The sequence below is a fragment of the Allobosea sp. OK403 genome, from assembly GCF_900113835.1.
Classification (GTDB): domain Bacteria; phylum Pseudomonadota; class Alphaproteobacteria; order Rhizobiales; family Beijerinckiaceae; genus Allobosea.
The window spans coordinates 57,288-114,158 of record NZ_FOQV01000012.1 but is presented as its reverse complement, the minus strand read 5'-3'; the positions used below and the strand labels follow the sequence as shown (position 1 = coordinate 114,158).

The 56,871-nt window shown below is 65.0% G+C and carries 53 protein-coding genes (2 of these 53 running past the window's edge); 38 read left to right on the top strand and 15 right to left on the bottom strand.

Features of this window, described 5'->3' with window-relative positions:
• Positions 1 to 767, bottom strand: partial view of an efflux RND transporter periplasmic adaptor subunit gene (locus BMZ97_RS26635; RefSeq protein ID WP_092177098.1) — the 5' portion only. It extends 355 nt beyond the left edge of the window; 767 of the gene's 1,122 nt are visible here — the first part of the coding sequence; its start codon is at positions 765 to 767; its stop codon lies beyond the left edge, outside the window.
• A 79-nt stretch (positions 768 to 846) separates the two neighbouring features.
• Here BMZ97_RS26635 and BMZ97_RS26630 point away from each other — a divergent pair, with 79 nt between their 5' ends.
• From BMZ97_RS26630 to BMZ97_RS26620, 3 genes are all read left to right on the top strand, one after another.
• Positions 847 to 1,452, top strand: coding sequence for a TetR/AcrR family transcriptional regulator (locus BMZ97_RS26630; RefSeq protein ID WP_092177095.1), 606 nt, complete (start codon positions 847 to 849; stop codon positions 1,450 to 1,452).
• Between the two features lie 281 nt (positions 1,453 to 1,733).
• On the top strand, positions 1,734 to 2,624 hold the full coding sequence (locus tag BMZ97_RS26625) for an oxidoreductase (protein WP_092177201.1): 891 nt from the start codon (positions 1,734 to 1,736) through the stop codon (positions 2,622 to 2,624).
• A 9-nt stretch (positions 2,625 to 2,633) separates the two neighbouring features.
• Entirely contained in the window at positions 2,634 to 2,975 is a 342-nt protein-coding gene (locus tag BMZ97_RS26620; RefSeq protein WP_092177093.1) for a hypothetical protein, read from the top strand.
• Between the two features lie 212 nt (positions 2,976 to 3,187).
• On the opposite strand, the gene BMZ97_RS26615 is transcribed toward BMZ97_RS26620, so the two are convergent.
• Complete coding sequence (locus BMZ97_RS26615) at positions 3,188 to 4,192, bottom strand: alpha/beta hydrolase (RefSeq protein WP_244546609.1); 1,005 nt, start codon at positions 4,190 to 4,192, stop codon at positions 3,188 to 3,190.
• A gap of 381 nt (positions 4,193 to 4,573) precedes the next feature.
• Complete coding sequence (locus BMZ97_RS26610) at positions 4,574 to 6,382, bottom strand: adenylate cyclase (protein ID WP_092177088.1); 1,809 nt, start codon at positions 6,380 to 6,382, stop codon at positions 4,574 to 4,576.
• Positions 6,383 to 6,696: 314 nt separating this feature from the next.
• Between BMZ97_RS26610 and BMZ97_RS31785 the strand changes: the two genes are divergently transcribed.
• From BMZ97_RS31785 to BMZ97_RS26585, 5 genes are all read left to right on the top strand, one after another.
• Positions 6,697 to 6,831 carry a hypothetical protein gene (locus BMZ97_RS31785; RefSeq protein ID WP_280141790.1) on the top strand — a complete coding sequence of 45 codons (135 nt, stop codon included), beginning with the start codon at positions 6,697 to 6,699 and terminating at the stop codon, positions 6,829 to 6,831.
• Positions 6,832 to 6,961: 130 nt separating this feature from the next.
• Positions 6,962 to 7,405, top strand: a complete 444-nt coding sequence (locus tag BMZ97_RS26600; protein ID WP_092177084.1) for a hypothetical protein — start codon at positions 6,962 to 6,964, stop codon at positions 7,403 to 7,405.
• Between the two features lie 37 nt (positions 7,406 to 7,442).
• Positions 7,443 to 7,895 carry a hypothetical protein gene (locus BMZ97_RS26595; protein WP_244546608.1) on the top strand — a complete coding sequence of 151 codons (453 nt, stop codon included), beginning with the start codon at positions 7,443 to 7,445 and terminating at the stop codon, positions 7,893 to 7,895.
• Positions 7,888 to 9,120, top strand: a complete 1,233-nt coding sequence (locus BMZ97_RS26590; RefSeq protein WP_092177082.1) for an HlyD family secretion protein — start codon at positions 7,888 to 7,890, stop codon at positions 9,118 to 9,120. The genes BMZ97_RS26595 and BMZ97_RS26590 overlap by 8 nt, the downstream gene beginning before the upstream one ends.
• Positions 9,121 to 9,236: 116 nt before the next feature.
• A complete protein-coding gene (locus BMZ97_RS26585) occupies positions 9,237 to 9,620 on the top strand; it encodes a hypothetical protein (RefSeq protein ID WP_092177080.1) in 384 nt (127 codons plus the stop codon).
• A gap of 96 nt (positions 9,621 to 9,716) precedes the next feature.
• On the opposite strand, the gene BMZ97_RS26580 is transcribed toward BMZ97_RS26585, so the two are convergent.
• Positions 9,717 to 11,918, bottom strand: a complete 2,202-nt coding sequence (locus BMZ97_RS26580) for a mechanosensitive ion channel domain-containing protein (protein ID WP_175525756.1) — start codon at positions 11,916 to 11,918, stop codon at positions 9,717 to 9,719.
• Between the two features lie 452 nt (positions 11,919 to 12,370).
• Here BMZ97_RS26580 and BMZ97_RS26575 point away from each other — a divergent pair, with 452 nt between their 5' ends.
• Positions 12,371 to 13,327: a TonB-dependent receptor gene (locus BMZ97_RS26575; protein WP_092177076.1), complete on the top strand. Its 957-nt coding sequence runs from the start codon at positions 12,371 to 12,373 to the stop codon at positions 13,325 to 13,327.
• A gap of 103 nt (positions 13,328 to 13,430) precedes the next feature.
• Here the strand turns inward: BMZ97_RS26575 and BMZ97_RS26570 are convergent, their stop codons facing one another.
• A complete protein-coding gene (locus BMZ97_RS26570) occupies positions 13,431 to 14,114 on the bottom strand; it encodes a hypothetical protein (protein WP_244546607.1) in 684 nt (227 codons plus the stop codon).
• Between the two features lie 273 nt (positions 14,115 to 14,387).
• On the opposite strand from BMZ97_RS26570, the gene BMZ97_RS26565 reads away from it, so the two are divergent.
• The 6 genes from BMZ97_RS26565 to BMZ97_RS26540 all read left to right on the top strand — a co-directional run bounded on the left by BMZ97_RS26565 (position 14,388) and on the right by BMZ97_RS26540 (position 18,860).
• Complete coding sequence (locus BMZ97_RS26565; RefSeq protein WP_092177198.1) at positions 14,388 to 15,386, top strand: LysR family transcriptional regulator; 999 nt, start codon at positions 14,388 to 14,390, stop codon at positions 15,384 to 15,386.
• Entirely contained in the window at positions 15,383 to 15,571 is a 189-nt protein-coding gene (locus tag BMZ97_RS26560) for a hypothetical protein (RefSeq protein ID WP_092177072.1), read from the top strand. The genes BMZ97_RS26565 and BMZ97_RS26560 overlap by 4 nt, the downstream gene beginning before the upstream one ends.
• The gene (locus tag BMZ97_RS26555) at positions 15,564 to 16,304 is read left to right on the top strand and encodes an amino acid ABC transporter ATP-binding protein (RefSeq protein ID WP_092177070.1); all 741 of its coding nucleotides are present in this window, start codon (positions 15,564 to 15,566) and stop codon (positions 16,302 to 16,304) included. The genes BMZ97_RS26560 and BMZ97_RS26555 overlap by 8 nt, the downstream gene beginning before the upstream one ends.
• Before the next feature lie 17 nt (positions 16,305 to 16,321).
• A complete protein-coding gene (locus tag BMZ97_RS26550; RefSeq protein WP_092177068.1) occupies positions 16,322 to 17,161 on the top strand; it encodes a transporter substrate-binding domain-containing protein in 840 nt (279 codons plus the stop codon).
• A gap of 282 nt (positions 17,162 to 17,443) precedes the next feature.
• On the top strand, positions 17,444 to 18,151 hold the full coding sequence (locus BMZ97_RS26545; protein ID WP_092177066.1) for an amino acid ABC transporter permease: 708 nt from the start codon (positions 17,444 to 17,446) through the stop codon (positions 18,149 to 18,151).
• Positions 18,152 to 18,170: 19 nt separating this feature from the next.
• The gene (locus tag BMZ97_RS26540) at positions 18,171 to 18,860 is read left to right on the top strand and encodes an amino acid ABC transporter permease (protein WP_092177064.1); all 690 of its coding nucleotides are present in this window, start codon (positions 18,171 to 18,173) and stop codon (positions 18,858 to 18,860) included.
• A 56-nt stretch (positions 18,861 to 18,916) separates the two neighbouring features.
• Here the strand turns inward: BMZ97_RS26540 and BMZ97_RS26535 are convergent, their stop codons facing one another.
• The 3 genes from BMZ97_RS26535 to BMZ97_RS26520 all read right to left on the bottom strand — a co-directional run bounded on the left by BMZ97_RS26535 (position 18,917) and on the right by BMZ97_RS26520 (position 21,594).
• Positions 18,917 to 20,287, bottom strand: a complete 1,371-nt coding sequence (locus tag BMZ97_RS26535; protein ID WP_092177062.1) for an MFS transporter — start codon at positions 20,285 to 20,287, stop codon at positions 18,917 to 18,919.
• Between the two features lie 42 nt (positions 20,288 to 20,329).
• Entirely contained in the window at positions 20,330 to 20,608 is a 279-nt protein-coding gene (locus tag BMZ97_RS26530; protein WP_092177060.1) for a metal-sensing transcriptional repressor, read from the bottom strand.
• 557 nt (positions 20,609 to 21,165) lie between these two features.
• Entirely contained in the window at positions 21,166 to 21,594 is a 429-nt protein-coding gene (locus BMZ97_RS26520) for a DoxX family protein (protein WP_092177056.1), read from the bottom strand.
• Between the two features lie 143 nt (positions 21,595 to 21,737).
• On the opposite strand from BMZ97_RS26520, the gene BMZ97_RS26515 reads away from it, so the two are divergent.
• Positions 21,738 to 22,112: a winged helix-turn-helix transcriptional regulator gene (locus BMZ97_RS26515; protein WP_092177054.1), complete on the top strand. Its 375-nt coding sequence runs from the start codon at positions 21,738 to 21,740 to the stop codon at positions 22,110 to 22,112.
• Between the two features lie 300 nt (positions 22,113 to 22,412).
• On the opposite strand, the gene BMZ97_RS26510 is transcribed toward BMZ97_RS26515, so the two are convergent.
• Entirely contained in the window at positions 22,413 to 23,744 is a 1,332-nt protein-coding gene (locus BMZ97_RS26510; RefSeq protein ID WP_092177195.1) for an NAD(P)/FAD-dependent oxidoreductase, read from the bottom strand.
• 187 nt (positions 23,745 to 23,931) lie between these two features.
• Here BMZ97_RS26510 and BMZ97_RS26505 point away from each other — a divergent pair, with 187 nt between their 5' ends.
• From BMZ97_RS26505 to BMZ97_RS26455, 11 genes are all read left to right on the top strand, one after another.
• Positions 23,932 to 24,810: a MurR/RpiR family transcriptional regulator gene (locus BMZ97_RS26505; RefSeq protein ID WP_092177052.1), complete on the top strand. Its 879-nt coding sequence runs from the start codon at positions 23,932 to 23,934 to the stop codon at positions 24,808 to 24,810.
• Positions 24,811 to 24,909: 99 nt separating this feature from the next.
• Positions 24,910 to 26,493, top strand: coding sequence for an ABC transporter substrate-binding protein (locus tag BMZ97_RS26500; protein WP_092177050.1), 1,584 nt, complete (start codon positions 24,910 to 24,912; stop codon positions 26,491 to 26,493).
• Between the two features lie 31 nt (positions 26,494 to 26,524).
• Positions 26,525 to 27,457 (top strand): ABC transporter permease, encoded by a 933-nt coding sequence (locus tag BMZ97_RS26495; protein WP_092177048.1) that lies wholly within the window; start codon positions 26,525 to 26,527, stop codon positions 27,455 to 27,457.
• A gap of 10 nt (positions 27,458 to 27,467) precedes the next feature.
• Positions 27,468 to 28,313, top strand: a complete 846-nt coding sequence (locus tag BMZ97_RS26490; protein WP_092177046.1) for an ABC transporter permease — start codon at positions 27,468 to 27,470, stop codon at positions 28,311 to 28,313.
• Between the two features lie 62 nt (positions 28,314 to 28,375).
• The gene (locus BMZ97_RS26485; RefSeq protein WP_092177044.1) at positions 28,376 to 29,872 is read left to right on the top strand and encodes a M81 family metallopeptidase; all 1,497 of its coding nucleotides are present in this window, start codon (positions 28,376 to 28,378) and stop codon (positions 29,870 to 29,872) included.
• Between the two features lie 364 nt (positions 29,873 to 30,236).
• Positions 30,237 to 31,319 (top strand): alpha/beta hydrolase, encoded by a 1,083-nt coding sequence (locus BMZ97_RS26480; RefSeq protein ID WP_092177042.1) that lies wholly within the window; start codon positions 30,237 to 30,239, stop codon positions 31,317 to 31,319.
• 88 nt (positions 31,320 to 31,407) lie between these two features.
• Entirely contained in the window at positions 31,408 to 31,824 is a 417-nt protein-coding gene (locus BMZ97_RS26475; RefSeq protein WP_092177040.1) for a carboxymuconolactone decarboxylase family protein, read from the top strand.
• An 8-nt stretch (positions 31,825 to 31,832) separates the two neighbouring features.
• A complete protein-coding gene (locus BMZ97_RS26470) occupies positions 31,833 to 32,303 on the top strand; it encodes a (R)-mandelonitrile lyase (RefSeq protein ID WP_092177192.1) in 471 nt (156 codons plus the stop codon).
• 13 nt (positions 32,304 to 32,316) lie between these two features.
• Entirely contained in the window at positions 32,317 to 32,799 is a 483-nt protein-coding gene (locus BMZ97_RS26465; RefSeq protein ID WP_092177038.1) for a cytochrome P460 family protein, read from the top strand.
• Positions 32,800 to 32,816: 17 nt separating this feature from the next.
• Positions 32,817 to 33,542, top strand: coding sequence for a DUF4405 domain-containing protein (locus BMZ97_RS26460; RefSeq protein ID WP_092177035.1), 726 nt, complete (start codon positions 32,817 to 32,819; stop codon positions 33,540 to 33,542).
• 367 nt (positions 33,543 to 33,909) lie between these two features.
• Positions 33,910 to 34,548: an alpha/beta hydrolase gene (locus tag BMZ97_RS26455; RefSeq protein ID WP_244546606.1), complete on the top strand. Its 639-nt coding sequence runs from the start codon at positions 33,910 to 33,912 to the stop codon at positions 34,546 to 34,548.
• On the opposite strand, the gene BMZ97_RS26450 is transcribed toward BMZ97_RS26455, so the two are convergent.
• Complete coding sequence (locus BMZ97_RS26450; protein WP_092177032.1) at positions 34,536 to 35,429, bottom strand: LysR family transcriptional regulator; 894 nt, start codon at positions 35,427 to 35,429, stop codon at positions 34,536 to 34,538. The genes BMZ97_RS26455 and BMZ97_RS26450 overlap by 13 nt on opposite strands.
• Before the next feature lie 107 nt (positions 35,430 to 35,536).
• On the opposite strand from BMZ97_RS26450, the gene BMZ97_RS26445 reads away from it, so the two are divergent.
• Together BMZ97_RS26445 and BMZ97_RS26440 are read left to right on the top strand one after the other, a co-directional pair.
• Positions 35,537 to 36,127 (top strand): flavodoxin, encoded by a 591-nt coding sequence (locus tag BMZ97_RS26445; RefSeq protein WP_244546605.1) that lies wholly within the window; start codon positions 35,537 to 35,539, stop codon positions 36,125 to 36,127.
• 61 nt (positions 36,128 to 36,188) lie between these two features.
• Entirely contained in the window at positions 36,189 to 37,184 is a 996-nt protein-coding gene (locus BMZ97_RS26440) for an aldo/keto reductase (RefSeq protein WP_092177027.1), read from the top strand.
• Positions 37,185 to 37,636: 452 nt separating this feature from the next.
• Here the strand turns inward: BMZ97_RS26440 and BMZ97_RS26435 are convergent, their stop codons facing one another.
• On the bottom strand, positions 37,637 to 38,281 hold the full coding sequence (locus BMZ97_RS26435) for a TetR/AcrR family transcriptional regulator (RefSeq protein WP_092177024.1): 645 nt from the start codon (positions 38,279 to 38,281) through the stop codon (positions 37,637 to 37,639).
• Positions 38,282 to 38,382: 101 nt separating this feature from the next.
• Between BMZ97_RS26435 and BMZ97_RS26430 the strand changes: the two genes are divergently transcribed.
• From BMZ97_RS26430 to BMZ97_RS26405, 6 genes are all read left to right on the top strand, one after another.
• A complete protein-coding gene (locus tag BMZ97_RS26430; RefSeq protein ID WP_092177021.1) occupies positions 38,383 to 38,787 on the top strand; it encodes a VOC family protein in 405 nt (134 codons plus the stop codon).
• A 142-nt stretch (positions 38,788 to 38,929) separates the two neighbouring features.
• Positions 38,930 to 39,574, top strand: coding sequence for a YdeI/OmpD-associated family protein (locus BMZ97_RS26425; protein ID WP_244546604.1), 645 nt, complete (start codon positions 38,930 to 38,932; stop codon positions 39,572 to 39,574).
• A gap of 405 nt (positions 39,575 to 39,979) precedes the next feature.
• On the top strand, positions 39,980 to 41,197 hold the full coding sequence (locus tag BMZ97_RS26420; protein WP_348272133.1) for a metallophosphoesterase family protein: 1,218 nt from the start codon (positions 39,980 to 39,982) through the stop codon (positions 41,195 to 41,197).
• Positions 41,197 to 44,655, top strand: a complete 3,459-nt coding sequence (locus tag BMZ97_RS26415; RefSeq protein WP_092177012.1) for an AAA family ATPase — start codon at positions 41,197 to 41,199, stop codon at positions 44,653 to 44,655. The genes BMZ97_RS26420 and BMZ97_RS26415 overlap by 1 nt, the downstream gene beginning before the upstream one ends.
• A gap of 376 nt (positions 44,656 to 45,031) precedes the next feature.
• Positions 45,032 to 45,394: a response regulator gene (locus BMZ97_RS26410; RefSeq protein WP_092177188.1), complete on the top strand. Its 363-nt coding sequence runs from the start codon at positions 45,032 to 45,034 to the stop codon at positions 45,392 to 45,394.
• Between the two features lie 107 nt (positions 45,395 to 45,501).
• Positions 45,502 to 48,294, top strand: a complete 2,793-nt coding sequence (locus BMZ97_RS26405) for a PAS domain S-box protein (RefSeq protein ID WP_210188342.1) — start codon at positions 45,502 to 45,504, stop codon at positions 48,292 to 48,294.
• Between the two features lie 177 nt (positions 48,295 to 48,471).
• Here the strand turns inward: BMZ97_RS26405 and BMZ97_RS26400 are convergent, their stop codons facing one another.
• From BMZ97_RS26400 to BMZ97_RS26385, 4 genes are read right to left on the bottom strand one after another with little or no spacing between them, the layout of a single operon-like run.
• A complete protein-coding gene (locus tag BMZ97_RS26400; RefSeq protein ID WP_175525755.1) occupies positions 48,472 to 49,416 on the bottom strand; it encodes a serine hydrolase in 945 nt (314 codons plus the stop codon).
• 36 nt (positions 49,417 to 49,452) lie between these two features.
• On the bottom strand, positions 49,453 to 50,265 hold the full coding sequence (locus BMZ97_RS26395) for an ABC transporter permease (protein WP_210188341.1): 813 nt from the start codon (positions 50,263 to 50,265) through the stop codon (positions 49,453 to 49,455).
• 4 nt (positions 50,266 to 50,269) lie between these two features.
• Positions 50,270 to 51,205, bottom strand: coding sequence for an ABC transporter permease (locus tag BMZ97_RS26390; protein ID WP_092176999.1), 936 nt, complete (start codon positions 51,203 to 51,205; stop codon positions 50,270 to 50,272).
• 56 nt (positions 51,206 to 51,261) lie between these two features.
• Positions 51,262 to 52,788, bottom strand: a complete 1,527-nt coding sequence (locus BMZ97_RS26385; protein ID WP_092177184.1) for an ABC transporter substrate-binding protein — start codon at positions 52,786 to 52,788, stop codon at positions 51,262 to 51,264.
• Positions 52,789 to 52,902: 114 nt separating this feature from the next.
• Between BMZ97_RS26385 and BMZ97_RS26380 the strand changes: the two genes are divergently transcribed.
• The 3 genes from BMZ97_RS26380 to BMZ97_RS26370 all read left to right on the top strand — a co-directional run.
• Positions 52,903 to 53,781: a LysR family transcriptional regulator gene (locus BMZ97_RS26380; RefSeq protein ID WP_092176996.1), complete on the top strand. Its 879-nt coding sequence runs from the start codon at positions 52,903 to 52,905 to the stop codon at positions 53,779 to 53,781.
• A gap of 173 nt (positions 53,782 to 53,954) precedes the next feature.
• Positions 53,955 to 54,674: a LysR substrate-binding domain-containing protein gene (locus BMZ97_RS26375; protein ID WP_244546603.1), complete on the top strand. Its 720-nt coding sequence runs from the start codon at positions 53,955 to 53,957 to the stop codon at positions 54,672 to 54,674.
• A gap of 230 nt (positions 54,675 to 54,904) precedes the next feature.
• Positions 54,905 to 56,871: the 5' portion of a methyl-accepting chemotaxis protein gene (locus BMZ97_RS26370; protein WP_092176990.1), read on the top strand. The gene runs 535 nt beyond the window's last position; the window shows 1,967 of its 2,502 coding nt (coding positions 1-1,967); its start codon is at positions 54,905 to 54,907; its stop codon lies beyond the right edge, outside the window.

The following is a 56,871-nucleotide window of genomic DNA, read 5'->3' as shown; positions in this document are numbered from 1 at the left end:
TCCGAGAGCTGCCGGAGGGTCGCCGAGTAGCGGCGGGCCTCCGCGCCATAGAGATTGGCCACGGCCGAAGAACCGATGGCCGGCCTGATCGTCTCGGGAAGCGCGACGACCGCCTCGCGCGGGCCGGCCTGGGCAAGCCGGATGACGGTCTGCCCGGCGGTTACGACCTGGCCCGGCTCGCCAAGGGTCTCGACGACGATTCCATCGGCGTCGGCAACGAGGACCGAATAGCTCGATCCGTTCTCAGCCACTTTCTCGTCGGCCTCGGCCGCTGCAAGCTGGGCGGCGGCGGTGTCGAGGGCAGCCTTTGCCTGTTCATAGCGCTGTGGGCTGGCCGCGAAACCGTCCTTGACCAGAACGGCATAACGCTTCTCGTCGGCACGGGCCTGAACCAGGACAGCGCGAGCCGCAGCGACGGCGTTGCGTTTGGCTGCGAGGGCGAGCTGCAGGTCAGTCTCGTCGATCCGCATCAACGGCTGGCCGGCCGCCACGGCATGGCCGACATTGACCAGGCGTTCGACGATCTTGCCCGGAACGCGGAAGCCCAGATTGCTCTGCACCCGGGCCGCGACAGCCCCCGTGAAACGCCGTTCGGCGTCCACGACCGGCGTTGGCGTCACCAGCCTGACGATCGGAGCATTCTGCCTGGGATCGCCGACCGCAGACGCGCTCTGGGGGCGCGCCGACAAGGTGACGAATCCCGCCACTGCCGCCACGGCGAGCACGACGCCCCCAGCGGCGATCACTGACTTCTTTTTCTTGCTCATCGTCCCGAACCAATTAGATTGCATTCGACCGCTATACCGAATATAGATGTCGAACGCAATCTAATTATGGAGGGTCCCGATGCGTGTCACGCGCCAGCAGGCCGAGGAAAACCGGGAAACGGTCATCGACGTGGCCAGCCGTCTCTTCCGGGAGCATGGGTTCGACGGCATTGGGCTGAAGGATCTGATGGCCGGCGCCGGGCTGACGCAGGGCGCCTTCTACAAACAGTTCGAATCCAAGGACGATCTGGCGGCGCAAGCGTCCAAGCGCGCGCTGGAGAGCGCCACGGGCCGGTGGTCGGCTGCCGCCCGGTCCAATCCTGAGGCCCCGCTGGCGGCGGTGGTCGATTTCTATCTCAGCATGGGTCACTGCGCCGAGAAAACGGATGGTTGTCCCATCGTCGCGCTGGGCTCGGATGCCGCCAGGCAAGGTCCGAACGTGAAGGCGGCGTTCGAAGCCGGGATCGCAGACCATCTTGAGATGCTGAGCGGCTGGGTCGGCAAGGCCGATGGTGATGTGCCCGATGGCAAGGCCATGGCCATTCTCTCGACGATGGTCGGCGCAGTTCTGCTCGCGCGCTCTGTCAACGACGAGCGTCTGTCGAAACGGTTCCTGCAGGCGGCGGCCGCTAGCGTCGCGGCGCAGTCGTCTGCGCACGATGTGCAGCCGAGCCGGCGCCAATGACGATTGTCCGCCGAGGCCCCATCGCAAGTGCAGCGGGCACCGAGCCCGTACGGGATGCTCCTACGAGCGCGCTCTGCGGCCAACGGCCGTGAAGAAAACGCGTTAAACCAAAGAGCTAGAGCTGTTGAACGATCCAACTGGATCGGAAACCGCTCTCGACGCGCTGACCGCCCGGCGCGCCAAAGGCGCTCATGATTGAGGCCTCTCGCGCCGATCTTGCGCCCCGGCCTTTCGGGTCTCCGCCTCACCAATCCAACACACATAGAAAAGAGATGATCTCCATGAACATGATCAGTCCTGGCGTCGCCGTCGTGACAGGCGCATCCTCCGGTATCGGGCGCGCGACGGCCAAAGCCTTGCGGGGTGCGGGTTATCGCGTGTTCGGAACCAGCCGTCGCACGGCCGCCGAAAGCATCGACGGCGTGACCATGCTGGCCTGTGACGTGACCGATGATGAGTCCGTGGCGAAGCTGGTCAACGAGGTGATGGCCAAGGCCGGCCGCATCGACCTGCTCGTCAACAATGCCGGCATCGGGCTGCTCGGCGGCGCGGAGGAATCCTCGACCGCGCAGGCCCAGGCGCTATTCGATGTAAACGTCTTCGGCGTTTTGCGCGTGACCAACGCGGTGCTGCCAGTGATGCGCCGTCAGAAGCAAGGCAGGATCGTCAATCTGAGCTCGCTGCTCGGACTGATCCCGGCGCCTTACTCCGCGCTCTACGCGGCGACCAAGCACGCCGTGGAAGGCTATTCGGAGTCGCTCGATCATGAACTACGCACGTTGGGGATCCGAGTTGTGCTGGTCGAGCCGGCCTATACCCGCACGTCATTTGAAGAGAACCTCGTAAGGCCGGACCGGTTGCTGGACATCTATGACGCCGCGCGGGACGGCATGAACACGATCATGCGGACAGCGATCGACGCAGGTGATGCGCCGGAAATCGTAGCAAAGACGATTCTCGAAGCTGCGACCGCCACCGCTCCGAAGCGGCGCTACGCGGCAGGGAAAATGGCGCGCCAGGTCAGTTTTCTGCGCCGTTTCGTCCCCGAATTCGCGTTCGACAAGAGCCTGCGAAAGCAGAACGGGTTGCCGGGTCTGATGTCGGCATCAACGACATCGGAGGCGGGCCTTGCAATCATGGCAATTTCAATCACCTTCAGCTCACGGTTATAGGAGGCGTCGTTGCAAGGACAATTCGCGGCGGCGCTGCTGATGCTGGCTTTGGTCGCCGCCTTGCCGGTGTCCGCCCAGGCGCCGCCGGAGGCGGGCTCGCCCCGGGCTCTCTACCAGATCGGCGCGGCCCGCGAGGCGGCGGCGCGCTGCCGTGGCCTCGCGCTCGTCGAGACGGGGTCGCAGACGCAAGCCCCTCCCGACAGCAAGGGCGGGGATATCTCGTCACGGGCGATAGTGATGGGCGGCGCGGACTTCGCCAAGGAGTTCTCCGCGGCTTACGCCAAGGGCCTGGAACAACAGGTCTGCGACAGATATCTGCGCCGCTATCCCTGGCTGCTGACGCGCCGCTGAACCGGCTCGCGCGACCCAGCGTTTCGGGATGCCGACCGTCTTGCAGTAGACGAAGCTTCCGCGGGTTGGATTTGCACCATCGCCATGAAACCGCCCAGTATGGGTGAGGCTGTAAAGATCGCGCACTTCGTCGCCGTGATTGTCTCCTCCACTGGTTTGAGTGGTGTCTCGAACAGGCACCGGCTGCTCTGGTTCGGCTTCGGCTCGCGCGACTATTGCGCGATGATCTTCAGTGGCAGGCCGAGGATCTTGATCGGTAGCGAAACGATCGTGCTCAGGGACTCTCCCGCCGCCTCTGCGGCGGCGCCCGGCTTCTGGTCGACGCCCTGGGCCAAGGCATGCTCCAGCTGCGGCGCGATGGCCGCAAGCTGGGCGAACTTGCCGTGATTGCTCGAGTCCGTCGCCTTGACGTCAGAGAGATCGATGACGACGGCGCCGAGCTCGGCGAGCTCCGCCGTGTTGCTCCCGGCGCCGAGACGCTCCTGGCCGCCGGCGATGAAGCGCGAGGCGCCGAGCGCCTTGTCGTCCTTAGACAGAACAATAAAGAACGGCTTTTTGGGCTTGCCGAAGCGCCGCATCTGCGACTTGAACACATCGACGTCGATATCGGGCGCCGCCAGCACGAGGTTGCCGAGCTTGCCGATCTGCGCAAGCCCGCCGGAGATCTTGATCTGCCGCAGCGCCTCGACCGTAACCCAGTTGCCCATCGAATGGGCCAGGATATTCACCTGCTCGGCATCGCTCGCGAAGATCAGGCGGATGGTCCGTTCGAGATCGTCGCGCGCCGTCGTGGCGCTGTTGTTGTCGTAGACGTACTGCGTCAGCTCACCGCGCGACGCCCAGGTGAACAGCACCGGCACGGCGGACGATTTGGCGTCGTGAACGAGCTGGGCGAAGCGATAGAGCCCCTCGGCGAACATCGTGTTGTAGCCGTGGATGAATAGCAGCACCTTGCGGCTGCCGCGCGGACGCGCCGCGAGCTGGGCGTTGAGCGACCGGACGAAAGCCTTCTCCCCGTCGAGAAAGCCGGCCCGGCGGACGACGAAATTGCTCTGGGCATTGCCCGGCGCCGCGGAGGCCCATTCGATTTCGCTCGGCTTGTGTCCGGGGGGCACCGAGACCTCGATCCCCGCGAAATCGAGTGGCGTTGCGCGCTCGCCGCCGAAGAAGGTGCCCGGTCGTTCGTCCCGTTTGCGGGTCGTCGCGACCAGGATCATGTGAGGCGTTCCCTCTGCGTCGGTCGCGGCTACCGGGGCGAGAAAACCGGTCTCTGGCCGGGTGCCACAACCTGCACCGAATGCCGCCACGGCAAGCGCTGCGATGAGCCAGGTTCGAATTCTGATGTGAGCCGCTGCGGCCATGAGCACAGTCGTCGCCTTCGCTTTGCCGGAAGAGGCCTCGATGACCCAACGTAACACCGACAGCGAGTGGTGACACGCCCATCGGCGTCTGCAAAGGGGGGCTGTGCCGGTAGGAGCACGGCCCGTCAGAGAACTGCTCGGTTAGCTTCGAAGCGCAGGATCACCTTGCCTCTGCGTTTAGCAGAGGCGCGGCGGCGGGGCCTGTAGCATCCTGTATGCTCGGGGTGGCCGCGGCGCTCAGTGCTGCGGGAACTCCGCCGCGGAAGCAGCCTCTGCCACTGTCCTGGCCGGCAATGGAAAGCCGGCCTTCCGGGCACCCTCGGCCAGGTGGATGGCATCCTCCGGCCGGTAGTTGCGCTTGGCCACCTCGTGCTCCCAGTTCTCGAAGAACGTCGGGATCAGGCGGAGGAACTCGCCCTTCGCCGCCGCCGCCTGCGGCTTCATCTCGAGCTGGGCGTAGATGATGGCGGCAACGAAATGGTAGAGTGGGAACCTGTTCAGGCTGACCTGCCGGATCAGCGCTTCGGCCCGCCGATAGTCGCGCTGCATATAGGCGTGATGAGCCAGGATCCCGTTATAATAGTCGGACTGCGCGGGATTGCGGGCCAGTGCCTGCTCCAGCAGCGCAGTGCCGCGGGCCCAGGCCCCGACTTGCCCCACGCGCGTGCCGAGCTCGGCGAGCAACTCGGTATCGTTCGGATTCAAGGCCACGGCCCGCTCGCCGATTTCGAGCGCCTCCGCCGGTTGCTGGGTGAAAAACAGCGCCATCATGAGAGCCTGAAGCGCCCGGATGTTCGCCGGATCGAGCCGGATGGCACGGCGAGCCGCGTCTGTCGAACGCTGAATGGCTGTTGACGAGCCCGGCCTCGGGTTGAAGCCGAAGCGATCCTCGTCGAGATACAGGATCGACAGCATCGCCCAGGCGGTCGCATAGCCAGGATTGGCGGCGGTGGCCTGTTCGAGGCAACCGCGAACCGCGCTGTGGCTCTCGGCGGAGAGTGCGGTTCGGTAGCCATAGAACTTGAGGGAGCAGGCATAGGCTTCGAGATTGTCCGACGAATTTGCGCCGGTCCGTAGTCCGTCGGCCTGGAAGATGATGCCATAGGGTTGCGCGATGGCCGTGGCGACCTTCTGCGCCACATCGTTCTGAATCGTGAAGAGATCGTGCACGCGCAGGTCGCCGTCATAGCTCTGCGACCACAGCACCGCCCCTGTCCCGGCATCGAGCAACCGGCCCGTGACGCGCAGCTGATAGGTCGCGGCGCGAACGCTTCCCTCCAGCACATATCTGGCACCAAGCGCGCGATGGATCTGCGTGATATCGGCGCCGGGCAGGATGTTCCGGGAGGTTTCGCGGCCGAGGACCGACAGTTCCTTGAAGCGCGCGACCTGGCTCATCATCTCCTCGGTCAACCCTTCCGCATAGATCTTCGCCTCCGGGATGTCGCCGAGATTGACGAACGGCATGACGGCAAGGGTCGGCCCCGCCGGGGCTTCTATCGTCAGCCTTGGAACATTGCGTGAGCCGCTCGGCAGGGCGATGCCGATGAACAGAGCGGCGGAGATGGCCACGCCGGCTCCGAGCCAAGCCATGCGCCGTGGCAGAGGCTGAGGACCGACCTTGTCGGGGGGCGGCAAGCTTGGCACGAGGGGCAGGATCTGTTGCGCTGCCCGAACCTCAAAGAATGGCACATAGCCGCCCTTCGGGATCGAAATCACGATGGAATCGGTCAAGCCGGCGATCAGATAGTAGCGTTCCAGCGCGCGGCGCAACCGTCCGGCCTCGATGCGAACGACCGGGTCGTTCTGAGCATCGAAGCCGGGATCACGCTCGAAGACTTTGGTTCCCACCGTATAGGCTTTGATGCGGGCCGCGCGTCCCGCCAGCGATTCTTCGACGATATAGCGCAGGAACTTCTTGGCTCGGCTCGGAACGTTGAATTCGGGACTTGCGAAGAGACGATCAAGCTCAGCGCGCACATCGTCCGCTGAATGCTGCGGTCGCACCTGGGGCACTTCATCGGCAATGCTGCGGCCGTCGAGCATAGGATCGCCTCTCCTGATCCGTCGCGACATTGCTCCGATGTAACCTACCGTAAACTACTCCCGAGTTGCCGGCTACAGGGCAATGCTGACGGATCAAGAGACGGCGCAACCGCCTCACCTTGAGAAGGTGTCTGGTTTTCATCATCGATCCAAAGCTGCTGGTCGCCGTCGCCCATTTTCCGGATCGGGAACACGCCATTGAGGAACTTGCCAGGACGAACGAGGAATTCTGTTCGCTTTGCTCCGGTCTCGCCGAGGCCAAGGCAGCCCTTCTGCGCCAGGAGCAATCGTCCTCCCTGTGAGACTTCGCGTCGGTGAGCTATCGCTGGGCCGAGTCGATCTCGACCGCGCTCGGCTATCGGGCGAGCTACACCGACTACCGCAACGACGGGTTCACATACCGCGCCACCCAGCACGGCGCGTTCTCCAGCATCGCCTGTCACTTTTGAGCGCATCGGATGCCCATCGCAGCGCTCAAATGCGCCATCCCGCCCGGCCCTCGGAACCGACCGGCGATTCTCCGCGCAAATCCGACGCCCGCAAGTCCGACGCCCGCGAGACAACCATCCGGAGAGCATCATGATTGTAAGGATCGCCGCCCTCGTTCTGGGCTTCCTGCTGGCCAGCGGGAGTGCCTACGCACAAACCCGTCCCAGCGGGCCGCCCAGCGCCACCGTTCGCATCAAGCAGCTCCAGGTCGCCTTCATCGGCTCCGGGGCGATCGGCGGTGGCACGCTCCGCTTCCACAACCGCAGCTACGACATCACCGTCGGCGGGCTCGGCATCGGCGGCATCGGCGCGTCGCGCCTCACGGCGACCGGCTCCGTCTATGGCCTGAACCAGGTCGAGGACATCGCCGGCGCCTATGTCCAGATCCGCGAGGGCTGGGCGATCGGCGGCCAGGGCCGCGGCACGCTCTGGCTGCGCAACGCCAAGGGCGTGCTGATGCGTCTCGCGACGCAAAGGAAGGGCCTCCAGCTCTCATTGGGAGCCGACGGGGTCCTGATCGGATTCAAGCAGTAGACCTGCCCGTCAGCCTCCTGAAGCCAGGGAAGTCGCCATGAACCCCGCCATGAACCCCGCCGCCCCTCACCACCTGCCGAGCTTCATTACCGAGCCGGGGGGGACGGACCACCTGATGGTGGTCGCGGCGATCACCCTCGTCGGAGCGGTGCTGGGCATCGGCCTGCTCTTCCTGCGCCTGCATACCCTGCCGGAGCGGATGGCGCACAAGACGCACAAGATCCAGTTCGAGATCGTCGCCGTTCTCGGGCTGCTCGCGCTCTTCACGCATGTCCATGCCTTCTGGGTCGCCGGGCTACTGCTCGCGCTGATCGACCTGCCTGACATCCCAGGGATGTTCGGCCGGATGGCCGGCTCCCTCGAGAAAATGGCCAATATCGCGCCGGGCCGGGGCGGCGACGCAGCATCGGACGCGGAGACCGCCGTGCCAGGACCGGACGGGACCATGCCGGTCGCGGGCGCCGGCATCGAGGAGAAGAACCATGCTTGAGCTTCTGGTCTGCGCGTTCTTCACCCTCCTTCCCGACTATCTCTATCGTCGCTACCGCCAGGGCAAACGGTTCGGCCGCGAGCTCACGCTCTATTCGGTTTGGTTCGAGTTGCGCTGGGGTCTCGTCACCTGCGTGATGCTGACGGTCGGCCTGATCACCGTGATCTTCTACAACCACCCCTCCACGACCAGCGCCACGGTCTTCTTCCGGACGGTCCCGATCGTGCCGGAGGTCAATGGCCGCGTCGCGCAGATCCATGTCGGCTTCAGCCAGGCGGTCGCCAAGGGCGCACCGATCTTCACGCTCGACAGCAGCACGCAGGAGGCGGCCGTTGAGGCAGCGCGCCGCAAGATCGCCGAGGCCGATGCCGCGCTCGTCGTCGCGAAGGCGGATATCCTGGCCGATGAAGGCAAGATCCTGGAGGCGAAGAGCGCCCTGCAGCAGGCCATGGACGAGTTGCAAACCAAGAACGAGCTGAAGCGTCGCAACGATGCCATCGTCGCGACGCGCGAGATCGAACGGCTCGAGAACATCGTGGCGGGCCGCGAGGCTGCCGTCCTTTCGGCGACGGCCGCCAAGGACGCCGCCCAGGCGAAGATCGTCTCGCTCCTTCCCGCCGAACGCGCCAGCGCCGCGGCCGCGCTCGCCCAGGCCGAGGTCGAGCTGCAGAAAACGGTCGTGCGCGCCGGCTTCGCCGGGCGCGTCGAACAGTTCACGCTGCGGATCGGCGACATCGTCAACCCCTTCATGCGCCCGGCCGGGATCATCATCCCGGAAGAGGCCGGGCGGGGCAGGTTGCAGGCCGGCTTCAGCCAGATCGAGGCGCAGGTGATCAAGGTCGGCATGGCTGCCGAGGTCACCTGCATCTCGAAGCCGTGGGAGGTCATTCCGATGGTGGTGACGGGCGTGCAAGATTTCATCGCCGCAGGCCAGCTCAGAAGCGGCGAACAGCTGATCGATGCGCAGCAGGTGGTCCGGCCGGGAACGATCCTCACCTTCCTCGAGCCGCTCTACCAGGGCGGGCTCGACGGCGTGACGCCCGGCAGCAGCTGCATCGCCAATGCCTATAGCAGCAATCACGACGTGATCGTGGCGAAGGACACCGGCACGCTGCGCCGCATCGCCTTGCACGCGGTCGATGCGGTCGGGCTGGTGCACGCCCTGCTGCTGCGCATCCAGGCGCTGGTGCTGCCGATCCAGACCCTCGTCTTCAGCGGCCACTGACAGCGAGCAGCAGAAACCGCCCGTGACGAAAGAGCCGCAGCTAGGGGCGGAGTCAGACGGGCAGCGATTGCCTCGCGTCACCTGAACACCCCTGTCGCCACTCGGCGAGAGGGGGCATGGCGAACCTGGCTGCGTGGCTCTACGGCTGCTTCCTGCTGTGCGCGGTCGCGCGGGCTTCGCATACCCCGCTTTCGCCCAGCCCACCTCAACCTCCGGCCGGTATCGGCAAGGAGCAGTTCGAGGCGCTGGTCGAGGCGATCGGCGCGGCCGTCGTTCGGAAGCTGGACGCCCGCCAGGCCGAGAAGGGCACCACAGCTCCGCCCGCCGCTCCGGCCGGAGCTCGGGAAGACGAACTCGAAGGGCGCGTCAGCGAATCCGTCGCGCGCAGCCGGGAGGCGCTCGCCGCCTTTCCCGAACTCGCGCGGCGCCTGATCGCGCTCCCCTCCCTGGTCAGGGAGGCGGGCGCCGGACGCAGCCTCTCCGCCTTCCTGGCGGTGTGATGAGTGTGATCAAAAAGGCGGAGCAAAGCGTTGCGCGGCACCCTGCCATTGCTCTGGCGAGGACTGCGTCGGCCCAGGACTGCGCCATATGCATCGTCACTGTCCCGCCTCCGTGGACAGGGCCAGTTCGGCCCGCGATCGGTTCTGGGCCGAGCTCGCGGCCGCAGCAGTGGCCTGATCGCCGCCTGCGCCCATTGTCTGGACCGCGACCATCGAGTCCGCGAACTCGATCCCGATAGCCGGGAAGGTCATGACCATGGTCTTCACCGCAACCCGCTGGACATAGCTCGGCTGGATCGGTTTGACGGTGAATTTGAAGCGAACCAGGATCGCATTGTCCAGGATGTCGGCAACGCCCTGCATGCGCAGCGGAGCGATGAAATCATTGGCGAATTCGGGATCCGCCTGCATCTGGTCGCCGATCTTCTTGACCGTCTTGCGCAGTTTCTCGAGATCGGTGTCGCGCTTGAAGCGGAGGTTGAATTTGACGGTCGCCCAGTCCCGGCTGAAATTGGTGATCTGGCCGAGCTGGCCGAACGGGATGGTGTGGACCTGGCCGTTCTGATGGCGCAGCCGGATCGAGCGCAGCGTAAAACCCTCGACGGATCCCTTCGCCTTGCCGCAATCGATGTACTCGCCGATGCGGAAGGCATCGTCGCTCAGGTAGAATATCCCCGAGACGATGTCGCGCACGAGCGCCTGGCTGCCGAAGGACAAGGCCAGCCCGAACACCGATGCCCCGGCCAGCAGCGGCGCGATGTTGACCCCCATCTCCGAGAGCACGATGAGCAGGGCCAGCACGCCGATCGTGATCGCAAGCACGACCCGCAGCAGCGGCAGCATGGTCGCAAGGCGGGAGCCGGAACCGCCGCCGCCCTCTCCTGCCGCCGCGACGTCGCTGGCCGTCGCCGGTGGCGCGCGGGTGAAGAAATCGACCAGCTCCCAGGCCACGAAGGCGAGGAACAGCGTCACGGCTGTCGCGAGAGACGAACGGGCGAGCATCCGCCAGCCCTGCTCGTCGACGAGCGCGAAGACATCCACGATCCAGCTTTGCGCGACGAAGACCATGATCGCGAGCAGGACGGCCGTCCTGATGCAGCGAATGACGACATCGGTGAAACGGCGTGGAACCGGCATGGCCACCGCATCGGCGGTGGGCTCGGCGGCCGGCTCGCCGTCCGCGAGTGCGGGCGCAGCCGCCGGGCGTAGCCGCGTCAGGTAGCGCGCCAGCGTTTGAAACAGGATCAATGCGATCAGCGCATTGAGCGTCAGGAGCACGGCGTTGGGCACGGTGTAGCGCGCGACCACGGCGCCGTAGATCTGGGTGAGCCCGAGCGCCAGGAAAAGCGGCGCCGCGACGGTGAGCCAGTGAGCGCCCAGCCGGCCGGCCAGGCTGTCTTGGGTCGAGGCCAGCCCGGCCAGCCAGCGACCGACGGCGATGCGCGAGCGCGCGGCCATCCAGAAGACGAAGCTCAGCACGAGGCTCGTCACCAGGATCTGGCCGGCGGCGATCGCCTCCGCCGGGGTCGCGGTCGCGATCAGCAGGCGGATCACGATCCGCAAGGTCGTGATCAGGAGGACGATCAGCGTGACGCGGCGATACAGGGCGGCGGCTTCGCCATCATCCATTGCCGCGAGGCGGGCGCCGGCGAGGGCCGGCCGCAGCACGAACCGGAAAGCCAGCATGTAAAGCCGCCAGGCGAAGATCCCCGCCAGGACTGCTGCCGCCAGCTTGTCCTGGCCGACGCCGCGGGAAAACCAGATGCCGATCGCGCCATAGCTGACGAGCCAGACGGCGGCGACGCCGACAAGATCGAGCGCCAGGATCGCGCCGATCGGCAGCAATGCGGAAGGGCCGGATGTCGCGGCCACTCTCGCACCCAGGCGCGTTCGCAAACCACCGAACAGCGCCGCCACGAGCCGTTCGACGGCGAGCGCCATCGCCGCGGAGATGAACAACAGCAGGAGAAACGCAGACAATCCGCGGCCATCGCCGGCCTGGACGATCAGCTTGGGAAACTCCGCCAGCCGGCGGCCGAGTTCAGGGAAAGCCGCCAAAGCGGCAGCGCCTCTGTCGACGAATTGCGCCACCCGGTCTTCGAGCGGGTCCGGCGTCGCGACCCCGACGGGGTCCGAGGCCCCTCCTCTCGCCGCCGGCGCAGACGCGGGCGCGGGAGCCTTCAGCTTCTCGACGACCGATCGGCCGATAGCTTCGACAAGTGCGTCGAACTGCTCCTGGCTGATCCCGGCGGGCGGAGCCGGGGTTTGGGCGAGCGCCGGAAGCGAGAGGGCGTGCAAACATAAAAACAGACAGAATAAAGGCAAGATCGCCAGAAATCCCAAATCTGACGTAAATGGTCGCCCGGCTAATTGTTTCCGACTAGACATTGATGCACGACCACTTGCCATCGGATCAAAAAATCAGCTGAAGTCTGTTTTGGCAAACAAGCTCATATCATCGACATCGCCAGCAAATTTATCGACTGAAATTCAATAACACACGGACGTATATTCTTGTACAGACTAATTTCACCCTCGAAAAATTATCACCGTCCCATTTTACATATGAAAATTATAAACCATCGGCCTGAATTGACCGAAGTCCCCTATAGGATCAAGGTTAGTCGATGCGAACCACGCCGACAAGCTTCACGACGTCTGCAAGTCCAAGTTTATGCGCAGGCGCTCCATCGCATGCCCCGCTGGGGAGTTGCGGCAGGGCTGAGCCATCACTAGGGAATGCGGAGCTGATGTCCCAGGAACTCGTGCCCCAGGAACTCACGCCCCGCGAGCGCATCTCCCCTGGCGGCGCGCGGCGGTCGGCGCCGTTCAGCCGGGCTCTCCACCGGGTCCTGATGGCGCTCGCATGCGCCCTTCCCGCCCCGGCCAGCCTTGCCGAAGAGCGGCCTGGCACGGAGGCGCCCGCCGAGGAGGCCGAGCCGTCAGCGACGGGACCGGTGATCTATATCGACGCCTCCGCGACGATGGCCAGATCGCCGGGAAACAGTTTCGTCATCGGCCGTCGCGGGTTTTTCTCGATCACGAGCAGCTCCGGCAAGTCGCTCTCCATCGATGCCCCGCTGACCATCGACATCACCGACGATCTGAGCGTCCATGCGGGCTTCGATTTCGCCAGCTCCAAGACGGTTTCCACGCCATGGTCGCAACTGGCGCTGGGCAGCTTCAGCACCGGTTTCGACTATACCTTCCTCGATCAGGCCCGGTTCGTCCCCGAGCTTTCGGTCTCCGGCTCGGTCTCGCGGCCCGTCAGGATTCCACCCGGATCGGCTCTGACGACGACCTGGTCAGGGGGGCTCGATGCGGATTTCTCCCTCGACGAGGCGGGACACCGCGGCCTCATCGCAGGCCTCGCACTCACCTATGTCACCGTCAATTCCGGGCCGGGCCAGCTTCAGCCGCTCTATGGCGGCTATGTCGGGGCCTATCATCAGTGGGAGGCCGGCTGGAAGCTGACGGGAAAGGCCGGCTACGCCACCTTTGGCGGCGGCAATCTCGGCACGATCATCCACGCCAAGCCGGTTCGGCAGGTCTTCGCGACGCTGGAATTCGAGAAGTACGATGCCGCCGACAACAAGATGTTCGGCGTCGGGCTGGCTGGAGCACTGTCGCGGAGCACGACCGGCAAGACGGGCACCTCCATCCAGCTCGTGCTCTCCGTGCCGCTTTACCTGACCCGGAAACACTGAGTTTCGGCCAAGGGGCACGGAGAGGAATTCACGAAAGCCTGCAGACAGCGCGCCGGCCGGTCACATCGGTTCAGGGCCCGCTGCTTGCCAAGCCCGCTTCCTTTCAAGCCTGCTTGGGCGGCTCCTCGATGGCTTTGCCAAGCCGGTCGAGCTCGAGCGAATAGCAGAACAGGGCAAACAGCACCCAGAGCACGATGAGGCCTCTGGCCAGGGCCTGGCCGAGCGAGGGCAGCCCGGTAAGCTCCGGCACGTGCCGGAAAAACAGCACCGAGAACAGCGCGCCGCCAAAGAAAAAACTGGAGCGCCCGGCAAACTGGACGAGATGACCGAGAAAGGGGTTGTGGACCGGCATCGCGACCGCGACCCAGCGGTAGCGTGCCCAGTAGGCACAATGCAGGATCAACGTCGCCAGCACGATTTCCAGCTCGACGAGGCGGCTCACCTGCAGCGGCTCGCCCATCCGCGTGATCATCTGGCGAAACAACGGAAACATCACCCAGAACAGCGCCGTCGCTGCCGCCGTCTGGACAGCCAGGAGGCCAAAATAGGCGGCGTCCTTCCGGAACGCCGCAAGGGTCGCGCGACGGGGCATGCCCGATGGTGCAGAGCCGCGCCGCTCGTGGCAAGTCTGGTTATGATGGGTCTGGCGAGCGCCGGAAGCTAACGTTAGGCAATCACTCAAAGCAGACATCCAAGTCGTGCCGGTGACAATGTAGAGGCTGCGGACGTCCTGGCGCGTGCCGCCGTCGCCGGCGCGGCTCTCCCTCGGGTCTTCGGATCGGCGCAACTCTCGACGACATGCGCATTCGTGACCACCTGCCCGACTGCGCTGACGAAAAAACCTGTCCCGGTCGAGGTCCTTCGTAACCGGGGTGGAGGTGGCGCGGGTGGGCTCGGAATGGCCGAAGCGAACGGCATTGCTGCGCCAGGCTCCGCTAGGGGAAGAACAGTCTCTCATTATGCGAAATCAGTATCAATATCTTCCAATCATTCAAAAATGTGCGGATAGGCGATTATTGATCAGCGTTTTATGTTTGATCTGTATCAATGCGGACCTAGCATATCGGATATGAATAATGAGGCTTTCGACATCCGGCAGCTTGAAGCCTTCGTGGCGGTGATGTCGGCGGGCAGCATCACCGGCGCGGCGCGCTTGCTGGACCGCTCCCAGCCCGCCGTGACCCGGCAGATCCGGGATCTCGAAGCGGAGATCGGCTACGAGCTTTTGCATCGCAGCGGTCCGCGCATCAGTCCGACGCCGCGCGGCGTGCTGTTCCATGTGCAGGTCGAGCGCCTGTTCTTCGGCCTCAAGCATATCCGCGAGCGTGCGGCGGCGATCGGGGCCGGGGCGCTGCCCGCGATCGAGCTCGCGGCGACGCCGGCGCTCGCGGCCAGCATCGTGCCGGATGCGCTCGCCGCGATGGATCCGGCGCTCCTGCCGCGGCAGATCCATATCGAGGCGCTCGCGGCCGAGGGCGTGGTGCAGCAGGTGCTGTCGCAATCGGCCGATTTCGGCCTGGCCAGCCTGCCGATCGAGCATCCCGGCCTCGATGTGCACTGGATCGGCGAGGCGCCCTGCCTTGCGGCGATGGCGGAAAACGATCCGCTGGCGAGCCGTGACGTCGTCGCGCTTGCTGACCTCGCCTTGCGGCGCGTCATCACCATGGCAAACCCCTATCGGCTGCGCCGGCGGGTGGACGAGGCGTTCGCGGCAGCCGGCATCGCGCCGCGCGAACTGATCGACGCCAATGCCTCCCTCACGGCGCTCGCCCTGGCGCGTCGCGGCTTGGGCGTCGCCATCATCGAGCCTGCGGCGGCCTGTGGTCTGCCCATCAAGGGCGTCGTGCTGCGCCCGCTCGACGTGACGATCCCGTTCCTGTTCGGGGCGATCTCGCCTGTCGCGCGCCCGCTCACGCCCAGCATCGCGGCGCTGAACGAGGCGCTGCTGAAATCCGCCGCTGCGCTCATCCCAGGCTTCGTGCTGCGCGATGCGGCCGGCACCGAGATGCTGGCCGATGCCGTCTATGGCGCGGCGGACAACCAGGAGGCGCGCTCATGATCGTATCGCCCGCAACCCCGATGGGGCTGGCCGCGATGGGACTTGCTGCACTGGGACTTGCCGCGCTGGAAGCCCGCCTGCGGCAGGATCTGGAATGGCTGGAGCTTCCGGCAAAATCCTGGCTGCCGCCCCATCGAACCCGACAGCAGCGCTCCTTCGAAAGGACACCAACCAGAGATGCTTGAACTCAAAAATTTGAGGCTGTCCTACGGAAGCACCCAGATCCTGAACGGTGTCGATCTTTCCGTGCGTCGCGGTGACGTGGTGTCGATCATCGGTCCCAGCGGTACCGGCAAGACCACGCTGCTGAAATGCATCAACTACCTGGTCAAGCCGGCATCGGGAACCATCACGTTCGATCAGATCCGGATGGATTACCAGCGCGTCGACAAGGCCGCGATCCAGGCGATCCGGTGCCGGACCGCCATGGTTTTCCAGCAATTCAACGTCTTCAAGAACATGACGGTCATTCAAAACGTGATGGACCCGCTTGTAGTCGTGCAGCGCAAATCCAAGGACGAGGCGCGCCAAATCGCCCTGCAAGAGCTTGAACGAGTCGGGCTCTCCGCGAAGCAAGACAGCTACCCGTCGCAGCTCTCGGGTGGCCAGCTCCAGCGCACCGGCATCGCGCGTGCGTTGGCGGTTCGACCGGATGTGATGCTCTTCGACGAACCCACCTCATCGCTTGATCCTGAACTCGTCGGTGAAGTTCTGAAGGTGATCAAGGATGTCGCGTCGTCAGGAATTACCTCTCTGCTCGTGACCCACGAGATGCAGTTTGCAAGGAGCATCTCGAACCGAATTGTCTTCATGGACAAGGGCATCGTCGCTGCCGACGGAAGCCCGACCGAGATCTTCGATACACCCTCCAGCCCACGCCTTGCCCAGTTCCTGAACTCTGAACACACCCACAACTAAGAAAGGATTCCTAGACAATGTCTACAATGAAATCACTTTCGCGCCGTCAATTCGGTTTGGCCGTTGCTGGCGGCATGGCAATCGCTCTTTCAACCGCTGGGGCGAGCTATGCTCAGACCTCCGCCAGCCCAGTCCGGACGATCAAGATCGCGACCTCGGCAGAGTCGAAGCCCCTGTCATGGGGCGCGATCGGCGTCGAGCCGCAAGGATATGAGCCCGATGTCCTGAAAGCGATCAACGCAAAGCTGCCCCAGTACAAGTTCGAGATGGAAGGGGCCGCGGATATTGCGCAGGAGACCGGCCTCGTCACCGGGAAGTACGACATCTCGACCGGCGGCTATTACAAGAATCCGGCACGCAGCAAGCAGTTCCTCATTCCCGAAAACCCGATGGGCGCCAGTCTGCTGAAGATCTATAGCCGCAAGGACAGCAACATCAACGCATTGAAGGATCTGGTCGGTAAGCAGGTCGTGCCCCTGACGGCCGGCGGAGGGACTTACAGGTTCGTCACCCAGTGGCAGGCGGACAACCCGAGCTACAAGCTCGACATCACGGCATCGAATGCCGGTGTCCCCTACCCCAATCGCCTGAACGAGATTCAGAACAAGAAATACGACGCGGCGATCCTGCCATCGAACCTCGGGCAGCAGGAAGTCATCGACAACCAGAAGCTCGACATCAAGGCGAGCGATCCAATCACCATCAACAACACCTTCATGCTGATTCACAAAGCCGATAAAAATCAGGCTTTACTTTCCGACATCGATAAGGCGCTCAAAGAGCTGAAGGAAGATGGCACGCTGAGCAAGATCTCGCAGAAGTGGTTCGGTGAGGACATCGTCGTCTACATGAAGTAGCGAATGCTCAACGCAGAGCGTCGGATGCCGGAACGTAACCGGCTCCGATGCTCTGTCGCCTAGAGCACTTCCGCGTTTCTCTGAATCGCAAAAATGCTCTAACTATTTGTTTTATCGCATTTTCTTCACGCGAACCGGTGTCCACTTCGCTCGAAAATGCTCTAGATCAAGCGCCGCACCGAAAACCGGTTTCCCGTTTTTGGTCCGGCGCTTCAAGCGAACCATCATACGGTCACGATCAAGCCCGGACATTGCGAGAGGGAGTGTTTCGAAGTGAGCCTTGTGGACATATCTGCAATGATACCCGAGCTCCTCTCGGCATTGCCGCTGACGCTCGCCATCATGTTCGTGGCCCTGCTGGCCGGGTTCTGCCTGGCTCTGGTCGCGACAACATTCCGGGTCCGCAGGGTACCCGTGATCAGTCAGCTGGCCGACCTTTACGTGTCATATGCACGTAGCGTCCCCGTCGTCCTGCAGCTGTTCGTCGCGTTCTACGGGCTTCCCGTCTTGGCAGGCCTGTTCGGCGTCCCGGATTTTCTGTCGGCCACGGCGGCTTCGATGTTGGGGCTGAGCCTCTACCATGGCGGTTATCTGTCGGAGGTCATGCGGCCTGCCTATCTGGCCGTAGACCGCGGGCAGCACGACGCCGCCGACAGCCTGGGATACAGCTTTCGGCAGAAGATCTTCCGCGTCGTCGGCCCGCAAACGATTCACATCGCGCTGCCGGGATACGGAAATTCACTGATATATATGATCCATAACGTCGCCCTCGTCATGTATATAGGCGCGGCCGACGTTATGGCGACCGCACATTTGATTATGGAGCGGGATTATAATCAATATCAATTTCAAACGTATCTTGTTCTCGCGGTTATCTATTCAGCAATGTGCCTGATTGTGTGGCTCGCCGTACGCTTCTTCGAGCGTCGCTCCTCGATGTACGTACCGAACGCGGCGCCGATCAAGACCACGCTCATGGCGAGCGCCTGACAGAGAGGTCGATCAGACTATGTTTGATATGGATGTTCTGCTTCCCGATTTCCGGGATATCATCGGCGCCGTGCCCGTGACACTCGCCATGGCGCTCATCGTCTTCGTCGTCTCGACGATCATAGGCGGCCTGTTTGCGCTCGTTGAGCATCGACGGATACCAGTCCTGCGGGAATTCGTCGTGGCCTACAAGGTCGTCTTCAAGGGCGTCCCAAAGGTCATCGTGATCTTTCTCGTCTATTATAGTCTTCCCGCAGTCATTCAGTTCCTTGGTTCACTGGTCGGGGTGACGCTCAACGGTCACACAACATCCAACTGGGTCATCCTCGTCGTGTCCCTGATCGCCTGCATGGCTGCGTTCCAGGCGGAGATCGTCAAGGGAGCCCTGAACTCCTTTGACACGGGCCAGTCAGACGCCGCGCATTCACTAGGCTACAAAAACAGCCAATTGTTCCGGCGAATCCTGTTCCCGCAAGTAGTCGTCTCAGCAATACCTGACCTTGCCAGCTCGATCATGGTGATCATGAAGGCACTGTCTCTTGGCTTCGCAATCGAGGTCGTCGATATATTTGCGCAATCGCAACTGACGGCTGCGTTGAATTTCTATTACCTCGAAGCCTTCTTGATCGCCGTGGTGATCTACATGGTGATCGCCTATATCGTCACGCAACTCGCCGACAGGACGGAGCGAGCCCTTCGGGTCTGGTGAAGGGTAGCCTCACTGAGATCCTATCGCCCAGTCCATGACAACGGCCGCACCCAGGTTCAGCCCGTCCGCTCCGGCCACTCCTCGTGAAGATCGTCGATGACGAAGGCATGGGCGTGGCCGTTGTCGTCGATGCCTGCGAGGTGGGGATGGTCGGCGGGCAGGTCGTCATGGCTGTGGGCGATGTCGCCGATTTCATCGGACGGCCAGACACGCCTGGCGACGACCACCGAGACCAGCGTGAGCAGCGCGAAGAGGCCGAAGGTCAGGGAGACGGGCAATGCCGCGCCGAGCCATCCAGCCAGAGGATAGGTGATCAGCCAGCAGGCATGGGATAATGCGAACTGGGCGGCGAAGACGGCCGGACGATCGGCGGCGTGGGCGGAGCGGCGGAGCAGCCTGCCGGAGGGCGTCTGGACAGCCGAATAGCCCAGGCCGAGCAAGAGCCATGTCGCCAGCAGCCCCGGCCAGAGGCCGGCGCTCGCAGCTGTCGTTGCGGCCGAGATGCCGATGCCATCGACCGCGAACAGGAATGCGGCCGCGATCAGCAGCACGCAGCCGAGATAGATCGCGGCCGTGAACATGACCCGTCGATCGGCAAGCTTCTCCAGCAGGTGCGGCAGGGCCAGCGCAGCGATCATCGAACCGCCGCCGAAGCAGGCCAGCGCGAGCGCGACCTGGCCGTCGCCGAGCCCGAGGCGCCCCTTCACGAACACGACCGTGTTGACGATCACCATCGCGCCGCCGGTGGCGGCGGCCATGTTGAGCGCGAGCAGGCCACGCAGGCGCGGCGTGGCCAGATAGATCCGCATGCCGCGCGTGGTCTTGTCGTAGATGCCGCCCGCCCGTGCCGTCGCCGGCGAAACCGGCAGCGTCACCGAGAGCACGAGCGCAGCCGAGGCGAGGAACCCCACGACCGTGCCGGAGAACAGCCAATGATAGTTGATCAGCGTCAGCAGCGCGGCTGCCAGCATCGGACTGGTCAGGCTCTCCAGATCATAGGACAGCCGGGAGAGGGAGAGCGCCTTGGTGTAGTCGTTCTCGTCGGGCAGCACGTCGGGGATGGTCGCCTGGAAGGTCGGCGTGAAGGCGGCCGAAGCCGACTGCAGCAGAAAGATCAGGACGTAGATCTGCCAGATCTCGGTGATGAAGGGCAGCAGCAGGGCAATGGCCGCCCGGACCAGGTCCATCGCGATCAGGAAGGCCTTGCGCGGTAGCTGAGCCGCAAAAGCCCCCACAACCGGCGCGACGGTGACGTAGGCGACCATCTTGATCGCCAGCGCGGTGCCCAGAACCGTGCCCGCCTTGTCGCCGGCGAGGTTGAAGGCGAGCAGCCCGAGCGCGACCGTCAGCAGCCCTGTACCGAGCAGCGCGATGATCTGCGCGAGAAAGAGGCGACCATATGTGCGGTTGGCCAGAACGGCGAGCATGAGATCAATCTTGCCTGATAGCGGGTCGGGAATGCTGCGGGGTCAGAGATATTTGGTGATGGCCTTGAACGCATCGATCGACTGGCGCTGATCACGCGACAGCGTGCCGGCGGCATGCTCGAGGCAGTGGTCAAGATGGTCCTGGACCAGCGTCCTCTTGGCGCCACCGACGGCGCTTTCGACCACCTGCAGCTGCTGGGCGATGTCGAGGCAGTTGCACCCCGCCTCGGTCATCTCGATGAGCTTGCGCAGCTCGCCTTCGGCCCGCTTCAGCCGCGTGGCGATGTCGGGATGGCTGGCGTGGATATGCGGTTCTGACATCGCCGCATCGTATCCCCCTGGATAGGATACTGTCAAAGCGATCGCGCGCGGCGGCGGCAAGGAGAAGAGCGACAAGGCCGGCCGCGGCGCGGCTGGCGATGAAGGCGTGCCGACCGCCGAAGGCGATGGCGCTCTTGACCGCTTCCGGCGCGTTCGCGGCAGCAAGGATGCTACGAGCGGGCGGATGATCACGGTGGTCTTGTCTGGAATGCGCTATGGGCACAATCGCTTGTCATGCGCCTGCGCGAGGCCTTCGATCCGCCTTTGACACCGATCAGCGATGAGGAGGTGGGCACGCTTCGTCACCGCCCGGTGAGCAGGTCAGCACTCAGTTCCTGACATGATGGCGGGCGTGGTCGCACTCGCAGCTTTCTGATTGTCCGTGCTGTCCGACGCTTCGCCGGCCTGCAAGGGGCGCAGCCACTGCTCCGTCCGTGCATCTGCCTCCATCGACGTGTTTGCGAATGAGCTCCGGGACAGCAGACCCCCCGCATGTGAAGAGCCAATGTCGCGGCCCGCGCCGCTGACGATGACGACCGCTCCGCTCAGGCGAGCCATCACGACGCCCGTTCGGTTGCGTGGCCATGTGCCGCCGAACGCTCGAACCGCATCGGTGCATAGGGCGACGGGGTCTCGCGGGCGGCGTTCTGGGTGTAGAACGATGCGGCCAGGAGCATGAGGCCCACGACCGCCGGCACTGCCGCCAGTGGCTTGCGCACGCCAAGATGGGCCAGGCCCGAGAGCAGCAGGTGATAGAGCATGCCGGCATAGGCGAGATCGCTCAGAAACGGGCTTAGACGCCAGAGGATCGCGATCGGCCCCAGGATCTTCACGACGATCATGAGCTGGACGAGATAAGCGGGATATCCAAGCCCCGCCAGGGCCTCGCGGACCCAGGCGCCCTTGGTCAGGTAAAGGAATGCGGACGAGGCATATAAGAGCAACAGCAATGCGGTGCTTGCCCAATAGATGTATTGTGCGGACATGAGTTCTCATCTGCTGCGAAGGCAGCATTCTCCAATCGAAATGTTTCTGTAGAGCAGCTCAAATCAACGAACGGCTTGTCGATACAAGCAAAATTGCGGACAATGTTAATCTCCACAAGTAGGATGAATTACTGTCTCTTAGTATGGAAAACCTGACCATGGCCAATGGCGACTTCACCATGCAGGACGAGATGCGCCGGGCCTTCGCGCTGCTCTCGGGCAAGTGGAAGCTGGAGATCATGTGGCTTCTCCACCAGCGCACCTACCGCTTCGGGGAGCTGCGCAAGGCGATCCCCGGCATCACCCAGCACATGCTGACGGCGCAGCTGCGCGAGCTCGAAGCCGACGGTCTGGTCTCACGCACGGTGTTCGCGCAAGTCCCGCCCAAGGTCGAGTATGAGATCACCCCCAAAGCGCGAGGGCTCGGCCCGACGATCGAGGCGTTGACGGCCTGGTGGCAGGAGCACGGCCAAACCGTGCCGGAGCGACCGACCATGAGGGGCCGCAAGCGGCGCTGACGAGAGCCGGGCGCCCTGCCCTTCTCCCGGGCGCTCAAGGCAGCCGGCAGGCATCATGCCTCTATGACGCGCCCATCTCCGTTACGTACCGCGTCAGGCTGGCACCTGGAACCTCATGGCCGAGCTCCTTGCAGAGCCGAACTATGTGCAGAGCAAAGTCCGGCATCGGGTTCACGCCGCCCAAGCGGCGCTCCCGTTGGGGCGGGAACAGGCATTCTCTCGGCGTTCAAGACAGATGCTCTGCCCGTGCTGCCGTCGCCCGCTTTCAGCGTCGGGCCGGTCCGCGCCTGGACCGATCCCCTAGAAGCGATCAGCCGCGAAGGGCTTGAGGTCGCAGAAGGCCGGTGCGCCTGTCATCGCTTCCGCCAGGAGCCGCCCGGTGGCTGGCCCCAGGGTGAAGCCGTGATGGGCGTGGCCGAAGGCGAACCACAGGCCGCGATGGCGGGAAGCCGGGCCGATGACAGGCAGCATGTCGGGCAGGCAGGGCCGCGCGCCGCGCCAGGGCTGCGCATCCAGTCGCTGGCCCAGCGGCATGATCCGCCGCGCGACCGTTTCCGCCTGGTCGAGCTGCCAGCTATCCGAGGGCTCGTCGCGGCCGGCAAGCTCGATGCCGGTGGTCAGGCGAATGCCGCGCTGCATCGCGCTCAGCACGAAACCGGCCTGCGCATCACAAAGCGGATGCTGCGGCACAGCCTCGTTCACGGCCGCGTAATGCATGTGGTAGCCGCGCTTGAAGGCGAGCGGGAAGCGATAGCCGAAACGCTCGTAGAGATCGCCCGACCAGGGCCCGAGCGCGACGACGACCTCCGCCGCCCGCCAGTCTCCGGCCGCGGTCGGCAGGCGCCATTGCGCACCCTCCTGGCGCAGCTCCAGCGCGTCCGCCTGCACCAGCGTGCCGCCGCGTGCGGCGAACAAGCCGGCATAGGCGCGCGTCACCGCGCCGGGATCGCTGACGGTGACGGGGTCGCGCCAGTGCAAGGCGCCGGTCGCTGTGCCGGGCAGCAAGGCGGGCTCCAGGGCGCGCAGGGTCTCAGGGTCCAGCACGTCATAGGTGAGTCCATAGCCGTGCAAGCCCGCCGCGGCGGAAACCGCCTGCCCGAGCGCGCGCGGGCTGCGGTAGAGCTCGATCCAGCCCTCCCCGCGCATCAGCGCCTGCGTGCCGGCGGCCGCCGTCCAGCGCCGGTGCTCGTCGATGCAGCGTTCGATCAGCGGCAGGATGGCACGGCCCTGCCGCTCGAGCCGGCCGGGCGCCGAATTCCACCAGTAGCGCGCCAGCCACGGCGCCATCCGCAAGAGCGTCGCCGGCCGGTAGCGCACGGCGATGGAGCGGTTCGAGGCGAAGGCGGCAAGCGTCGCGAGATCGCGCGGGAAGGCGTAGGGCACGACGGAGGAGCGCTCGATCAGCCCGGCATTGCCATGGCTGGTTTCGCCTCCCGGTTCACCGCGATCGACCAGCAGGACGCTGCGGCCGCGCTCCTGCAGATGCAGGGCCGCGCTGACGCCGATGATGCCGGCCCCGAGCACGATCACGTCGACTTGCCGTGCCTGCGCCTGTCGCGAGCCGGCTTGGCGTGGCTGGGCCTGTCCGGTTTCGGCCTGCTCTGTCTGGGCCAGTCCTGTTGCAGTCGTCATCGCGCCGGTCAGACCCGTCTCCATTCGCCCCGACAATCAGCAGCGGCTTGGGCATAGCCGCCGCGGGCATCGCTGCCTGTGGCATGACCCCAGACGAGCCTCAAACCGCCATGATTTGCAAGAAAATAAAAATCCTTTGACAGCGTGATAGAAAAATTTCTTCATTAAGACATCGCCGGGAGTTCCGATGTCGCAGACACTCCGCCAGAGATTGCAGGCCTGCCTCGCCAGCGGCTCCCGCGCCGACAAGGCGCTGGCGAGCTACATGCTGGCGCGGATGCCGAGCCTGCCCTTCGAGACGGCGGCGAGCCTGGCCGAGAAGGTTTCGTTGAGCGAGCCGACGGTCGGGCGCTTCTGCCGGACGCTCGGCTACAGGAGCCTGAAGGATCTCAAGGCGAGCCTGGCCGATGAGATCGGCGACAGCCCCTGGCTGATCAGCGACCGGCTGCGCGATTTCCAGCAGCGCAGCCGTGCTGGCGACGACCAGCTGGCGCGCAGCCTCGAGCTCGAGATCGCCGGCCTCGTCAGGCTCTACGAGCTCGCCCAGAGCGAGGAGTGGAAGCGCGTGGCGCGCCGGCTCGCCAGCGCGCCCACAGTCTACATCACCGGCTTCCAGACCGAGCGCGGGCTGGCGCAATACCTCGCCAACCAGCTCCAGTATCTGCGCGACGGCGTGCATCTGGTCGACCTCGCCGCCGGCAATTTCTCCGAGCTGCTGCTGCCGGACGAGCCCGGGCGCTGCCTGGTGATCTTCGAGGCGCGGCGCTATTCGCGCATGGCAAAAGTGCTGGCGCGGGAAGCCAAGGCCGCCGGCATCGCCACCACGCTCGTCACCGATTCCTTCTGCGACTGGGGGCGCGGGCTGGTCGACGAGATGCTGGTGGTCTCGACAGAGTTCAACCTGTTCTGGGACTCGACCGCCCAGATGGCGAGCCTGAGCAACCTCATGATCAACGCCGTCTTCGTCGAGCTCGGCCCGCAGGTCGAGCAGCGGCTGAACCGGATGGCGGAGCTCTATGGCCGCTTCACCGGCCATGTCGGCGACAACACGGGCCCGCTCGACTGAGGGGCGCCGCCTTCCAAGCCTTCCATGCCTTCCAAGCCTTCCTGGCCTTCAATGACTTCCATGCTTGCGCAGCATCTCACGACAAAAAGGGGAAACGGGATGAAGACGATGATGACACGCAGCCTGCTGGCCTTGGGCTTGGCGGGCTTGAGCCTCACAGGCATGGCCGCAACCACCGCCCAGGCGCAGGAGGCGACCTTCGTGATGACCGCGCGCCTCGTCGGTGCGCCGACCTACAACCCGACCAAGGCGACCAAGCTCAACACCGCGACGACGCTGATCTTCGACCGTCTCGTCGTGCAGGATGCCGACCAGAGCTTCCATGGCCAGCTCGCCTCCTCCTGGGAAGCCAGCCCCGACGGCATGCAATGGACCTTCAAGCTGAAGCCCGGCGTCAAGTTCCACAATGGCGAGCCGTTCAACGCCCGCACGATCGAATGGTGGGTGCCGCAGTTCAAGGGCACCGAGAACGCCTTCACCGTCGAGGCGATCGAGCGTGTCGAGGTCGTCGACGATCTGACCGTGCGCTTCCACATGAAGCACCCCGACCCGAACCTGCTGTTCAACCTCGCCACATCCTTCATGTGCATTCCCGAGCCCAAATCCTACACGGCGCTCGGCGACAAATTCGGCGTGACCGAGGCCATCGGCACCGGCCCCTACAAGATGCAGCAGTTCAGCGTCGGCCAGCAGACCGTGCTGGTGCGCAATGACGACTATGCCTGGGCCTCCGACCTCTCGGCCAACAAGGGGCCGGCGAAGTTCAAGAAGCTGACCTTCCGCGAAATCGCCGAGGAATCGACCGCCTATCTCGAATTGAAGACCGGCGGCGCCGACATGCTGGTCAATGTCCCCACCGACTTCCTGCCGCGCATCCAGGCCGACAAGGCGGTGAAGCTCGTCACCTTTCCCGGCAACGAGCTGGTCTATATGCCGATCAACACCAGCGTCGAGCCGTTCACCGATGTCAGGCTGCGCGAGGCGACCGCCTTCGCCGTCAACCAAAAGGAGATCCTGACCAGCCTCTATGGCGGCAATGGCGCGGCGGCCGACACCTTCCTGATCTCCTCGCTGAAGGAGGCGCAGGTCGACCCGAAATACAAGATCTCCTACGATCCCGAACGCTCGAAGAAGCTGTTCGACGCAGCCGGCTGGAAGGCAGGCCCCGACGGCATCCGCGTCAAGGACGGCAAGCGCCTCGAGGTCAAGCTCTGGACCCAGAACGGCACCGAGTTCAAGCGCCTCGTCGAGATCGTCCAGGCCCAGCTCAAGGCTGTCGGCATGCAGGCCGACATCAGCATCATCGATGCCGGCTCGATCAACGCGCAGTACCGCAAGAAGACCGAGCATCAGCTCGCGATCCGCGCCTATCAGTGGACCAATGCCGACATCGTCGACTGGTTCTTCGCCGCCAAGCGCGCCGGCTACCCCAATGTCTCGATGTTCAACGACCCGGAAGCCGAGCGGCTGAACGATATCGCCATGAACAAGTCCAAGACCTGGGAGGAGCGCGTCGCGAACTTCACCCGCTATCATGAATATGTGCTGTCGCAGTACCCGTTCGCGCCGATCTACCAGCCGGCGCAGAGCCTGGCCTATGGCAAGCGCATCACCTTGCCCCAGGTGATCCGCGGCACCGGGCTCTACGGACCGACCATGCTCGATATCGCTCCGGCGAACTGAGCCCAGTCCCGGCCGCGGAGGGGAGAGCGCCTTGCTGCATTTCGCGATCCGGCGGCTCGCCATGTTGGTGCCGGTGTTCCTCGCCGTCTCGCTGGTGATCTTCATGATCATCCATCTCGTGCCGGGCGATCCGCTGGAGCATCTGATCCAGGTCGGCTCCTCGCCCGAGCAGCGGGCACAGATGATCGCCCGCTACGGCCTCGATCAGCCGCTGCTCGTGCAATACGGGCGCTGGCTCGCCAAGGTCGTCACGGGCGATCTCGGCGACGCCATCGTGATGCGCCAGCCGGTCGCGCGGTTGATCGCGGAGAACATGCCGCACAGCCTGGCGCTCGGCGGCGCGGCGCTGATCTTCTCCACCACGGTGGGGATCGTCACCGGCGTGCTCGCCGCCTCCTTCCGCGACAGCCTGTTCGACCGGGTGGTGATGGGCTTCATCCTGCTCGGCTCGACGCTGCCGAGCTTCTGGCTGGCGCTGCTGATGATCCTGATGTTCGCCGTGCAATTCGAATGGTTCCCGGTTTCCGGCGCGCGCAGTTGGGACGCGCTGGTCCTGCCGGCGCTGACCATCGGCATCGGCGGCACCGCGCTGATCGCCCGCGTCACCCGTGCCGCGATAATCGAGATCGCCAGCCGCGATTTCGTGCGCGTGCTCCACGCCAAGGGCCTGCCCTTCTGGCGCATCCAGCTGCGCCACGTGCTGCAGCAGGCGATGCTGCCGGTGATGACGATCCTGGGCCTGCGCATCGGCTGGATTCTCGGCGGCGCCGTCACCGTCGAATATGTCTTCGCCCGGCCGGGCCTCGGCTCGCTTTTGATCACAGCGCTCGGCCAGCGCGACTATCCGCTGGTGCAGGGCTGCCTGTTGATGCTCGCCATCGCGGTGATGCTCGGCACGCTGCTTGGCGATCTCGCCCAGGCGGCGCTCGATCCGCGCCTGCGCGAAGCCATGGGTGCAAGATGAGGGCTACAAGATGAGCCGTCTGTCGCTGCCCGCCCGCCTCGCCCGCTCGCCGCGCGGCGCCATCTGCGCGCTGTTCCTGATCGCGCTCGTCTTCTGCGCCATCTTCGCGCCGTGGATCGCGCCTTACGACTATGCGGCCCAGCAGCTCTCGATCGCCAATACGCCGCCCTCCCCGGCGCATTGGCTCGGCACCGACGAATTCGGGCGCGACCTGCTCTCGCGCATCATCCAGGGCGCGCGCACCTCGCTCAGCGTCAGCGTGCTCTCGATCGCGCTGTCGGTGGTCGCAGGCGCGACGCTTGGCGCCGCCGCCGGCTATTTCGGCGGCCTGTTCGACCGGGCCGTGACCGTCATCGTCGACCTGACCTGGTCCTTTCCCGAGATCCTGCTGGCGCTGATCCTGATCGCGATCCTGGGGCCGGGGCTGCATTCCACCGCGATCGCCATCGCGATCGCCTATCTCGCCCAGTTCACCCGATTGACGCGGGCGCAGGTGATGTCGCTCAAGGGCGAGCTCTTCGTCGATGCGGCGGTGGCGGCCGGCGCCCATCCCGGCCGCGTGCTCTTCCGCCATCTCCTGCCCAATGCGATGACCCCGGTCATCGTCGCCGGCATGCTGGCGACGGGCGATGCCATCGTGCTCGAGGCGACGCTGGGCTTCTTCGGGCTCGGCGCGCAGCCGCCGGTGCCGAGCTGGGGGGCGATGATGAGCTCGGGCACGGCGCAGATCTTCATCGCGCCCTGGATCATCATCTTTCCCGGCCTCGTCATCGCCACCACCGTGATCGCCATCAACCTGTTCGGGGACGCGCTGATCGAGGCGCTCGATATCCGCGCCTCGCTGCGCGACGGCTGACGCCCCGCACCACTCCACAAGAACCGCATCCAAGACAATCATCAGGGACCCCAGGGAACGCCATGAGCTTCACCGTGCTGACCGCCGAGTTCTCACATGAGAGCAACACCTTCAGCCGCTGCCCGGCCGATTACGCCGCCTTCACGGATCGCGGCATCAGGCTGGGCGACGCCGCCATCACTGAGCGCGGCGAGGCCAATACGCCGATCGCCGGCTTCCTCGATATCGGCCGCCCGGCCGGCTGGCGGGTGATCCATGCGATCAGCGCCGCGGCCCAGCCCTCGGGCCCGGTGACGCGCGATGCCTTCGACCGCATCGCCAATGTCATCATCGAAGCGGCCAAGGCCCATGCCGGGACGATCGACGGCGTGCTGCTGGGCCTGCATGGCGCGATGGTGACGGAGTTCTGCGAGGATGGCGAAGGCGAATTGCTCAAGCGGCTGCGCGCCGTGCTCGGCCCGAAAGTGCCGATCGGCGTCACGCTCGACCCTCATGCCAATGTCACCCGGGCGATGACGGAGCTCGCCGAGATCGTCGTCTCCTACAAGACCTATCCGCATGTCGATGTCCGCGAGACAGGGCGGCTGGCAGCGGGCATCCTGCAGCGCGCCATGGTGGGCGAGATCAGGCCGGTAACGCTGCGCGCCGAGCGGCCGATGCTGGAGGAGGTCAATGGCGGGCGCACCGATATCGGCCCGATGGTCGCGCGCATCGCCAAGGCGAAGGCCTATGAGCAGGAGCCCGGCGTCTTCGCCGTCAGCGTCAATGGCGGCTTCGGCAATGCCGATATCGCCGAGGTCGGCCCGACCGTGCTCGTCACCTGCGAGGGCGATCTTGCGCGCCATCGCGGCTTCGCCGAGGCGCTGGTCGACGACATGTGGCAGCGCCGCTTCGAGATGGTGACGCCCTTCCTCACGGTGGCAGAGGCCGTTGCGGAGGCGGCCGCCTATGTCGCGACATCGGGCCCGCTGATCATCGCCGATTACGCCGACAATCCCGGCGGCGGCGGCTATGGCGACGCGACCGGGCTTTTGAAAGCCATGATCGAGGCCGGTTTGAAAGACGCCTGCTTTGGCCCGATCGTCGATCCGGAAGCCGCGGCCGAACTGCACCGGGCGCAGCCGGGCGCGACGGTTTCGGTCCGGCTCGGCGGCAAGGTCGACCCCGAGATCGGCGGCGGGCCGCTTGCCCTCACCGGCACGCTCGTCAGCCTGAGCGCGGGCAACTATGTCGGCGACGGCCCGATGCTCGGCGGCCTCCATGCGAGCTGGGGGCCCTGCGCCGTGCTGCGCGTCGGCGACATCGAGATCCTGGTCACCACGATCCGGGCGCAGATGAACGACCTGCAGCAATTCCGCGCCTTCGGCATCGACCCCGCCGCCAAGCGCGTGGTGGCGCTGAAGTCGATGCAGCATTTCCGCGCCGCCTTCGAGCCGATCGCCGGCAAGGTGATCGTCTGCGACAGCGGCGCGCTGTGCACGCCGGACCTGACGAAGCTGCCCTATCGGCGCGCCCGCCGGCCGATCTTCCCGCTCGATCGCGATTGTGCGGCTCGGTGAATGACGGCCGGTTCGCCGCCCGCTCAGCCGGCCCGAAGGCCGGAAGGGGCGATTGCCGGCCCATCCCCGCCTGTCGCGCCGAGCTGTCCTCGCACAGCCGGATTGCGGTCAGCTCCGCGCCTAGCCGCCCACCGGCCAGCGCGCCAAGATTTGCCCGAATGCCGACTTGTCCGATGCCGGCGAGGCGCCAATGGATTAAGCCGCTCTCGCGGCAGGGCGCAAAGCGGACATTTATCGAAACTGCGAAGCTAATGATTTATTAGGCGGACTAATTGGTCCTAGTGGGTTTAGGCGCCTAATCGAACACTGCCCGGGCCGTTAGGTTCACCGGACGCTGATAGCGACCGAGGGACCGATGCCTGCAATGACAAAACGCACTTCTGGGACGGCGCTCCTGATAGGCGCCGCCATACTGGTATCGCTGCCTACAGCCGCCCAGCAGGCCGCGCGCACCGAGCCGGTCCTCATTCAAGACCAGGGCAGCTTCGCCGTCGGCGGCTCCGTCACGACCGCGCCGGGCACATTCGATCCGCTCAAACCCTTGGCGCCGATGGGACAGACCTTCCACGGCGACCATCTCTACGCATTCTACCAAGTGCCGGTGAACGCCCGCAGCCTGCCCATCGTGATGTGGCATGGCGCGGGCCAGTTCTCGAAGACCTGGGAGACGACGCCGGACGGGCGCGAGGGTTTCCAGAACATCTTCCTGCGACGCCGCTTCGCAACCTATCTCATCGACCAGCCACGGCGCGGCAATGCGGGCCGCAGTACCGTCGAGGCGACGCTGAAGCCCACGCCCGACGAACAGTTCTGGTTCGGCCAATTCCGTATAGGCATCTGGCCGAACTATTTCGACGGCGTCCAGTTCGACCGCAAGCCGGAGACCCTGAACCAGTATTTCCGGGCGATGACGCCGAACACCGGGCCGTTCGACGCCACCCTGATATCCGACAGCGTCTCAGCGCTCTTCGCCAGGATCGGGCCGGGCATCCTGATGACGCATTCGCAGAGCGGCGGTCCGGGCTGGCTCACCGCGATCAAGAGCCCCGACGTCAAGGCAATCGTTGCCTTCGAGCCGGGCAGCGGCTTCGTCTTCCCGCAGGGCGAACTGCCCAAGCCAGTGCCTACCTCCTTCGACATGATCGAGGGCGTGCCGGTTCCGATGGCTGACTTCATGGCGCTGACCAAGCTGCCGATCATCGTGTTTTACGGCGACAACATCCCGGCGAAGCCGACCGACGTGCCGACGCAGGACGCCTGGCGCGGCCGACTGGAGATGGCGCGGATCTGGGCCGACACGGTCAACAAGCATGGTGGACAGGTCAGGCTCGTTCACCTTCCCGAGGCCGGGATCCGGGGGAACACGCATTTTCCGTTCTCGGACCTGAACAACATCGAGATCGCCGATCAGGTCACGACGTTCCTGGCCGAGAAGAAGCTCGACTGAGCGCTTTCGCCGGTTGAGCCAACACCCGGCACAGGCGGCCTTCCTGGATCGACTGCCGCGTCCGCCATTCATAAGGACAACCTCCCCCATGAGTACCCTCATCAGCGCTATCGTCGCCGCTGCCGGCCTTTTCGCCGCAGGCGTCACGGCAGCAGGCGCCCAGACGCAGAGCCCAAATTCGCCTGGGTCCAAGCCGCCGTCCCGTGCCCAGCAACTGATGGGCGATATCGCGCCCAAAATGGCGGAGCTGACAGACAGCGTCCTGTTCGGCGACATCTGGGAACGTCCCGGCCTGGCCAAGCGCGACCGCAGCCTGATCACCGTGGCTGCCCTGATCGCGAAGAACCACCCAGAGCAGTTGCGCTCGCACATCGCTCTGGCGCGCACCAATGGCGTCAAGGAGGAGGAGATCGTCGAGGCGATCACACAGCTCGCCTTCTATGCCGGCTGGCCCAACGCCATCGTCGCGATCGGCATCGCCCGCGACGTCTTCAAACCCAAGTGAGCATCGCGATGTCAGCCAAAATCCTCGCCGTCGTCGCAGGCCTGATGCCCGCAGCCGACGCGCTCTCCCAGACCGCGCAGGCCGTCACCGTGCAGCGTGCCGGCGCGCAGGCGCCAAGCGTCGGCCCCGCCCAGAACTTCACCGGCACTGTGCGTGTCGACGGACGGTTCCAGGGAACCGCGCCGGCGCGGATCAGCGGCGGCACCGTCAGCTTCGAGCCCGGCGCCCGGACGGCGTGGCACACCCATCCGCTCGGCCAGACTCTTTTCGTCACGACCGGCGTCGGGCTGGTGCAGCACTGGGATGGGCCGGTTCAGGAAATCCGCACCGGCGACACCGTCTGGATCCCGCCGGGGGTGAAGCACTGGCACGGCGCGTCCGCGACGAATGGGATGACCCATGTCGCGATATCCGAAGCGCTCGACGGCAAGACCGTCGAGTGGCTGGAAGCTGTCTCCGACGAGCATTACCGGCGATAGGATCGACGCAATCATGAAAATCCCCACCTTCCAGAACGCAGCGGTGAGCCTGTCGATGGCCGCCGTGCTGACGGTCGGCTGGCAGGTCCATGCAGAGCCCACCCGCGCCACGTTTCCCGAGTTCGACAAGCTGGTTCACTACACTACTGTCCGGCGTGGCAACGTCACCGAGCGCATCATGACGACGCCCGCCGCGATCGAGGCGGTCAAGAACCGCCAGCCGGTGCCGGCGGGCACGCATTTCGTGCTGGTCGACTATCGCGACGGCAAGCTCTTCCGCTACTTCGTTATGGAGAAGGGCCAGGGCTGGGGCGCCGACTATGACGAGCGCCGCCGCACCGGCGACTGGCAGTTCCAATGGTTCTGGCCCGACAAGTCGATCAACACCGCCGAGAACACCGCCCGCTGCCAGTCCTGCCACCAGAGCCAGTCGGGGGCGGAGTATCTGTTCACCGGCTCGCGCATTCCTCGCTTCAACGGAACGCCGATCGAATAGCCGCGGGAGATCGCGCCGTGAACCGCCTGTTTCTGTCTCGGCTCTGGCTCGATGGCTTGTCCGTCGGGCTGCTGCTGCTCGGCTTCGCCTATTGGTGGCTCGGCAACCTCGTCCATGAGGTCACCGGGGCGGCAATGTTCCTGCTGCTGATCGCCCACAACTTCTTCAACCGGCGATGGTGGGGCGGCATCCCTCGGACGCGTCGCGAGCCGCGCAGCCTGGTCAATCTCGGAGTCACAGTCGTACTGCTCGGTGCCATGCTCGCATTGCTGGTCACGAGCGTGCTGATCTCGAACGCGCTGTCGCCGTTCCTGCCGCCCTGGGGCGGGTTCACTGTCCGGCAGATCCACACGCTCGCGGCATACTGGGTGCTGATCATCGTCTCAATCCATCTCGGGCTGCGTTGGCCGATGCTGATGGGCATCGCGCGCAAGCTGTTCGGGATCAGGAAGCCGAGCGCGCTGCGAACGCTTTTGCTGCGTGCCGTCGCGCTGGGAATCGCGCTTCACGGCTTCTGGAGCTGCACTGTCCTTGGCCTCGGCGGCAAGCTTTCCATGCAGATGACGCTGGACTGGTGGGACTTTGAGGCCTCGGTCGCGGGCTTCTTCGTCCACTGCGCTGCAGTCGCCGGGCTGGTGATGGTGGCGACCTTTTACGGCCTGCAGCCGGTCCAGAGAGGTCGGCCGTCGACGAACCGGCCGACAACGGCTGCCGAGCGCACGGAACCGGCTCCGCAGGGATAGGACGCGATAAACGACAAACGAAAGCGGAGAGCCCGGCCCGGCTGCCTCGCTTCTCGGCGGGATTGCCTGGCCTTGCCGCTTCTCGTGATCGGCGCTCAGGGTGCCGTGGCTCAGCCCCCTCCGAGCGCCGACAAGCCTCGTGGTCGCCTGACTGCCGAGAGCACTAGGATCTGATCTCTCACCCAGCCTTCACGGGTTTCGCCCACCGCTGCCCTGGGACGACCGGGACTATGATCTGCAGGCCAGGCCCGACACCCTCGGATCCCTGCTCCCCTATCACAGCCATGTCGACGCCGCCTCGACGCTCGGCGCCCTCAACCGCCTGATCGACGGTGCCGAACAGCGCCGCCAGATCTTCTAGGCCGAGATGCGCGCGGAGCCGCCCAAGGCTCATGCCGGGCTGTTCTTCCTGCCCGGCAAGCCGAACGCGCCCTTTGCCATCATCGCGCCCGGCGGCGGCTTCGCCTATGTCGGCTCGGTGCACGAGGGTTTCCCCTATGCGGCTGCGGTCAGCGACGCAGGGCTGAGCGCCTTCGTCGTGAAGGACCGCGCCGGCAAGGGCAGCGGCGTGGCGACGCAGGATCTGGCTGCGGCGATCGACTTCGTCTTCCGCAACGCCGCGAGGCTCGACGTGGACACGCGCGGCTATTCGCTGTGGGGTAGCTTGGCTGGCGCCCGCATGGCAGCGTCCGTCGGCAGCCATGGCGTCTCATCCTATGGCGGCCCCGAGCTCCCGAAACCAGCCGCGGACGTCATGGCCTATACGGCTCATTCCGACCATGCGGCCACCGAATCGCCGACCTTCGCTCTCGTCGGTGACCAGGATGGCATCGCCCCGCCAACTGCGATGCGCCAGCGCGTGGCGGCATTGCGCCGCCTCGGCACCGAGGTCGACTATCGCGAGTATCCTGGCGTCGGCCATGGTTTTGGCCTCGGCGTCGGGACGAGCGCGATAGGCTGGATCGATGGGGCGATCCGCTTCTGGATGCGGCGTCAGTCCCGGTAGCGCAACGCGTCGATCAGCACCGACAACGCAGAAGAGGAGTGCCGGCGGCTCGGATAATAGAGGTGATAGCCGGGGAACGGCGCGCACCAATCCTCGAGCACCCGCACCAACCGGCCGTCTCGGACATGCGGGATGGCATGATCTTCCGGCATGTATGCGAGGCCGAGCCCGTCCAGCGCCGAGCTCAGCCGCATGGCGAGGTTGTTAAAGACGAGCTGCCCGTCCGAGCGGACCTTGACCTCGTGGCCGTCCTTCTCCAGTCCCCACGCGAAGAGGCCGCCATGGGTCGGCATGCGGGTGGCGATGCAGTTATGGGCGGTCAGATCTTGCGGCGTCACGGGCACGCCATGCCGTTCGAGATAGCCCGGCGAGCCGACCACCGCCATGCGCATCTCCGGCCCGATCCGCACCGCGATCATGTCCTTGGCGACCTGCTCGCCCATGCGCACACCGGCGTCGTAGCCCGCGGCCACGATGTCGACTAGGCCGTAGTCGACGATGATCTCGACCTTGATGTCGGGATGATCAGGCAGGAACCGCTTCAGGGCAGGCTGCAGGACCGAGATCGCCGGGTGCTCGCCTGCGGTGATGCGGATCGTGCCGGCAGCCTTGCCGCGCAATTCGCCAAGCGCGGCGATCTCGGCCTCGATCTCTTCGAAGCGCGGCCCGACCGTCTCCAATAGCCTCAAGCCTGCCTCGGTCGGCGCGACGCTGCGCGTCGTGCGGGTGAGCAGCCGAAGCTTGAGGCGCTCTTCGAGCCCCTTGATCGTCTGGCTCAAGGCCGACTGCGACACGCCAAGCTTGGCGCCGGCTCTGGTGAAGCTGCGCTCGCGCGCCACCATCGCGAAGGCGGCGAGATCGTTGAAGTTCGGATGCGCCATTAGTTAGATCGCCTTATGAGGCTTTGTCGATTAAGGCGTCTAATCAACACAACACGCAGCCGTTAGATACCCCTCATCGAACTCATCGACAGATCGTGAGGCAGCGCATGACGACATCCTTCGGAATGACCGGTCCCTCGCGCAAGGCGATCCTAGCGGCCCCGCTGATCCTTCCCGCCGTCGCAGGCGGCGCGTCCTCCCGCTCGGCCGTCGCCCGGCAGGGAGCTGCGACTGATGTCCTCGTCGCCTATCACTCGCGGACAGGTAACACTTGCGTCATCGCTGGCCAGATCCGCCGCGCGCGCAACGCAGACTTTGTCGAAATCTGCACGGCCGCCCGCTATCCTGAGGACTACGAACAGACGGTCGAGCAGGCGCGGCTCGAGACGGAGGCCGGCTTCGAGCCGCCCCTCGTGACCGACGCCCTCGACATGGCGCGCTACCGCACGGTCTCCCTGGGCTTTCCGATTTGGGGACAAGAGGCACCTCCAGCGGTCCGCTCCTTCGTCAAGGCCTACGACTGGGCCGGCAAGACGATCCGGCCCTTCGTCACCCATGGCGGCTACGGGCTGGGCACGAGCACGGCGGTGCTGGCGGTCCACACCAGAGGCGCCCGCCGTGCGCCGCCCTTCGCGATCGAGGCCGAACAAGAGCGCCGGACGCTGTCCTGCGTCACCGACTGGCTCGGCGCCGCATGATCCTGTCTTCGCGGCCCCGCCGCACCGTATCCACCAGAACACCCCTTCGGAGATTACCACGATGAAGACCCGCAAACTGGGGGCTGCAAGCCTCGAAGTCTCAGCAATGGGGCTCGGCTGCATGGGCATGACCGGCCTCTACGGTCCGCCGGCCGACAAGCAGGAGATGATCGCGCTGATCCGCGCGGCGCATCAGCGTGGCGTCACCCTGTTCGATACGGCCGAAGCCTACGGCCCGTTCGCCAACGAGCAGTTGGTCGGCGAGGCGCTTGCCCCCATCCGCGACGAGGTTGTAATCGCCACCAAATTCGGCTTCGACATCGACCAGAAGACTGGTGAGCGCCGCGGCGGCACCAACAGCCGGCCCGAGCACATCAAGCGCGTCGTCGATGCATGCCTAAGGCGCCTAGGCACGGATCGCATCGACATCTTATATCAGCACCGCGTCGATCCGCTGGTTCCGATCGAGGACGTCGCTGGCGCGGTGAAGGAGCTTATCGCCGCCGGCAAGGTCAAGCATTTCGGCATGTCGGAAGCTGGTGTCGCCACGATCCGTTGTGCCCATGCCGTGCAGCCTGTGACGGTCGTCCAGAGCGAGTACTCGCTGTTCTGGCGCGGCCCGGACGCCGAGCTCCTGCCGACCCTGGACGAGCTTCAGATCGGCTTCGTGCCGTTCAGCCCCCTCGGCGCCGGCTTCCTCACCGGGAAGATCGACGAGCACACGAACTTCGAGGCCGGAGACTTCCGGAATGCGGTGCCGCGCTTCTCGGTCGAGGCCCGCAAGGCGAATATGGCGCTCGTTGGCATCGTCCAGACCGTGGCCGACCGCAAGAACGCGACCCCGGCGCAGGTGGCTCTCGCGTGGCTGCTCGCCCAGCAGCCATGGATCGTGCCGATCCCCGGGACCACCAAGCTGCATCGCCTTGAGGAAAACCTCGGCGCGGTCGATCTCGAACTCTCCGAGGACGATCTCGCCGACCTAGCCGCACAGATCTCCAAGATCGCCATCCAAGGCGAAAGACTGCCGGAGGCTGCGCTCAAAATGACGGGCCGGTAAACTTTTCGAGCCGATCGCCGCCAAGGTGATCGTCTGCGACAGCGGCGCGCTGTGCACCCCGGACCTGACCAAACTGCCCTATCGCCGCGCCCGCCGGCCGATCTTTCCGCTCGATCGAGATTTCGTCGCTCGATGAATGACGGCTGGGTCGCCGCCGTCGGCGCGAGCCGGCCTGAAAGCCGGAAGGGGCACGACCGGCCCCTCCCCGCTTGTGGCGCCGAATTGTCGTCGCACAGCCGGACTGCGGTCAGCTCCGCGCCTAACCGCCGACCGGCCAGCGCGCCGAGATTCGCCTGAACGCCGGCTTGCCTGTGCCGACTTGTCCGAGGCCGGCGAGGCGCCGTAAGCAAAATTTGGGTTCCGCTCGAAAGCAGGCCTCTGCCAGAGCGTATTGCATCGACCCGTGCTGTCTCTGCTCCGACACGGGGAGAGTCTGCTCAGGGGCAGGCTGATTACGCCGAAGGCTTCGCCGGCTCGCCATAGGCAATGAGGAATGTTTCGACCGTCGCGTCCGCGTGGCGTTCAAGCTCGGCTTGGGAGCGCGGATTGGTGTTACCCGTGAACATCGCCTCGTTCATCGGAATCCACAGCAACATTCCAAAGAAATGGCTCGCAGCCAAATATGCGTCGGGTGTCCGAAGCAGCTGCCGGTCTGTCAGCTGCTGGAAGCAGGTCGCCATCGAGGCAAGCATGCGCTCGAAGCCTTTTTCATACCAGTCGCGGCCGAGCTGAGGCATTCGATCGGCATTGGCAATGATGAGGCGTCGCAGCTTCAACCGCTCGTCGTCCATCAGCATCGACATGAAGCGTCGAGCGACCTTCTGCAGTCCCCCCGTCATGAATTCCGCCTCGGTCAGCAACGCGGCGACCGCATCGAAGGCCTCGGTAGCCTGAGCGGCCGACGCGCGAATGACCTCGCCAAAGAGCGTCTCCTTGTCGACGAAATGCTTGTAGACCGTCTGTTTGGAGACGGCGGCCTTGGTGGCGATCTCCTCCATGCTCGTTCCATCATAGCCCTGGCTCACAAACGCCACGGTGGCCGCGTGGATGATATCGCGCTCCTTGCGCGCCGAGCGGGTTTCGCCATCCACCTTCATGCCATCCCCAGTTCGGTACTAGACGGTTCCGTTCCGCACATGATAGGCAAGGACGCAGTACTAGACCGACTAGTACTGCACCTAAGGAGCGGAGAAGACAAATGGGTAGGATGATTTTCGTCAATCTGCCAGTGCGCGACCTGCCGGCGGCGACACGCTTCTATCTTGCGATCGGGGGCACGCTGAATCCGCAGTTCTCGAACGACCAAGCCAGCTCCGTGATGTTCTCGGACGCGATCGGGGTCATGCTGCTGACCCACGAGCACTACCGACAGTTCACCGCGCGGCCGATCGGGGACCCCAGGCGCGAGAGCCAGATGCTCATCGCGCTCACCGCAGACAGCAGGGACGCGGTGGACGCCACGATCGAAAAAGGCGTGGCGGCGGGCGGCCGCGCCGATCCAAATCCTGCCCAGGACCTCGGTTTCATGTTCAACCGCCACATCGAGGACCCGGACGGGAACGTTTGGGAGGTTCTGTGGATGGACCCCTCCGCCATGCAATAGCGGCCAAGCGCGCCAAGGCGGCCGGGCTCCATCGATTTGGACGAAAGCGCCAATGCAAGCCTGAGCCTCTGGCCCGGCGCGCCGATCCTCAACGAAGACGCGCGAGCACGGCGCGCTCGATCTTCGAAACCACCCATAGATCATGCGATCAGGAGGCGAAATCGGGATGCCCAGTCCAGAACCCAAGGTCGACGCGTATGCCGAAGGCGTCGAAGCGTTCGCCAGGCCGATCCTGGCGCATCTGCGCGGCGTTGTCCGCTCGACCTGCCCCGACGTTGTCGAAACCTTGAAATGGGGAATCCCCCATTTCGACTACCGCGGCGAGATGATGTGCATTTTTGCCGCCTACAAGTCGCATTGCGCCTTTTCCTTCTGGAAGAGCTCGCTGATGAGCGACCCGCGGCTCAAGGCAAGCGCCGATTTGCCGGCGTCCAAACGCTTCATGGGGAAGTTGACGAACCTCGCCGATCTCCCCGTCGACGCAGAGCTTATCGCTTGGATCCGGGAGGCCATGGTGCTCAACGAGCAAGGCGCGAAGGTCGCGCCGCGCACCTCATCCGCGCCCGCCAAGACCGTCGTCGCGCCGCCTGCTTTCGTCGATCGCCTTGCAGCGTCCCCATCGGTCAAGACGATATTCGAGAGCAAGTCGGCGTCGTTCCGGAAAGAATACATTGTCTGGATAGCCGACGCGAAAACCGAAGCCACGCGCGACAAGCGGATCGACGAGGCACTTGCCTGGATCGCCGAGGGCAAGGGCCGGTTCTGGAAATATGCGAAGGGCGGCTGAAAGCTTTCGCCGCCACTGGAGACGGCCGCTCAGCTAGCGCGATCCGAATGGAAATCCGCCATGGCGGGCGGGAACGCGCGCAGCCAACCCCGTTGGCCCGCTATCCGTCGCGCACCCGGTTTCACCCCCCGTCCAGCTCCAAAGTCAGGGTCCGGTCGTGGCGCTATTCAGCGGTCCAGCTGGCGTCGCGGGCCGCTCGCCAAATCAAGTCCAGCCATCGTGGCTATGCTCCCTAACGCCGAGAGCGAGATACCGGCTGACAAGGCGCGGCCGTCCCTCCCCAAGGGGCTTCTTTCGCGTATGCTCGACCAGCAAGAATCCTGATGGGTTGGGAGCCCGAACGTCATTTTCAGCTTTCGCTTCGTTCACTGCGCGGACCTGCATATCGATGCGCCGCTCAAGTCTTTGGCGCTGCGAAACCCCGAACTCGCGGATCTGGTCGCGAACGCCACGCGAAAGGCGTTTGTCGCAATCGTCGATCTCTGCCTGGACGAGAAGGTCGACGCCCTCCTGATTTCGGGCGACCTCTACGATGGCGACCAGACCTCCATGAAGACCGCCGGCTTCATCGCCGCGCAGCTGCGCCGGCTGGATGAAGCGGGCATCCGCACCTTCGGCATCCGCGGCAACCATGATGCCATGTCCCGGATAACGGCCGAGCTCGTCTTTCCCGACAGCGTGACATTCTTCAAAGGCTCCGCCGGGGCGATTTCCCTGCCCGGTCAGACAGGCCGCCGGGACGTCGTCATTCACGGGATCAGCTTCCCGCGGCCGCACGCCCTTGAGAGCCTCCTGCCGAAGTTCAAGCCTCCGGTCGACGGCGCGATCAATATCGGGCTGCTGCACACCAGCCTCGCCGGCGCCGAAGGCCATGATCGTTATGCGCCCTGCAATGTCGCCGACCTCGCCGCGGCCGGCTTCGATTATTGGGCGCTCGGCCATGTTCACAAGCGCCAGGTCCATCTCGACAAGCCCGCCATCGTCATGCCCGGCATCCCGCAGGGCCGTGACATCAACGAGAGCGGTGCGAAATCGGTCAGCCTCGTCACAGTCAACGATGACGGCACCGTCCAGATCGAGGAGCACCGCACCAGCACGGCTCAGTTCGAGCGCGTCACGGTGGACCTGACCGGCGTCGAGGACTGGCCGGATGCCATGCGGGCGATCGGTCGCAAACTGGCGGCTGAGTGCGAAGTCGCGGCATCCGATCATCTGATCGCCCGTATCCGGCTCACCGGCGCAACGCCCCTCAGCTGGCGCTTGCGCCGGGACACCGAGATGCTGCTGGCCGAAGCCGAGCAGCAGGCCGCGATCATCGGCAAGACCTGGATCGAAAAGGTCAGCTCCGACTGCTCCGAACCTCTGGGAGCAGCGATCGACAGTGCCAGCGCCGTCGCGGAGCTGTCGCAGCTCATCTCCAGCGACGTCCTGAAATCGGATGCCTACCGGCTTCAGGCCAGCGAGATCGTCACGGAGCTTCGGGGCGCATTGCCTCGCGAGCTCCACAGGATTTTTGGAGAGGATGAGGCCGGCTTCGAGAAGGCCGTCGCGCAATTGACCCGAGATGGCGCGCTCGACGTCATCGCCCATCTGCATGAAGCCGATCGGGAGCCGCGAGCCTGATGCGGATCCGGCGCCTTGATCTGACCCGTTTCGGTCGCTTCACCGACCATGCGCTCGACTTCGGCAGCCCCGAGGACGGCAAGCCTGATTTCCACCTGATCGTCGGCAGCAATGAGGCCGGCAAATCGACGCTCACGGCCGCCATTGTCGACCTGTTCTTCGGCATTGGCCAGCGCTCGCCCTACGACTTCCTGCACGGCTACGACACCATGCAGCTCGGTGCAGCTCTCGACCTCCCCGGCGGCACGCGAGACGTGGTGCGCGTCAAACGGGGGGCTCGGCTGCGGGATGCGAGTGGCCAGGCCATCGATGAGGGTGTGTTGACCGCCGGCCTCTCCGGCATCAACCGCGAAGCCTATCGGATGATGTTCTGCCTCGATGAGGAGACGCTGCGCCTCGGCGGCGAGAGCATCCTCGCCAGCCAGGGTGAGCTCGGCCAATTGCTCTTCTCCGCCAGCGCCGGTCTGGCCGCCTTCGGCTCGACCCTCACCAGGCTGCAGGAGACCGCCGACGCCTTTCACAAGGCACGCGCCCGGTCGACCGAACTCGCGAGCTTCAAAACCAGGCTCGATGCGCTGAAAGCCCGGAAGGACGAGATCAACGTCCTTGCCACCACCCATGCCCAGCTTGTCCAGGACAGGGACGACGCCGCGGCAAAATACGAAACCTCGCTGGCCGAGCGCGGCACGTCGAAGCTCCGTCTGGACGAGATCAACCGCTACCTCTCCGCCTTGCCTGATCTGGCAGCCGTAAGGGCCCTTCGCCAGGATCTATCGAGCTTGGCTGAGGTGCCGCAGCCGCCTGCCGCCTGGGCTGAACGCTTGCCGGAGCTCATCACCGCCGATGGCCGCCTCAAGGCCGCATCCGAGATCGCCTCGGCCAGCGTGGAGCGGATTCGCGGGGAGCGGGATGGCATTCAGGTCGAGCCGTCCGTCATCGCGGCGGGCCCCGCAATCGACGCCCTGCATACCAGCGAGGCGCGCTACGTCGCGGCACTCGACATCCCGAAGCGGCAATCAGAACTCGCCGTCATGACCGGCAGCCTCAAGAAGGTCGCCGAACGGCTCGACCGACCGGATGCGGACCCATCGAAACTGGTGCTGCCGGCCTCGCTCGTGGGAAGACTCCGCGGCTTGATCGATCGGCGATCGGGGATCCGCGAAAGGCTGCAGTCCGCGAGGAGAGAGCATATCCGTGCCAGCGAGGCGGCTGCCGCGGCCAAACAGGTCCTTGAAGGGTTCGGGCCGGCCAAGGCCGATGAGGCGTCGGTCGCAAGGCTGCAGCTCGTTCTCGATCAGGCTCGGGCGAGCGACCATGTCGCCCGCGAAAGATCGGCGCGCCGCATCGTCGTCGACCTCCGGGAGAAGCTTGCAGACCAGGTCTCGCAGCTTGGCCCGTGGTCTGGTGAAATCGATCAGCTCAACGCGGTCAGAGTGCCGACGGCAGATCAGATCGAAGACTGGCGTGGCCGGGCTGAAACGATCCGCCAGGCCCTGGTCACGCATGGCTCTGAGATCGAAAGCCTGACCAACACCGCAATCGAGCTCTCTGCGAAAATAGACGCGATCAAGGTCGCAACCGGGCTGGTCGACGATACTGCGGCCCTCGCGGCCCGGACCAGGCGCGACGACGCCTGGCTCGGCCATCGCCACGCCATGGACCATGCCACGGCTGACGCCTTCGAGAGCGCGTTGCGGCAGGACGACGCGATCACGGATGCGCAGCTTCGCCAAACAAGCCAGGCTGCCGAGCTGCGGCAGGCTGTCCAGGCGATGGCGACAACCTCAGCCAAGCTGAAGCGGGTCGAGGATCTCCAGAGCCGGGCGCTCGAGCTGAAGATGGTTCTGGACCGCGAGACAGCAGGCGCTCTCAGCGCGATCGGGCTGCCCGCCGAGATGCGCCTGAGCGAACTCGATCGCTGGCTGTCGCGTCGCGCATCTGTTCTCGACATCAATGCCGCCCTCAAATCGGCATCGACCGATCTTCAGGCCGCCCAAGACGATGCCGCCGCCCAGATCGAGCGGCTGACATCCGCCTTGAAGAGTGCTGGAGCCGCGTCGTCCGACGTCGCCTTCGACAGCCTTCTCCTCAGCCTGCAGGCCATCGTCGATCAGCAGAAGAAGCAGCGTTCCGATCTCGCCAACGCGGCAAAGGCCGTGGAAACCCATGCGACTGAGCTCGGCGCGCGCAAGCGCGATCTCGCCGAGGCGCAAGCCGTCGATGACGAGTGGGAACGGGATTGGACTGCTGCCATCGGGTCCTGCTGGCTGGGTGAAGTGCCCTCCCCGCCCGGACCTGACGAGCTCAATCAGATCCTTGCCCTGCTTGCGGAGATTCCGCCCCTGGAGGTCGAACGCGAAAGTCTCAGCCACCGCATCGAGGCCATGGAGCGAGACCAGGAGCAGTTCGTCCAGGCCGTGCAGTCGATCGCCGGCACGCTTGGCCTCGCAGACGACAATGATCCCCTCGAACTCGCCTCAGGGCTGCGCCGGCGAGTTGAGCTCGCGCGCCTGAACGACCAGAAGCGCCGCAGCAAGCAAGCCGACCTCGACCAGGCCGAGATCGCCCAGCGTGAGGCCATGGAAGGGATGGCGCTGCATCAGGCTGAAGCATCGACCCTGACCGCTTTCTTCGGCGTCGGTTCGCTGCTCGAAGTCAGCGCCATGATCGACCAGGCCAACCGTCGCTCCGACCTTGAGCGCCAGCTGAAACTCCTGGGCGAACGCATCACTGCAGCTTGCCGATCCCAATCGCTGGATGCCGCTGAAGCGATCCTGGCCGAGCTCGATCAATCACAGCTTGAAACCGAGGCGGCCATGCTCACAGCGCGGCTCGAAGGGCAGGATCGCGAAGCTCACGAACTCCACGCCCGGCATATGCAGGCCGATCGCGCGCTCGCGGCGATCGGTGGCGATGATGCGGTCGCGCGGCTCGATGAGGAGCGCCGGACATTGCTTGTCGAGCTGGAGGAGAAGGCCATCAGCTTCGCGCGCCGGAAATTGGGCATCGCAGCCGCCCACCAGGCACTACAGATCTATCGCGAGACGCACCGTACCTCGATGCTGCAATCCGCCTCGGAGGCTTTCCAGACGATCACCAAGGGCGCCTATTCCGGCCTCAAGACCCAGCCCAGCGGCGACAAGGAAATCCTCTTGGGCGTCATGGCCGCGGGCGGCTCGAAACTCGCCACGGACATGTCGACCGGCACGCGGGCGCAACTCTATCTGGCGCTGCGCATCGCCGGCTACCACGAGTTCGCCAAGACCCGCCCTTCGCTGCCGTTCATCGCAGACGACATCCTCGAGACCTTCGACGATTTCCGCTCCGAGGAGGCCTGCCGTCTCCTCGCCGAGATGGCCAAAACCGGACAGGTCATCGTGGCGACGCATCACCGCCACCTGATCAACATTGCCCGCGGGATCTGCCCCGCCATCACCGTGCACGAATTGCCTGCGTGAGGGAGAAGCGTGCAGGAGGCAGCCCAGAGGCCGACTTGGCGGAGCGTCTTGTCCGGACACCCGATAAGCTGCTCCTGCCAGACGACGCCAAGCCTCCTCTCCGCATGTTCTGACGCTGGAAAGCCAATTCTGATGCCTGGACATGGCCCGGTCGACGATTAGCCGGGCCAAGTCCAGGCGCTTGCGTGAACGCGCCAACGCCCAGGCCCAGGATCGGCTGTGCCCCCTTGTGTCGCACGGCCGCAATGACGGTGGGCTGCTCCTGGGAATAACCGGAACCTTTGCATCGTTTGCGCGTTATGTGCGCGTCGTCGAATCCATCAAGACGACGCGATAGGGGTTCCTGAATGCCGCGATCATGCACGAGGCTGCTCTGATGGCCGTTATTCTTGTGGTCGAGGACGAAATGGTCATTCGCCTGGCTGCCGAGTGGGCTATCGAGGATTTGGGGCACACGCCACTGCTGGCCGACGATTTGGAGAGCGCGCTTTTGCACCTCTCCGCCAGCCAGCATATCGACATGCTCTTCGTTGACATCCGCCTCGGCAAATTGGCACTCGGCGGTTACGATGTGGCCAATCAGGCCATCGGCATCAGGCCGGGATTGCGGGTGCTCTATACATCCGGCAGCCCACTCACCGCCGACATGTCCGACCTGTTCGTCGGGGGTGGCCAGTTCATCCAGAAACCGTACTGGCCGGAGCAGCTGGAGCTCGCCGTCGGCAAGCTTCTCCACTAGAGCCGGATCAATCCTGCTCTCGTTTCGAGTGACCCTTCCAATTCGAAAGCGTCACGGCCCATCTGTTTTGAGTTAGGAAACTCCCCATCTCAATTTCGAAGACGGAAGTGGGCAACGAGGCTCCGCTGGCTCGAGCGACCGAAGCCGCGGCCCGTGGCCAAACGGACGAGTCGACCGTCAAGGCCGGCGCCTTGCAGAGCGCCATCTTCAACAGCGCCAACTTCTCGAGCATCGCCACCGACGCCAAGGGCGTGATCCAGATCTTCAATGTCGGCGCCGAGCGCATGCTCGGCTACACGGCCGCCGAGGTGATGAACACCATCACGCCGGCCGACATCTCCGATCCCCAGGAGCTGATCGCGCGGGCTGAGGCCTTGAGCACCGAACTTGCGACCGCCATCACCCCGGGGTTCGAGGCTCTGGTGTTCAAGGCCTCGCGCGGCATCGAGGACATCTACGAGCTGACCTATATCCGCAAGGACGGCACCCGGTTTCCGGCAGTCGTCTCGGTCACGGCATTGCGCGATGCGCAGGACGCTATCATCGGCTATCTGCTGATCGGCACCGACAACACGGCGCGCAAGGAGGCTGAAGAGGCCCTGCTCAAAGCCGGCGCCTTGCAGAGCGCCATTTTCAACAGTGCCAACTTCTCGAGCATCGCCACCGACGCCAAGGGCGTGATCCAGATCTTCAATGTCGGCGCCGAACGCATGCTCGGCTATACGGCCGCCGAGGTGATGAACACCATCACGCCGGCCGACATCTCCGATCCCCAGGAACTGGTCGTGCGGGCCCGGGCTTTGAGCGCCGAACTGGCGACGCCGATCGAGCCTGGATTTGAGGCCCTGGTGTTCAAGGCCTCGCGCGGCATCGAGGACATCTACGAGCTGACCTATATCCGCAAGGACGGCACCCGGTTTCCGGCAGTCGTCTCGGTCACGGCTTTGCGCGATGCCGCGGGTGCCATCATTGGCTACCTGCTGATCGGCACCGACAACACCGCCCGCAAGCTGGTCGAGGAAGAGCAGAAGAGGTCGGACCAACGCCTGCGCGACCAGCAATTTTATACCCGCTCGCTGATCGAATCCAACATCGACGCCCTGATCACCACCGACTCTGCCGGCATCATCACCGACGTCAACAAACAGACCGAGGCCCTGACCGGCTCCACCCGCGACGAGTTGATCGGAGCACCGTTCAAGGACTGCTTCACCGATCCCGAGCGGGCCGAGGCGGGGATCAAGCGCGTCCTCGCTGAAAAGTCGCTCACTGACTACGAGCTGACGGTGCGAAGCCGCGACGGCAAGCAGGCCGTCGTGTCCTACAACGCCACCACCTTCTATGACCGAAGCCGTACCCTGAAGGGCGTCTTCGCGGCGGCGCGCGACGTCACCGAGCGCAAGCGGGTCGAGGCCGAGCTGCAGCAAGCCAAGGCTGACGCCGAGAGCGCCAGCCGGACGAAGTCCGATTTCCTGGCCAGCATGAGCCATGAGATCCGCACGCCGATGAATGCGGTCATGGGCATCGCCGACCTGCTGGCCAAGACCTCGCTCACGCCCGAGCAGGACAAATACGTCCAGATCTTCCGCCGCGCGGGCGACAACCTGCTCAACCTGATCAACGACATCCTGGACCTGTCCAAGGTCGAGGCCTCGCAGCTCGACCTGGAGCAGACGGGCTTCTCGTTGAGCGACCACCTCGAGAAGGTGATCGAGATGGTCGCCCCCAAGGCGCAGGAAAAACGGCTGACCGTGGTCTGCGAGATCGCGCCGGACGTCAGCAACGATCTGATCGGCGATCCGACCCGCCTGCGTCAGGTGCTGCTCAACCTGCTTGGCAACGCCATCAAGTTCACTGAGGTTGGCAAGGTCTCCCTGAAGGTCGAAAGAGACCAGGATGGCTCCGCCCCGACCGCGCTTCGGTTCTGCGTGTCGGACACCGGCATCGGCATCGCCGCCGACAAGCTCGACCGCGTCTTCGAGCGCTTCACCCAGGCCGATTCCTCCACGACGCGCCGGTTCGGCGGCTCGGGCCTCGGCCTGACGATCTCCAAGCGCCTGGTCGAGTTGATGGGCGGTCGGATCTGGGTGACCAGCACCATGGGCAAGGGAAGCGTGTTCGCCTTTTCCCTTCCGTTCGAGATCTGGGCGGCCGCCAGCCGGCCTGTCAGCGCGCCAGTGGGCGCCAGCCCGGAGGCACCGCTGCCGGCGTTGCGCATCCTCATGGCCGAGGATTCTCCGGACAACTGCACCATCGCCTTGGCCTACCTCGAAGATACGCCCTACCTCGTCGATGTGGCCGAGACTGGGTTGATCGCCTGCGAGATGTTCAAAGCTCGCCGCTATGATCTGCTGCTGATGGATCGACAAATGCCGGTCATGGACGGGTTGACCGCCACGCGAACGATCCGCGCTTGGGAAAAGGCCAATGACCGCGCCCCAACCCCGATCATCGCCCTGACGGCGTCGGCGCTGAAGGGCGATCGCGAGGCCTGCCTAGCGGCGGGCTGTACGGCGTACTTGACCAAGCCCATCAAGCAGGACGTGCTCCTCCAGGCGATCAAGGACTACTCCACGGTCGCGTCGCCCCTTCTGCGCAGCGATGATCGCCTCGAAGCGCCCAGGTCGTGGCGCCCAAGCGCCAGGCTCGCGGCCTATGTCCCCGCCTACCTGGACAGTTGCAGACAGCATGTCGTCTCCATGGGCGACGCGCTGGACCGGGCCGATTTCGAAGCTGTGACGATCCTTGGCCACAACATGAGGGGATCAGGCGGTGCCTTCGGCTTCCAGGCGATCACCGATTTCGGCGCGGGCCTCGAAGAGGCGGCCGAAGCCTCTGATGTCGACGCGTCGCGCCGCCTGGTAGACGAACTCGCCATCTACCTGGAAGATCAGCGTTGACATACGCCGCGTCGGCCATGCAGTGGGCTGCCCGCTTCGTGTCGGGCTGCGCTGCCCGGTGCCGAGCTTAGAGCATTTTCGAGCGAACCGGCGTCCACTTCGCTCGAAAACGCTCTATATTCTTGTTTTATCGCGGTTTCTTCACGCGAACCGGTATCCACTTCGCTCGAAAGCGCTCTATCGCTGGCGAACGCTGTGTCCGACATCGCGGCGCACGATCTGTTCCGCAATCAGCGCTCCGAGCGACGGAAAAAAACCATCGTCTTCGGCGATCGCCTCGCCCTGGGTGAACACGACGGCGATCAATGCCTCGCCATTCGGCAGGATTGACCGCAACGCGTCATGCCGGCGAAACTCAGCGCGCTCGTCGCCGAGCCAGCGGGTACGGCCAGCCTTGGACCAGACCTGCGTGCCCGCCGGCATGCCGCCGGCGAGATAGCCTGAGACCTGATAGGCACCTCGCTGGACAAAGGGGCTTTCCAGGTTTCGGGCCAGAAGGTCGCGGATGACCGGCCGGCAGGTCTCGCCCAGCAGCGAGCCATGGAAAATCTCGTACATCAGCCGCGCCATGGCGATCGGTGTGAGCACATTGTGGCCGATGGGCGACTGATCGAGGCCGATCTTCTCGCGGCCATAGCGCAGATCGTCCATCAGTTTCTGGTCGAGATTGATACCGTCGAGCTCCGGCCAGTCGAGCGCGGCGAAGTAGCGGTTGACGCTCTGACGCCGCCCGCTCCAGGCCGCCATCTCGGCATCTGTCAGGAGCGTGTCTCCGGTCGTGCCCGAGAGCAGGTCGATGATGTAGTTCGTGGCAGCGTTCGACGACCACAGGATCATATCGCGCATGGCGCGCTCCAGCTCTTCGTGAGGCTGAAGCCGCCCTTCCTCCAGCGCCGCTTGCGCGGCGACGAGAAAGAACACCTTGACCAAGGAGCAGGGATAGCTGCGCCAGCCCGCGTTCAGGGCCGCGCCTCTCGGCCGCCCGCCATCGCGGCCGGGCTGCAGCAGGACATAGCCGAACTGTTCGGGCGGGACGCCGCGTTCGCGGAAGGTCGCATGGGCCTTTTCAGCAAGCAGGGTACCGATGCCTTGCAGGACGGGATCGTCGTCAAAGAAGCTCATTGGCATAACCTGTGGCGAATCGGGTGGGGACGGCCGTCAACCCTTGGGGCGCAGCGCAGTGTCGAGACCTTCGCCGATCAGCGCGAAGGTGACGCCGGTGTAGATAATGGCGAGGCCGGGGAAGGTCGCGATCCACCAGGCGTCGAAGAGAAACTGGCGGCCGTCCGAGATCATGAGCCCCCATTCCGGTGTCGGAGGCTGGATACCGAGCCCCAGGAAGGAGAGCGAGGTCACGGCGAGGATGGTGAGGACCACGTCAGCCATTGCGTAGACGATGGCCGGGTTGACCGCGTTTGGCAGCACATGGACGATCACGATGCGTGGCGTCGAGCAGCCGAGGCTCCGCGCCGCCTGCACGAATTCGAGGTTGCGCAGCACCAGGACCTCGCCGCGCACGATGCGCGCGAAGGAGATCCAGTTCACGAGCAGGAAAGCGAGGTAGAGATTGGTCTCGCCGGGACCAAGCACGCCGACGATCGCAATCACGAGCACGTAGAACGGGAAGGCCCAGAAGATGTCGGTGATGCGCATGATCCAGGTGTCGACGCGCCCGCCGACGAAGCCCGAGATCGCGCCGATGGCGATGCCGAGAATGGCCGGCGCCGCGACGCAGATCAGCGCGACCTTGAGGTCGACATAGCCGCCAGCCAGCACCCGCGAGGCCACATCGCGGCCGAGATCGTCGGTGCCGAGCCAGTTGGCGAGCGAGGGCGGCTGCAAGGTGTTGCCGTAGTCGATCCCGAACGGGTCCTGCGGCGTCCAAAGCTGGCCGAGCGCGACGAAGGCGGCGAGCAGCGCCAGCATGGCGAGCCCGACAAAGAGGCTCGGATTGGAGCGGAGGCGGCTCATCGGCTCACTCCAGCCGGATGCGCGGATCGGCGAGCGCATAGGCGAGATCCGTGGCCAGGTTGATCAGCACGACGAGGACGGCGAAGACGATGGTGAGCCCCTGGATGAGCGGATAGTCGCGGGCGAAGATCGATTCGACGAAGAGCGAGCCGAGGCCCGGTAGCGCGAAGACGGTCTCGATCACGACCGTGCCACCGATCACCCAGCTCGTATGGGCGCCGAGCACGGAGATCGAGGAGATCAGCGCATTCGGCAGGACATGAACGGTCATCAGCCGAGCCGTACCGGCGCCCTTCGCACGCGCCGTCGTAACGTAGTCCGAGCCGAGCACGGCGAGGATGGCGCTGCGCAGGCTGCGGATGGTCAGCGAGGCGGTGGCGAGCGCGATCACCAGCGCCGGCAGGGTTGTATGGTGCAGCCGCGAGAGCAGATCGTCGCCATAGCCAGAGGTCGGGAACAGCGGCAGCCAGATCGCGAACAGGATGACGAAGATCAGGCCGAGCCAGAAGGAGGGCATCGCGATCACGATCGTGAAGGCGAGCTTGATCGCGAGATCGACCGGTCGCCCGCGCTCCATCGCCGACCACAAGGCCAGTGGCACGGTCATCAGCACGGCGAGCGCGGTCGAATATGCAACGAGCCACAAGGTCGCCGGCAGCCGCTCCAGCACAAGCTGCATCACCGGCCGCGCATGCACGACCGAGCGGCCGAGGCTGCCGGAGACGATATCCCCGAGGAAGAGCAGGTACTGGCGCCACAGCGGCAGGTCCAGCCCGAGCCGCTGCTTCATCAGCGCGATCTCCTCGGGCCCGCCACGCGCGCCGAGGAGGAGCGTCGCAGGGTCGCCCGGCAGGGCGCGCAGCAGGAGGAAGCACGCCAGCGTGATGCCGAACAGAACCGGCACCAGCTGCGCGAGGCGCTTGAGAATGTAGATCAGCATGGCGGGGACGGGGCTTGGGCGACGAGGCGCCCGTGCCTCTCTTCAGATCGCCGACCTCACTTCAGCTTGACGTCTTCGAGGCGGAAATTCGAAGTCGGCAGGACCTCGAAGCCCTCGACATTGCTGCGATAGGCATAGGAGGTGCCGGGATAAAACAGGAAGACCGAGGGCGCACCGTCATGCGCGTTCCTGATCATCTCCTGGAACATCTTGCCGCGCTCGGGCCCGTCGGCAGTGACGCGCTCCTTGTCGTAGAGCTCGTTGACGCGCTCGCTCTTCCACTCCGTGTGGTAGGCATTGGCGCGCTCGGGATTGACGATCAGGAAGCCTGCAAGCTGGTCAGGGTCGATGGTGTCGCTCGTGGCATAGGCAACGGCCATCTCGTAGTCGCCGGCCTTCGTCGTCGTCCAATGCGTGCCGCCCTCGACGAGGCGGATATCGGCGGTGACGCCGATCTGCTTCAAGGCCGCCTGCAAGGCCTGGCCGAGCTGGCGGTGCAGGGGCCGGCTGGAATCCACCAGCAGCGAGGTCTTGAAGCCGTCCTTGTAGCCGGCCTCCGCCAGCAGGGCCTTGGCCTTGGCAAGGTCGTGCGGATAGGGCTTCAGGCTGGAGTCGGCATAGGCCATCGGCGGCATCGGCGAGTTCGAGACCTTGCCCGTTCCGTAGAGCAGCGCCTTGACCAGCCCCTCCTTGTCGATCGCATAGTTCAATGCCTGCCGGACGCGCTGATCCTCGAACGGCTTCTTGCGTGTGTTCATGATGACGAAATCGGTACGGAAGACATTGGCCACCGCCGTCTTGATCTTGCCGTCGCGGCCCAGCCCTTGCACCTGGTTCAGCGGAATATCGATGGCGGCATCGACCTCGCCCGCCTGCAGCTTGAGCACGCGGCTATTGCCCTCGGGAATGACCATCAGTTCGGCGCCGTCGAGGTCGGGCTTGCCGGCCTGCCAGTAGCTGGCATTCTTCTTCAGCGAGAGGCCCTGGCCCTTGTTCCAGGCCGCGACCATGAAGGGGCCGCTGCCGATCGGCTTTTCGAAGAACGTGTCGCCGGCCGCTTCGAACGCCTTCTGCGGCAGGATCGCCGACGAGAACAGCGCGAGGTTGTTGAGCAGCGGCGTGAAGACCTTCTTCAGCTTGAGCACGACGGTCTTGTCGTCAGGGGTCTCGATCGTATCGATGCCGGAGAAGAAGCGCTTCCAGCTCGAGGCGTCGCTGCCGGCCCGCTTCAGAGAAAAGGCGACATCGCTCGCCCTGACCGGCGTGCCGTCGGAGAATTTCGCCTCGCGAAGCTTGAAGCTGTAGGTCATGCCGTCAGCGCTGACCGTCCAGCTCTCGGCGAGGCCGGGCTCCAGCTTCGTCGCATCCTTGCTCGGCCGCAGCAGCGTGTCGAAGATCAGGAGCTGAGCGTAGATCGAGGCATTGTCGCTGGTCGCGATCGGGTCGAGCGAGACGAGATCCTGCGTCTGCGCCAGCCGCAGCACGCCCTTGGCCAGGGCGCTGGACGGAGCCGCCAGCAGCGCCGGGGCAGCGAGCGCGAGCGCCACCGTGCCGGCGGACATCAACGAACGAAATGTGGTCATGCCGAGCCCCTTGATCCTGTGGCCGCTCTTCTGCGGCGGATTGCATCCTTCCACAGCCCGGACTAGTCCTTCCAATGAAACATTGGGCGAGATCTTCAACTGATTGGAATAGCAATGAGGCTGGGACCGCTGCTGACGCTGGATGCCTTTGTAAGGCTGCGCGGGACGGGCGAGGCAGCGCAGGGCCTCGGGGTCAGCCAGTCCGCGGTGATCAAGACCTTGAAGCACGCAGAGGAGGAGCTTGACCTCAGCCTCGCCGTCACCATCCAAGGTCGGCTGGTGCCGACACCGGAAGCTCTGGCGCTGGTCCAGCGAGCCCAGCCGCTCTTCGCTACGCTGCGCCGGGCCCGGCATGAGGCCGACATGATCCGCGTCGGCATGGCAGATCGGTTGAGGGTCGCGACAGTGCCGGGTCTCGCACACAGCATCCTGCCCCCGGCGATCGCGCAGACGCGCCGAAGCCTGAGCGAGGCCGTCGCCGTCGAGATCATGTTCGACCATGTCCGCGAGCATCTGGCCGCCGGCGAGGTCGATCTCGGACTTTCCTATGGGCCGATGCAGACGCCGGATATCGAGGACCTGCCGCTTGGCGAAAGTCCGCTCGTCTGCGTGCTGGCAGGCGGACACCCGCTGGCCCGGCGCCGCGAGCTGACCCGCGCGGATCTGGAAGGCGAGCGCCTCGTGAGCTACGCCCCGGACGGCGTCAGCTCCGCCGACAGCTTCCAGAGCGCTCTGATCGGAGCGGGGCTGGCGGGGCAGATTGCCATCACGGTCCGGCATACCGACACAGCCTGCCACCTCGTCCGGGAAGGGGTGGGTCTGGCTGTGGTCGACGGCTTCGTGATCAGCAGCAACCTCGTCGAAGGCCTTCTCACCCTGCCATTGGAGCAAAGCCCGCCCGTGACGGCCTATGCGCATCAGCGCCGCGGTTCCGCCCTCGGCCGCCCGGCGCGATTGCTGCTGGACGAGCTGCAGGGGCGCAGGATGCCATGAGGCCGTTCTCTCCTTCGGATGCCGCCGTGCTCCTCGCCGTGCACCGTCATGGCACGACGGTCGAAGCCTCTCGCCGGCTCCACCTGACCCAGTCGGCGATCAGCAAGATCATCGCCCGCAGCGAGGCAAGCCTCGGGGTCGCCGTCTTCGAGCGTAAGGATGGCCGATTGATATTGAAGCCGCAGGCGGTCTCGCTGATGGCAGCGCTCGCGCCGGTGGAGGAGGAGTGGCGCTCTTTGCGCGCTACGGCCACCCGCCTGCGGGCCGGCCAGGAGACGCCCTTGCGGATCGCCTCGACGCCGAGCATCGGTCAGGGATTGATCGCACGCGCCTTGAGAAGACTGACGCAGGATTATCCCCTGGCGCGTGTCGAACTCATCATGGGCGACCCGCCGAGCGAACTCTCCCGCGGCACGGCCGATCTCGGCCTGATGTTTTCGCCGCGCGTCACCGACGACATCGCTTTGACGCCGCTGGTGAGCGGCTCGATCATCGCTCTGGTGCGACAGGACGACCCGCTGGCCGCGAGGAGCCGGGCGCGGCTGGAGGATTTGCGCGATCGCCGCCTGATCTGCTTCGATCGGGAAAAATCGCCGCTCGGCTGGCTGATCGCTCAGGCGCATGAGCGCCGAGGCCTGGACTATGCGCCCGTGATGACTGTGCCCTACAGCATCTCGGCGGCACATCTGATGTCGGAACGGGGGGACGTATCCCTGGTCGACAGCCTATTGCCGCAAGCCCAGCGATTTGATGGGCTTATTCAACTTGCAATCGAGCCGGAGATCAAAATCACGGTCTGCCTGATGGCGTTGCGAAGCCGGCCCCTTCCGCGTTTGGCGAGCCAGTTTGTCAAGATCATGCAAGACACCAACGCCAGCACGGAGCAGAGTTAGCGTGGTTGATCGGGTCGCAATAACCAGCGGATCTGGAGCGTAGGCCCAGCGCCACAAGCTGACATTGGGGTGTTACCCGACAGCAGACGTTCGTCTTACCGGCCTCTCGAAAGGTCGCGTTAACGCCGCCTTCGCTATGGCTGTGTCCGTAGCTCCCGTAAACGTGTCGGTCTGCCGCGCTATCGCGGTTCGCGAGATGGCCGGGTCAGGCGCGGCGGGGACCCGACATCATGCGCGTAACGCATTTTCTGATCTGCACCATCGCGGCCGGCGCCGCAGCGATCCTGGCCAGTGGCTATGTCGCCTATCAGCAGATGCACTCACTCTCGACGGCTCGCGAGACACGCAGCCTCGTCGTCGCGTCAGAGGCTGTCAGCCGCGTCATCGAGAGCGCGGCGATCGAACGGGGCGTGATCACGCAGGTGGTCCTGGCCGCGGACCCCGACGGAAAGATCGCCGCATCGGCCAACCAGGCGGCACGTGCCACCGACGCCCGCATCACGCAGATGCAAGCCAGTTTCGCAGACACCGCCTTCGCCAAGCGTCCGGAGTTCGCGGGCCCCGTGTCCCAGATCAGCCAACGCCTCGCCGACGCGCGCAAGCTCGCCACAGCGGAGGGGGCCAGGCCACTGCAGCAGCGCGATCCAAAGGCGGCGCAGGTTTTCAGCGGCACCGTCCTCGAACTGCTGAATCAGCAATCCGCGCTCCAGCGCCAGCTCGGAGCCCGCATTGGCGATCTCAACCCAGAGGTCAGCAACACGGTTTCTCTGGGCGAACTCGCGACGACGGTGCGTGAGGCAGCCGGCAGCCGGTCGGTCCATTTCACGCAGTATGTCGGCAGCGGCATCAAACTGACGCCCGCCGCCGTATCCCAAGTCGATCGTTTGAGCGGCCGCATCGAGCAGCTCTGGCTGCTGATCGACCAGGCCGTGGCGCAGATGCAGACCAACCCGCAGCTCAAGACTGCGCTTGAGATCGTCAAGACCGGTTTCCGCGACGAAGAATCCAAAACCTATGGGACGATGTATGAGGCGGCCCGCGACGGGAAGCCGGTCGAGATCGCCCTCGCCGACTGGCGCACCTGGACGCAGAAATCGCTGGCAACCATCCTGCAGATGCGCGACGCCGCCTTCGAGCAGGCGAAAGTCGAGATCGATGCCGATCTGTCGAGCGCAGGCTGGCGCCTGGCACTCTCGCTCCTGGCGATCCTGATCGTCACCGGCGTCGTGGTCGGAATTGTTCTGTTGTTCCATCGCGGCGTGGTTCGGCCGCTTGGGCAATTGGCTAACTCAGTCGGGCTGATGCTGTCGGGCGCCGACGACGCCAGAATCCCGGCTAAGGTCAACATGGTCGAGATCGACGCGATCAGTCATGCGCTGGGCGATTTCCAGGCCAACATTCAGCGCGTCCGAGCGCTGGAGGCACAGGAACAGTTGGCGGCCGCAGCCCGTCTCGCCCGCGCCCAGTCGATGGAAGCGGTGGTCTCCGATGTCGGCGAGGTGGTTGCGGCTGCGGCAGCCGGTGATTTCTCGGCGCGTCTGCAGATCGACCAGTCGGACGAGCAGATGCAGAAGCTCGTCGCCGGCATCAACGAGATCAACGCCGTGGTGGATTCGGCCACCAGCGAGTTCGCCAGGGCGCTTTCGGCGGTCGCCGGCGGCGACCTTACGGTGCGGGTGGATTCGGCCTATCGCGGCAAGTTCGCCGAGCTCAAGGGCGCGATCAACGACACGGTCGACCGGCTGTCCTCGACGGTGCGCACCATTCAGGTCACCTCGGCCGATGTCGGCCTCGCCGCCCGCGAGATCAACATGGGCGCGGACGATTTGTCGAAGCGCACCGAGGAGCAGGCCTCCAGCCTGGAGGAGACCGCCGCCACGACCGAGGAGCTGGCCGCCAGCGTCAAGGCCTCGGCCCAGGCCTCGAAAGACGCAGCGGCCATCGCCAACGATGCGATGCATGCGGCGCAGTCGGGCGGCGAGATCGCCGGCCAGGCCGTCGACGCCATGGCGCGCATCGAGAGCGCCTCGCAGAAGATCTCCGACATCATCCGGGTGATCGACGACATCGCCTTCCAGACCAACCTCCTGGCGCTGAACGCGGCGGTGGAAGCCGCGCGGGCCGGTGATGCCGGCAAGGGCTTCGCCGTGGTCGCGTCGGAAGTGCGCACGCTGGCGCAGCGCTCCAGCGCCGCGGC

Bases quoted from the DNA above. Each gene is read 5' to 3' on its own strand.
- BMZ97_RS26630 (WP_092177095.1), top strand. From the start codon at position 847: ATGCGTGTCACGCGCCAGCAGGCCGAGGAAAACCGGGAAACGGTCATC.
- BMZ97_RS26625 (WP_092177201.1), top strand. From the start codon at position 1,734: ATGAACATGATCAGTCCTGGCGTCGCCGTCGTGACAGGCGCATCCTCC.
- BMZ97_RS26615 (WP_244546609.1), bottom strand. From the start codon at position 4,192: ATGATCCTGGTCGCGACGACCCGCAAACGGGACGAACGACCGGGCACC.
- BMZ97_RS26610 (WP_092177088.1), bottom strand. From the start codon at position 6,382: ATGCTCGACGGCCGCAGCATTGCCGATGAAGTGCCCCAGGTGCGACCG.
- BMZ97_RS26600 (WP_092177084.1), top strand. From the start codon at position 6,962: ATGATTGTAAGGATCGCCGCCCTCGTTCTGGGCTTCCTGCTGGCCAGC.
- BMZ97_RS26595 (WP_244546608.1), top strand. From the start codon at position 7,443: ATGAACCCCGCCATGAACCCCGCCGCCCCTCACCACCTGCCGAGCTTC.
- BMZ97_RS26590 (WP_092177082.1), top strand. From the start codon at position 7,888: ATGCTTGAGCTTCTGGTCTGCGCGTTCTTCACCCTCCTTCCCGACTAT.
- BMZ97_RS26585 (WP_092177080.1), top strand. From the start codon at position 9,237: ATGGCGAACCTGGCTGCGTGGCTCTACGGCTGCTTCCTGCTGTGCGCG.
- BMZ97_RS26575 (WP_092177076.1), top strand. From the start codon at position 12,371: ATGTCCCAGGAACTCGTGCCCCAGGAACTCACGCCCCGCGAGCGCATC.
- BMZ97_RS26560 (WP_092177072.1), top strand. From the start codon at position 15,383: ATGATCGTATCGCCCGCAACCCCGATGGGGCTGGCCGCGATGGGACTT.
- BMZ97_RS26555 (WP_092177070.1), top strand. From the start codon at position 15,564: ATGCTTGAACTCAAAAATTTGAGGCTGTCCTACGGAAGCACCCAGATC.
- BMZ97_RS26550 (WP_092177068.1), top strand. From the start codon at position 16,322: ATGTCTACAATGAAATCACTTTCGCGCCGTCAATTCGGTTTGGCCGTT.
- BMZ97_RS26540 (WP_092177064.1), top strand. From the start codon at position 18,171: ATGTTTGATATGGATGTTCTGCTTCCCGATTTCCGGGATATCATCGGC.
- BMZ97_RS26535 (WP_092177062.1), bottom strand. From the start codon at position 20,287: ATGCTCGCCGTTCTGGCCAACCGCACATATGGTCGCCTCTTTCTCGCG.
- BMZ97_RS26530 (WP_092177060.1), bottom strand. From the start codon at position 20,608: ATGTCAGAACCGCATATCCACGCCAGCCATCCCGACATCGCCACGCGG.
- BMZ97_RS26520 (WP_092177056.1), bottom strand. From the start codon at position 21,594: ATGTCCGCACAATACATCTATTGGGCAAGCACCGCATTGCTGTTGCTC.
- BMZ97_RS26515 (WP_092177054.1), top strand. From the start codon at position 21,738: ATGGAAAACCTGACCATGGCCAATGGCGACTTCACCATGCAGGACGAG.
- BMZ97_RS26510 (WP_092177195.1), bottom strand. From the start codon at position 23,744: ATGACGACTGCAACAGGACTGGCCCAGACAGAGCAGGCCGAAACCGGA.
- BMZ97_RS26505 (WP_092177052.1), top strand. From the start codon at position 23,932: ATGTCGCAGACACTCCGCCAGAGATTGCAGGCCTGCCTCGCCAGCGGC.
- BMZ97_RS26500 (WP_092177050.1), top strand. From the start codon at position 24,910: ATGAAGACGATGATGACACGCAGCCTGCTGGCCTTGGGCTTGGCGGGC.
- BMZ97_RS26490 (WP_092177046.1), top strand. From the start codon at position 27,468: ATGAGCCGTCTGTCGCTGCCCGCCCGCCTCGCCCGCTCGCCGCGCGGC.
- BMZ97_RS26485 (WP_092177044.1), top strand. From the start codon at position 28,376: ATGAGCTTCACCGTGCTGACCGCCGAGTTCTCACATGAGAGCAACACC.
- BMZ97_RS26480 (WP_092177042.1), top strand. From the start codon at position 30,237: ATGACAAAACGCACTTCTGGGACGGCGCTCCTGATAGGCGCCGCCATA.
- BMZ97_RS26475 (WP_092177040.1), top strand. From the start codon at position 31,408: ATGAGTACCCTCATCAGCGCTATCGTCGCCGCTGCCGGCCTTTTCGCC.
- BMZ97_RS26470 (WP_092177192.1), top strand. From the start codon at position 31,833: ATGTCAGCCAAAATCCTCGCCGTCGTCGCAGGCCTGATGCCCGCAGCC.
- BMZ97_RS26465 (WP_092177038.1), top strand. From the start codon at position 32,317: ATGAAAATCCCCACCTTCCAGAACGCAGCGGTGAGCCTGTCGATGGCC.
- BMZ97_RS26455 (WP_244546606.1), top strand. From the start codon at position 33,910: ATGCGCGCGGAGCCGCCCAAGGCTCATGCCGGGCTGTTCTTCCTGCCC.
- BMZ97_RS26450 (WP_092177032.1), bottom strand. From the start codon at position 35,429: ATGGCGCATCCGAACTTCAACGATCTCGCCGCCTTCGCGATGGTGGCG.
- BMZ97_RS26445 (WP_244546605.1), top strand. From the start codon at position 35,537: ATGACGACATCCTTCGGAATGACCGGTCCCTCGCGCAAGGCGATCCTA.
- BMZ97_RS26440 (WP_092177027.1), top strand. From the start codon at position 36,189: ATGAAGACCCGCAAACTGGGGGCTGCAAGCCTCGAAGTCTCAGCAATG.
- BMZ97_RS26435 (WP_092177024.1), bottom strand. From the start codon at position 38,281: ATGAAGGTGGATGGCGAAACCCGCTCGGCGCGCAAGGAGCGCGATATC.
- BMZ97_RS26430 (WP_092177021.1), top strand. From the start codon at position 38,383: ATGGGTAGGATGATTTTCGTCAATCTGCCAGTGCGCGACCTGCCGGCG.
- BMZ97_RS26425 (WP_244546604.1), top strand. From the start codon at position 38,930: ATGCGATCAGGAGGCGAAATCGGGATGCCCAGTCCAGAACCCAAGGTC.
- BMZ97_RS26415 (WP_092177012.1), top strand. From the start codon at position 41,197: ATGCGGATCCGGCGCCTTGATCTGACCCGTTTCGGTCGCTTCACCGAC.
- BMZ97_RS26410 (WP_092177188.1), top strand. From the start codon at position 45,032: ATGGCCGTTATTCTTGTGGTCGAGGACGAAATGGTCATTCGCCTGGCT.
- BMZ97_RS26400 (WP_175525755.1), bottom strand. From the start codon at position 49,416: ATGAGCTTCTTTGACGACGATCCCGTCCTGCAAGGCATCGGTACCCTG.
- BMZ97_RS26395 (WP_210188341.1), bottom strand. From the start codon at position 50,265: ATGAGCCGCCTCCGCTCCAATCCGAGCCTCTTTGTCGGGCTCGCCATG.
- BMZ97_RS26390 (WP_092176999.1), bottom strand. From the start codon at position 51,205: ATGCTGATCTACATTCTCAAGCGCCTCGCGCAGCTGGTGCCGGTTCTG.
- BMZ97_RS26385 (WP_092177184.1), bottom strand. From the start codon at position 52,788: ATGACCACATTTCGTTCGTTGATGTCCGCCGGCACGGTGGCGCTCGCG.
- BMZ97_RS26380 (WP_092176996.1), top strand. From the start codon at position 52,903: ATGAGGCTGGGACCGCTGCTGACGCTGGATGCCTTTGTAAGGCTGCGC.